Source organism: Halorientalis sp. IM1011, from assembly GCF_001989615.1.
GTDB lineage: Archaea > Halobacteriota > Halobacteria > Halobacteriales > Haloarculaceae > Halorientalis.
This window is the reverse complement of the sequence record NZ_CP019067.1, coordinates 3,208,187-3,261,530: the sequence shown is the minus strand read 5'-3', so window position 1 is coordinate 3,261,530 and position 53,344 is coordinate 3,208,187. Positions and strand designations below refer to the sequence as shown.

Annotated in this window: 61 protein-coding genes (2 of these 61 cut by a window edge); 30 read left to right on the top strand and 31 right to left on the bottom strand. The window is 66.9% G+C overall.

Features of this window, described 5'->3' with window-relative positions:
• The 4 genes from BV210_RS16950 to BV210_RS16935 all read right to left on the bottom strand — a co-directional run.
• Window positions 1–543: the 5' end (the start) of an acyl-CoA dehydrogenase gene (locus BV210_RS16950; protein ID WP_077207799.1), read on the bottom strand. Its footprint begins 600 nt before the window's first position; only the first 543 of its 1,143 coding nucleotides appear in the window; the start codon lies at window positions 541–543; its stop codon lies off the left edge, out of view.
• Window positions 544–561: 18 nt separating this feature from the next.
• Window positions 562–1,494 (bottom strand): alpha/beta hydrolase, encoded by a 933-nt coding sequence (locus BV210_RS16945; protein WP_077207798.1) that lies wholly within the window; start codon window positions 1,492–1,494, stop codon window positions 562–564.
• A gap of 68 nt (window positions 1,495–1,562) precedes the next feature.
• Window positions 1,563–2,648, bottom strand: coding sequence for an ABC transporter ATP-binding protein (locus BV210_RS16940; protein ID WP_077207797.1), 1,086 nt, complete (start codon window positions 2,646–2,648; stop codon window positions 1,563–1,565).
• A complete protein-coding gene (locus tag BV210_RS16935; RefSeq protein WP_077207796.1) occupies window positions 2,645–3,622 on the bottom strand; it encodes an ABC transporter permease in 978 nt (325 codons plus the stop codon). Before BV210_RS16935 ends, BV210_RS16940 begins: the two co-directional genes overlap by 4 nt.
• Before the next feature lie 119 nt (window positions 3,623–3,741).
• Between BV210_RS16935 and BV210_RS16930 the strand changes: the two genes are divergently transcribed.
• From BV210_RS16930 to BV210_RS16910, 5 genes are read left to right on the top strand one after another with little or no spacing between them, the layout of a single operon-like run.
• Complete coding sequence (locus BV210_RS16930; protein ID WP_077208093.1) at window positions 3,742–4,662, top strand: substrate-binding domain-containing protein; 921 nt, start codon at window positions 3,742–3,744, stop codon at window positions 4,660–4,662.
• Between the two features lie 26 nt (window positions 4,663–4,688).
• Window positions 4,689–5,372: an ABC transporter permease gene (locus BV210_RS16925; protein ID WP_157526085.1), complete on the top strand. Its 684-nt coding sequence runs from the start codon at window positions 4,689–4,691 to the stop codon at window positions 5,370–5,372.
• Window positions 5,369–6,136: a phosphate ABC transporter ATP-binding protein gene (locus tag BV210_RS16920; RefSeq protein WP_077207794.1), complete on the top strand. Its 768-nt coding sequence runs from the start codon at window positions 5,369–5,371 to the stop codon at window positions 6,134–6,136. Before BV210_RS16925 ends, BV210_RS16920 begins: the two co-directional genes overlap by 4 nt.
• A 41-nt stretch (window positions 6,137–6,177) precedes the next feature.
• Window positions 6,178–6,873: a TOBE domain-containing protein gene (locus BV210_RS16915; protein WP_077207793.1), complete on the top strand. Its 696-nt coding sequence runs from the start codon at window positions 6,178–6,180 to the stop codon at window positions 6,871–6,873.
• Window positions 6,874–6,905: 32 nt separating this feature from the next.
• Window positions 6,906–7,388 (top strand): hypothetical protein, encoded by a 483-nt coding sequence (locus tag BV210_RS16910; protein ID WP_077207792.1) that lies wholly within the window; start codon window positions 6,906–6,908, stop codon window positions 7,386–7,388.
• Window position 7,389: 1 nt separating this feature from the next.
• Here BV210_RS16910 and BV210_RS16905 read toward each other — a convergent pair whose 3' ends face one another.
• The 4 genes from BV210_RS16905 to BV210_RS16890 all read right to left on the bottom strand — a co-directional run bounded on the left by BV210_RS16905 (window position 7,390) and on the right by BV210_RS16890 (window position 10,259).
• A complete protein-coding gene (locus tag BV210_RS16905; protein ID WP_077207791.1) occupies window positions 7,390–7,827 on the bottom strand; it encodes a Zn-ribbon domain-containing OB-fold protein in 438 nt (145 codons plus the stop codon).
• The gene (locus tag BV210_RS16900) at window positions 7,824–8,993 is read right to left on the bottom strand and encodes a 3-ketoacyl-CoA thiolase (RefSeq protein ID WP_077207790.1); all 1,170 of its coding nucleotides are present in this window, start codon (window positions 8,991–8,993) and stop codon (window positions 7,824–7,826) included. The genes BV210_RS16905 and BV210_RS16900 overlap by 4 nt, the downstream gene beginning before the upstream one ends.
• Window positions 8,994–9,129: 136 nt before the next feature.
• Window positions 9,130–9,318: a hypothetical protein gene (locus tag BV210_RS16895; RefSeq protein ID WP_077207789.1), complete on the bottom strand. Its 189-nt coding sequence runs from the start codon at window positions 9,316–9,318 to the stop codon at window positions 9,130–9,132.
• Between the two features lie 77 nt (window positions 9,319–9,395).
• Complete coding sequence (locus tag BV210_RS16890) at window positions 9,396–10,259, bottom strand: 3-hydroxyacyl-CoA dehydrogenase family protein (RefSeq protein WP_077207788.1); 864 nt, start codon at window positions 10,257–10,259, stop codon at window positions 9,396–9,398.
• Window positions 10,260–10,421: 162 nt separating this feature from the next.
• Between BV210_RS16890 and BV210_RS16885 the strand changes: the two genes are divergently transcribed.
• Together BV210_RS16885 and BV210_RS16880 are read left to right on the top strand one after the other, a co-directional pair.
• The gene (locus BV210_RS16885; RefSeq protein ID WP_077207787.1) at window positions 10,422–11,240 is read left to right on the top strand and encodes a class I fructose-bisphosphate aldolase; all 819 of its coding nucleotides are present in this window, start codon (window positions 10,422–10,424) and stop codon (window positions 11,238–11,240) included.
• On the top strand, window positions 11,241–12,104 hold the full coding sequence (locus tag BV210_RS16880) for a class 1 fructose-bisphosphatase (protein ID WP_077207786.1): 864 nt from the start codon (window positions 11,241–11,243) through the stop codon (window positions 12,102–12,104). It begins immediately after the preceding gene.
• A gap of 3 nt (window positions 12,105–12,107) precedes the next feature.
• On the opposite strand, the gene BV210_RS16875 is transcribed toward BV210_RS16880, so the two are convergent.
• The 3 genes from BV210_RS16875 to BV210_RS16865 form a co-directional block, all read right to left on the bottom strand.
• Entirely contained in the window at window positions 12,108–13,097 is a 990-nt protein-coding gene (locus BV210_RS16875) for an LEA type 2 family protein (protein ID WP_077207785.1), read from the bottom strand.
• A gap of 188 nt (window positions 13,098–13,285) precedes the next feature.
• On the bottom strand, window positions 13,286–13,852 hold the full coding sequence (locus tag BV210_RS16870) for a MaoC family dehydratase (RefSeq protein ID WP_077207784.1): 567 nt from the start codon (window positions 13,850–13,852) through the stop codon (window positions 13,286–13,288).
• Between the two features lie 79 nt (window positions 13,853–13,931).
• Window positions 13,932–14,402 carry a DUF3592 domain-containing protein gene (locus tag BV210_RS16865; protein ID WP_077207783.1) on the bottom strand — a complete coding sequence of 157 codons (471 nt, stop codon included), beginning with the start codon at window positions 14,400–14,402 and terminating at the stop codon, window positions 13,932–13,934.
• Window positions 14,403–14,522: 120 nt separating this feature from the next.
• Here BV210_RS16865 and BV210_RS16860 point away from each other — a divergent pair, with 120 nt between their 5' ends.
• Window positions 14,523–14,945, top strand: a complete 423-nt coding sequence (locus BV210_RS16860) for a universal stress protein (protein WP_077207782.1) — start codon at window positions 14,523–14,525, stop codon at window positions 14,943–14,945.
• 6 nt (window positions 14,946–14,951) lie between these two features.
• On the opposite strand, the gene BV210_RS16855 is transcribed toward BV210_RS16860, so the two are convergent.
• Complete coding sequence (locus BV210_RS16855) at window positions 14,952–16,205, bottom strand: ATP-binding cassette domain-containing protein (RefSeq protein WP_077207781.1); 1,254 nt, start codon at window positions 16,203–16,205, stop codon at window positions 14,952–14,954.
• Window positions 16,202–17,302 (bottom strand): vitamin B12 ABC transporter permease BtuC, encoded by a 1,101-nt coding sequence (btuC, locus tag BV210_RS16850; protein ID WP_077207780.1) that lies wholly within the window; start codon window positions 17,300–17,302, stop codon window positions 16,202–16,204. The genes BV210_RS16855 and btuC overlap by 4 nt, the downstream gene beginning before the upstream one ends.
• A gap of 61 nt (window positions 17,303–17,363) precedes the next feature.
• Here btuC and BV210_RS16845 point away from each other — a divergent pair, with 61 nt between their 5' ends.
• The 7 genes from BV210_RS16845 to BV210_RS16815 all read left to right on the top strand — a co-directional run bounded on the left by BV210_RS16845 (window position 17,364) and on the right by BV210_RS16815 (window position 21,050).
• Window positions 17,364–18,485 (top strand): PGF-CTERM-anchored ABC transporter substrate-binding protein, encoded by a 1,122-nt coding sequence (locus BV210_RS16845; RefSeq protein ID WP_077207779.1) that lies wholly within the window; start codon window positions 17,364–17,366, stop codon window positions 18,483–18,485.
• A gap of 76 nt (window positions 18,486–18,561) precedes the next feature.
• Entirely contained in the window at window positions 18,562–18,840 is a 279-nt protein-coding gene (gene srp19, locus BV210_RS16840) for a signal recognition particle subunit SRP19 (protein WP_077207778.1), read from the top strand.
• Between the two features lie 2 nt (window positions 18,841–18,842).
• Window positions 18,843–19,070 carry an H/ACA ribonucleoprotein complex subunit GAR1 gene (locus BV210_RS16835; protein ID WP_077207777.1) on the top strand — a complete coding sequence of 76 codons (228 nt, stop codon included), beginning with the start codon at window positions 18,843–18,845 and terminating at the stop codon, window positions 19,068–19,070.
• 84 nt (window positions 19,071–19,154) lie between these two features.
• Window positions 19,155–19,421: a hypothetical protein gene (locus tag BV210_RS16830; RefSeq protein WP_077207776.1), complete on the top strand. Its 267-nt coding sequence runs from the start codon at window positions 19,155–19,157 to the stop codon at window positions 19,419–19,421.
• A gap of 69 nt (window positions 19,422–19,490) precedes the next feature.
• On the top strand, window positions 19,491–19,718 hold the full coding sequence (locus tag BV210_RS20655) for a hypothetical protein (protein ID WP_371340829.1): 228 nt from the start codon (window positions 19,491–19,493) through the stop codon (window positions 19,716–19,718).
• 59 nt (window positions 19,719–19,777) lie between these two features.
• The gene (locus tag BV210_RS16820) at window positions 19,778–20,818 is read left to right on the top strand and encodes a presenilin family intramembrane aspartyl protease PSH (RefSeq protein ID WP_077207775.1); all 1,041 of its coding nucleotides are present in this window, start codon (window positions 19,778–19,780) and stop codon (window positions 20,816–20,818) included.
• A 31-nt stretch (window positions 20,819–20,849) separates the two neighbouring features.
• Window positions 20,850–21,050 carry a hypothetical protein gene (locus tag BV210_RS16815; RefSeq protein WP_077207774.1) on the top strand — a complete coding sequence of 67 codons (201 nt, stop codon included), beginning with the start codon at window positions 20,850–20,852 and terminating at the stop codon, window positions 21,048–21,050.
• Window positions 21,051–21,063: 13 nt separating this feature from the next.
• Here the strand turns inward: BV210_RS16815 and BV210_RS16810 are convergent, their stop codons facing one another.
• Both BV210_RS16810 and BV210_RS16805 read right to left on the bottom strand, forming a co-directional pair.
• A complete protein-coding gene (locus BV210_RS16810) occupies window positions 21,064–22,068 on the bottom strand; it encodes an ornithine cyclodeaminase family protein (protein ID WP_077207773.1) in 1,005 nt (334 codons plus the stop codon).
• 109 nt (window positions 22,069–22,177) lie between these two features.
• Window positions 22,178–22,411, bottom strand: a complete 234-nt coding sequence (locus BV210_RS16805; RefSeq protein WP_077207772.1) for a hypothetical protein — start codon at window positions 22,409–22,411, stop codon at window positions 22,178–22,180.
• A gap of 410 nt (window positions 22,412–22,821) precedes the next feature.
• Here BV210_RS16805 and BV210_RS20350 point away from each other — a divergent pair, with 410 nt between their 5' ends.
• Both BV210_RS20350 and BV210_RS16800 read left to right on the top strand, forming a co-directional pair.
• Window positions 22,822–22,986 (top strand): hypothetical protein, encoded by a 165-nt coding sequence (locus tag BV210_RS20350; RefSeq protein WP_172824915.1) that lies wholly within the window; start codon window positions 22,822–22,824, stop codon window positions 22,984–22,986.
• A gap of 170 nt (window positions 22,987–23,156) precedes the next feature.
• A complete protein-coding gene (locus BV210_RS16800) occupies window positions 23,157–24,404 on the top strand; it encodes an MFS transporter (protein WP_084802708.1) in 1,248 nt (415 codons plus the stop codon).
• On the opposite strand, the gene BV210_RS16795 is transcribed toward BV210_RS16800, so the two are convergent.
• Window positions 24,370–24,807, bottom strand: a complete 438-nt coding sequence (locus BV210_RS16795) for a DUF3054 domain-containing protein (protein WP_077207770.1) — start codon at window positions 24,805–24,807, stop codon at window positions 24,370–24,372. The genes BV210_RS16800 and BV210_RS16795 overlap by 35 nt on opposite strands.
• A 49-nt stretch (window positions 24,808–24,856) precedes the next feature.
• Window positions 24,857–25,435: a class I SAM-dependent methyltransferase gene (locus BV210_RS16790; RefSeq protein WP_077207769.1), complete on the bottom strand. Its 579-nt coding sequence runs from the start codon at window positions 25,433–25,435 to the stop codon at window positions 24,857–24,859.
• Window positions 25,436–25,508: 73 nt separating this feature from the next.
• Between BV210_RS16790 and BV210_RS16785 the strand changes: the two genes are divergently transcribed.
• From BV210_RS16785 to BV210_RS16765, 5 genes are all read left to right on the top strand, one after another.
• Window positions 25,509–26,045: a GNAT family N-acetyltransferase gene (locus BV210_RS16785; RefSeq protein ID WP_077207768.1), complete on the top strand. Its 537-nt coding sequence runs from the start codon at window positions 25,509–25,511 to the stop codon at window positions 26,043–26,045.
• A gap of 50 nt (window positions 26,046–26,095) precedes the next feature.
• Window positions 26,096–27,076, top strand: a complete 981-nt coding sequence (gene fen, locus BV210_RS16780) for a flap endonuclease-1 (protein WP_077207767.1) — start codon at window positions 26,096–26,098, stop codon at window positions 27,074–27,076.
• Between the two features lie 58 nt (window positions 27,077–27,134).
• A complete protein-coding gene (locus tag BV210_RS16775) occupies window positions 27,135–27,596 on the top strand; it encodes a PH domain-containing protein (RefSeq protein WP_077207766.1) in 462 nt (153 codons plus the stop codon).
• Window positions 27,593–29,206 carry a PH domain-containing protein gene (locus tag BV210_RS16770; protein WP_077207765.1) on the top strand — a complete coding sequence of 538 codons (1,614 nt, stop codon included), beginning with the start codon at window positions 27,593–27,595 and terminating at the stop codon, window positions 29,204–29,206. The genes BV210_RS16775 and BV210_RS16770 overlap by 4 nt, the downstream gene beginning before the upstream one ends.
• 63 nt (window positions 29,207–29,269) lie before the next feature.
• Window positions 29,270–30,682: a class II fumarate hydratase gene (locus BV210_RS16765; protein ID WP_077207764.1), complete on the top strand. Its 1,413-nt coding sequence runs from the start codon at window positions 29,270–29,272 to the stop codon at window positions 30,680–30,682.
• A gap of 36 nt (window positions 30,683–30,718) precedes the next feature.
• Here BV210_RS16765 and BV210_RS16760 read toward each other — a convergent pair whose 3' ends face one another.
• From BV210_RS16760 to BV210_RS16750, 3 genes are all read right to left on the bottom strand, one after another.
• Window positions 30,719–30,898 carry a hypothetical protein gene (locus tag BV210_RS16760; protein ID WP_077207763.1) on the bottom strand — a complete coding sequence of 60 codons (180 nt, stop codon included), beginning with the start codon at window positions 30,896–30,898 and terminating at the stop codon, window positions 30,719–30,721.
• A 3-nt stretch (window positions 30,899–30,901) separates the two neighbouring features.
• Window positions 30,902–31,429, bottom strand: a complete 528-nt coding sequence (locus tag BV210_RS16755) for a DUF2243 domain-containing protein (protein ID WP_077207762.1) — start codon at window positions 31,427–31,429, stop codon at window positions 30,902–30,904.
• Window positions 31,430–31,509: 80 nt separating this feature from the next.
• On the bottom strand, window positions 31,510–32,079 hold the full coding sequence (locus tag BV210_RS16750; protein WP_077207761.1) for an SCP2 sterol-binding domain-containing protein: 570 nt from the start codon (window positions 32,077–32,079) through the stop codon (window positions 31,510–31,512).
• A 156-nt stretch (window positions 32,080–32,235) separates the two neighbouring features.
• Here BV210_RS16750 and gatE point away from each other — a divergent pair, with 156 nt between their 5' ends.
• Window positions 32,236–34,113 (top strand): Glu-tRNA(Gln) amidotransferase subunit GatE, encoded by a 1,878-nt coding sequence (gene gatE, locus BV210_RS16745; RefSeq protein ID WP_077207760.1) that lies wholly within the window; start codon window positions 32,236–32,238, stop codon window positions 34,111–34,113.
• 1 nt (window position 34,114) lies between these two features.
• Here the strand turns inward: gatE and BV210_RS16740 are convergent, their stop codons facing one another.
• From BV210_RS16740 to BV210_RS16730, 3 genes are read right to left on the bottom strand one after another with little or no spacing between them, the layout of a single operon-like run.
• The gene (locus BV210_RS16740; protein ID WP_077207759.1) at window positions 34,115–34,858 is read right to left on the bottom strand and encodes an RNA methyltransferase; all 744 of its coding nucleotides are present in this window, start codon (window positions 34,856–34,858) and stop codon (window positions 34,115–34,117) included.
• Entirely contained in the window at window positions 34,858–35,382 is a 525-nt protein-coding gene (locus BV210_RS16735; RefSeq protein ID WP_077207758.1) for a hypothetical protein, read from the bottom strand. Before BV210_RS16735 ends, BV210_RS16740 begins: the two co-directional genes overlap by 1 nt.
• Before the next feature lie 48 nt (window positions 35,383–35,430).
• On the bottom strand, window positions 35,431–36,216 hold the full coding sequence (locus tag BV210_RS16730; RefSeq protein WP_077207757.1) for a YihY/virulence factor BrkB family protein: 786 nt from the start codon (window positions 36,214–36,216) through the stop codon (window positions 35,431–35,433).
• A 148-nt stretch (window positions 36,217–36,364) separates the two neighbouring features.
• Between BV210_RS16730 and folP the strand changes: the two genes are divergently transcribed.
• Together folP and BV210_RS16720 are read left to right on the top strand one after the other, a co-directional pair.
• Window positions 36,365–37,501 carry a dihydropteroate synthase gene (folP, locus tag BV210_RS16725; protein ID WP_077207756.1) on the top strand — a complete coding sequence of 379 codons (1,137 nt, stop codon included), beginning with the start codon at window positions 36,365–36,367 and terminating at the stop codon, window positions 37,499–37,501.
• 178 nt (window positions 37,502–37,679) lie between these two features.
• On the top strand, window positions 37,680–38,357 hold the full coding sequence (locus tag BV210_RS16720; RefSeq protein ID WP_077207755.1) for a 6-hydroxymethylpterin diphosphokinase MptE-like protein: 678 nt from the start codon (window positions 37,680–37,682) through the stop codon (window positions 38,355–38,357).
• Here BV210_RS16720 and BV210_RS16715 read toward each other — a convergent pair whose 3' ends face one another.
• Window positions 38,358–39,053, bottom strand: coding sequence for a hypothetical protein (locus tag BV210_RS16715; RefSeq protein ID WP_077207754.1), 696 nt, complete (start codon window positions 39,051–39,053; stop codon window positions 38,358–38,360).
• Window positions 39,054–39,125: 72 nt separating this feature from the next.
• A complete protein-coding gene (locus BV210_RS16710; RefSeq protein WP_077207753.1) occupies window positions 39,126–40,097 on the bottom strand; it encodes an NADPH:quinone oxidoreductase family protein in 972 nt (323 codons plus the stop codon).
• Between the two features lie 162 nt (window positions 40,098–40,259).
• Between BV210_RS16710 and BV210_RS16705 the strand changes: the two genes are divergently transcribed.
• On the top strand, window positions 40,260–41,690 hold the full coding sequence (locus tag BV210_RS16705; RefSeq protein WP_077207752.1) for an FAD-binding oxidoreductase: 1,431 nt from the start codon (window positions 40,260–40,262) through the stop codon (window positions 41,688–41,690).
• Between the two features lie 165 nt (window positions 41,691–41,855).
• Window positions 41,856–42,917 (top strand): hypothetical protein, encoded by a 1,062-nt coding sequence (locus BV210_RS16700; protein ID WP_084802660.1) that lies wholly within the window; start codon window positions 41,856–41,858, stop codon window positions 42,915–42,917.
• 16 nt (window positions 42,918–42,933) lie between these two features.
• On the opposite strand, the gene BV210_RS16695 is transcribed toward BV210_RS16700, so the two are convergent.
• The 6 genes from BV210_RS16695 to BV210_RS20000 all read right to left on the bottom strand — a co-directional run bounded on the left by BV210_RS16695 (window position 42,934) and on the right by BV210_RS20000 (window position 50,641).
• A complete protein-coding gene (locus BV210_RS16695) occupies window positions 42,934–44,628 on the bottom strand; it encodes a thiamine pyrophosphate-binding protein (protein ID WP_077207751.1) in 1,695 nt (564 codons plus the stop codon).
• Window positions 44,629–44,761: 133 nt separating this feature from the next.
• Complete coding sequence (locus BV210_RS16690) at window positions 44,762–47,131, bottom strand: TRAP transporter fused permease subunit (RefSeq protein WP_077207750.1); 2,370 nt, start codon at window positions 47,129–47,131, stop codon at window positions 44,762–44,764.
• A 44-nt stretch (window positions 47,132–47,175) separates the two neighbouring features.
• On the bottom strand, window positions 47,176–48,192 hold the full coding sequence (locus tag BV210_RS16685) for a TAXI family TRAP transporter solute-binding subunit (protein ID WP_077207749.1): 1,017 nt from the start codon (window positions 48,190–48,192) through the stop codon (window positions 47,176–47,178).
• 204 nt (window positions 48,193–48,396) lie between these two features.
• Window positions 48,397–49,398 carry a TIGR04024 family LLM class F420-dependent oxidoreductase gene (locus BV210_RS16680; protein WP_077207748.1) on the bottom strand — a complete coding sequence of 334 codons (1,002 nt, stop codon included), beginning with the start codon at window positions 49,396–49,398 and terminating at the stop codon, window positions 48,397–48,399.
• Window positions 49,399–49,520: 122 nt separating this feature from the next.
• Window positions 49,521–50,294: an SDR family NAD(P)-dependent oxidoreductase gene (locus BV210_RS16675; RefSeq protein WP_077207747.1), complete on the bottom strand. Its 774-nt coding sequence runs from the start codon at window positions 50,292–50,294 to the stop codon at window positions 49,521–49,523.
• A 197-nt stretch (window positions 50,295–50,491) separates the two neighbouring features.
• Window positions 50,492–50,641, bottom strand: coding sequence for a hypothetical protein (locus BV210_RS20000; protein WP_157526077.1), 150 nt, complete (start codon window positions 50,639–50,641; stop codon window positions 50,492–50,494).
• Window positions 50,642–50,993: 352 nt separating this feature from the next.
• On the opposite strand from BV210_RS20000, the gene BV210_RS16670 reads away from it, so the two are divergent.
• From BV210_RS16670 to BV210_RS16660, 3 genes are all read left to right on the top strand, one after another.
• Window positions 50,994–52,028 (top strand): hypothetical protein, encoded by a 1,035-nt coding sequence (locus BV210_RS16670; RefSeq protein ID WP_077207746.1) that lies wholly within the window; start codon window positions 50,994–50,996, stop codon window positions 52,026–52,028.
• Between the two features lie 107 nt (window positions 52,029–52,135).
• Window positions 52,136–52,840: an ABC transporter ATP-binding protein gene (locus BV210_RS16665; protein ID WP_077208091.1), complete on the top strand. Its 705-nt coding sequence runs from the start codon at window positions 52,136–52,138 to the stop codon at window positions 52,838–52,840.
• Window positions 52,837–53,344, top strand: the 5' end (the start) of a protein-coding gene (locus BV210_RS16660) for an FtsX-like permease family protein (protein WP_077207745.1). Its footprint extends 674 nt past the window's final position; only the first 508 of its 1,182 coding nucleotides appear in the window; its start codon is at window positions 52,837–52,839; its stop codon lies beyond the right edge, outside the window. Before BV210_RS16665 ends, BV210_RS16660 begins: the two co-directional genes overlap by 4 nt.

Below are 53,344 nucleotides of genomic sequence, written 5' to 3'. Positions count from 1 at the left end.
GATACCCTTGTTGCCGGCGTCGGGGTCGGTCTTGGCGAACAGCGTCACGGTGTCGGCGACCGAGCCGTTGGAGATCCAGAGCTTGTTGCCGTTGACGACGTACTCGTCGCCGTCCTTCTCGGCGGTCGTCTCCATGGCGGGCACGTCCGAGCCCGCGCCGGGTTCCGAGAGGGCGAACGCGCCGATGTCCTCGCCCTCGGCCAGCGGCGTCAGGTACTCCTCTTTCTGTTCTTCGTTCCCAAATTCGTACACCATGTTACCCGCCAGCGAGATGTGGGCGGCGACGATGGTCCCGAGACCGCCCGAGCCCCGCGCGATCTCTTCGAGGGCCATCGGGTAGGCGTGGTAGTCGAGTCCGGCTCCGCCGTACTCCTCGGGGAAGGGCATCCCCATCAGCCCGAGTTCGGCGAGTTCGTCGACCAGATCCCAGGGGAACTCGTCTTCCTTGTCGATCTCGGACGCGCGGGGGACGACTTCCTCGTCCACGAACTCCGAGACCATCTCCTTGATCTGGCGTTGCTCCTGGCTGAGACTGAAATCCATACGGAAACCGTGGGCCACTCAGTCCTTTACTTTTCCCATCTCCCCCCTCCCGAGCGTCCGGTCGAAGAAGGCCCGCTGGCGGGCGACGATCCGCTCGAACGCCTCGCCCGTGTAGGCATCGAAGTGCCCCATGTCGTAGCGCACCCGCTCCACGTCGTCCAGCCGGTCGACCAGCGTGTCGACGGTGCCAGAGGGGATGATCGAGTCCTCGCTGGCCTCGGCAACGAAGACCGGACAGTCCACGTCACTCGCCGCCGTCACGGGGCGGTAGAAACCGACAGTGGCGAGAATTCGGGCGGCACACTCGTTGTCCCAGTCTTCCTCCTCTTCCGGAGGGATCAGCGACTCGTACCCCGGTTTCGCGTCCGGCGTGTTCAGGACCCCGAACTCGTCCGGGTCGGCGACGATGGGCACGTAGTAGGGGTCCCGGAACGTGACGATCCGGCCGAGGTCGCGCGCGATCGCTTTCGTCGTCTCGGCGATATAGTTCAGGCCGCCCCGCCGGACGAGGTGGACGGCGTTGCGCAGGCCGTCGGAGAACGGGACCTGGGCGACGAGGGCGTCCACGTCGCCGTCCCGGGCCGCCGTTTCGACGACGTGGCCGCCGCTGAACGAGGTTCCCCAGAGTCCGACCCGGTCGCCGTCCACGCCGTCGAGGGCGCGAACGTGTTCGAGCGCGGCCAGATAGTCCTCGACGTGGGCCGGGCCGTCGATCACGTGGCGTGGCTCGCCGTCGCTGTCGCCGAACCCGCGGTAGTCGAACAGCAGAACGGCGTAGCCCGCCTCTGCGAACCGCTCGGCGAAGGCCGGCAGGCGGGCCACCCGTTCACCGCCGAAACCGTGGGCCATGACGATTGCGGGCAATTCCCCGCCAGCCTCGTCCGGTTCGTACAGCCACCCCGCACAGCGTGTCCCCTGACTCTCGAAGTCGGAATCCGTCCGCGTGACCATACCGCACCCTTCCGTCCGGGACAGTTAGTTCCGGTGACGGTCTTCGTCGGCTGTTTAAATACCATCGGTCACGCCTGACAGGCCGACACGCGATTCCGCGGGAACCGGAGGTTCACCTCGGATCCCGGCGCGGGCGGGTCGTCGCTATAGACCGCGATCGGTTCCGCGAGCCCCTCGACGGCGACCGTCACCCGACTCGTGGCGTCCTCCCGGGTTACGCGTTCGACGGTCCCCGAGAGGTCGGCGTCACGCGCGCCGATTTCCACGTCCTCGGGCCGGACGGCGAGGTGAGTCGCGTCGCCGTCCCTGAAGCGACCTTCGAAGGCAGGAAGCGCGTCGAGCGGGACGCAATTGCTCCCGGTGAACCGTGCAACGAGAGGCGATGCAGGGCGCTGGAACACGTCCTCCGGAGTGCCGGTCTGGACGACCTCGCCGTCGTTCATCACGACGATCCGGTCGGCCAGCGCCCGCGCCGTCGTCCGGTCGTGGGTCACGTAGATCGCCGTCATCGCCGCCAGCACGTCCTGCAGGTCGTCCCGGAGCGACTGCCGAGTGGGCACGTCCAGCGACGAGAGGGGTTCGTCCAGCAGGAGCGTCGAGGGGTCGACCGCGAGCGCCCGTGCGAGCGCGACCCGCTGGCGTTCCCCGCCCGAGAGCGTCGGCGGGTAGCGCTCGGCCAGATCCGCGACACCGAGGTCGTCGAGCAGGCGCAGTCCGAGCGGTTCGGGGGTCGGGCCAGTGTCTCCGCGGAGGCGTTGCCACAATTTCGAAGCGACCGAGCGCAGGCGACCGGGTACCGACCGAATTCGGTCGGCGAGCGTCGCGAGCCACCCGTCGTCGGTCCACTCGTATCGCGTCCCGAACCCCGCGTTGTCGAGGACGGTCATGTGCGGAAAGAGCGCGTAGTCCTGGAACACGAACCCGAAGTCCCGCCCCTCTGGAGGGCGATCCGAGAGCACCCGATCGCCGTCGGTGATCCGGCCGTCGTGGTCGTGAAATCCCGCAATCGTCTCAAGCAGGAGTGACTTGCCGCTGCCACTGGGTCCCAAGATCACGACCGTCTCGCCCCGCTGGACCTCGAAGTCAGCGGCGACGCGGAAGGGATCAGTCCCGTCGGCCGAGAACGTCGCTTCGAGGTCGACGGAGAGGGTCATGCGACACCCCGCGTCGTCGTCGCGTCGGCGGTCAGCCAGCGCACCAGCAGGAAGATGGCCGCGGAGACGCCCAGCAGGAGGGCCGCGACCGCGCCGCTCTCGTCGAGGCCGCCCCGCTGAAAGAGGTTCCAGACGAACACGGGCGCGTGCTGGGCGACCACGCGCTCGCCCGCTGGTGGGTAGAAGAACTCGACGCTGTAGGCGACGACGACGACCGCCCCGAACTCCGAGACCGAGCGCGCCCACGCGAGGACGCCGCCGGTGACCATCCCCCGAACCGCGAGCGGCCCGGTCACCCGTCGGAAGGCCTGCCATGGGCTCGCGCCGTGGATCCGGGCGGCGTACTCCAGCCGGTCGTCGACCGACTCGAAGGCCTCCCGGGCGGCGTTGACCGCGTAGGGCGCGCTGACGAACGTGAGCGCCAGCACCATCCCCGTGAGGGTGCCGAACACCGAGAGGTTGGGGAAGGCACCGCCCTCGCCGAATCCGGCGAGGACGACGATACCGGCGACGCTGTGGGGGACGACCAGCGGCAGGTCGACCAGACTCTCGACCAGCGACTGAACGGGGAAGCCCCGGGAGAGGTGGTAGGCGAGTGGGACGCCGAACGTAAGGCTCGCCACGGCGGCCAGAAGCGGCGCGTAGACGCCCAGATACAGCACACGGTGGACGGCCGGGTCGATTGCCGCCTCGATCACGAGATCCGGGGACTGCCGGGCGGCGAAGACGAGCAGCGGGAGACCGAGCGCGACCAGCAGGACGCTTCCGAGCGTCGCCATCGCGACGCCGAACGCTCCCCGGTGGGTCGCCGCACCCAGCCCAGCGGCGCTCAGGATCGCGAATATCGCGTAGAGGGTCGGTCGCCCCAGCGAGTACGCGACCGTGAACGCGACGGCCTGCACGGCGACGACGGCCAGGGCTATCGAACCCCGTCCGAGCGCGTCGAGGGGGAGCGACGACGATCGCGTCGACATCTACCTCGAACACCCGTAGCCATCGGTGGAGAGGTTTGCGTTCGGTGGCCGTGACCATACTGGACCGCCGGAACCGGACCACCGGAAGCTATAAACTGACGCTGTCCGTCGATATGTCCATGCCGATACAACGCAGAAAGTTTCTCGCGGTGGCCGGAAGCGGCGCTGTCGCGGGGCTGGCCGGCTGTTCACAGTTGCTGGGGAATGACGAATCGGGAGCGGGTGTTACCGGGGAGACACTCACGCTCACGACGACGACGAGCACGTACGACACGGGCCTGCTCGGGGAGCTAAACGCCCCGTTCGAGGAGATGTACGGCGTGAGCGTCGACTCAGTCGCGCAGGGGACGGGGCAGGCGCTCGAAACCGCTCGGAACGGTGACTCTGACGTAGTGATGGTCCACGCCCGCTCGCTCGAAGACGAGTTCATGCGCGAGGGGTACGGCGTCAACCGCCGTGACCTCATGTTCAACGACTTCGTCGTCGTCGGCCCGGAAAGCGATCCGGCCGGTATCCAGGGATCGGACTCCGCCACGGCGGCGTTCGAGGCCATCGCCGAGTCCCAGTCGCCCTTCGTCTCCCGCGGCGACAACTCGGGGACACACACGAAGGAACTCGCCATCTGGGAGCAGTCGTCGGCCGAACCCGGCGGGGACTGGTACCGCGAGACTGGATCGGGAATGGGGGAGGCGCTGAACGCCGCCAACGAGGAGGGCGCGTATACGCTCTCGGATCGGGGTACCTTCCTCTCGCGCGACGACGACCTCGTCATCCTCGTGCAGGGCCCCATCGAGGGCGGGCCGGAACTGCTGTCGAACCCCTACGGGATCATCGCGGTGAACCCGGCAGTCCACGGGAACGTCAACTACGACCTCGCGATGGCCTACATCGGCTACGTCACGAGCCCACAGGCACAGGATCTGATCGACGGCTACCGCGCGAACGGCGAACAGTTGTTCTTCCCGCGGGCGCTCTCGGAAGACCCCGACTTCCAGCAGTACGTCCCAGAGGGCTGGAGCAGCAACGCCACCAGCGACTGATCGTGCCCCTCGCCGCGTCCACCCCGATGCTGATCGACTTCCCGTTCTCGATGCGGTACGTCTGGAGCATCATCGACGTGTCGCTGTACGTGAGCGGTATCGCCGTCGTCATCAGCACCGCCGTGAGCCTCCCGATCGCGCTCACCCTCGGGTTCACCGACTTCCGGGGCAAGCAGTTCCTCCAGTCGATCATCAACACGGGGATGGGATTCCCCAGCGTCGTCGTGGGGCTGCTGGTCCTGTTCACCGTCTCGAACCAGGGCCCGCTGGGCGACCTGGGGCTGGTGTTCACGCGGGAGGCGATGATCATCTCCCAGTTCGTGCTGGCGACACCGGCGATTACAGCCATCAGCCTCGCGGCGGTCGCGGGCGTCGAGGAGAACGTCCGCGACGCCGCCCACGCCCTCGGGGGGACCCGGCTGGACGTGGCGCTGGTGACGATCCGGGAGGCCCGCTACGGCATCGCGACGGCCATCCTCGCGGGCTTCGGCCGCGCGATCAGCGAAGTCGGATCGGTGCTGATCGTCGGCGGGAACATAGCAAGCGCCGACGGGGTCTCGAAGACGCGCACCATGACGACGGCGATCCAGCTGGAAGCCCGTCAGGGCCAGTACGAGACGGCGATGGTGCTGGGCGCGATCCTCGTCGGTATCGTCCTCGTCATCAACGCGTTGGTCGTCAGACTGGGCGACGACGGGGTGATGCGATGACGCTCGACCTCGTCGACGTGAGCTTCGCCTACGACGACGAGCCGGTGCTGGAAGACCTGTCGCTGTCGGTCGACTCCGGCGAGGTCGTGGCTGTCATCGGCCCCTCTGGCGTCGGAAAGTCGACGCTACTGGAACTGCTCGCACTTTCGCTGGAACCCGACGCCGGCACCGTTTCCTTCGACGGCACCGACGCGTGGACCTGTAGCGAGGACGAGCGGCTCGCGCTGCGCCGGCGGATCGGGATGGTGTTTCAGGAAGCCAGCCTGTTCGACGCGACGGTCGGGCGAAACGTCGCCTACGGACTCAGAGTGCGCCGCTCCTGGCGCGATCGGCTCCGCGAGTCGCTCCACAGACTCGTCAGTTCGAACGGGACGCCGGACGCGGTCGAGCGGACGCTCGATCTGGTGGGACTGGCCGAGAAGGTCGAGCAGGACGCCGGGTCGCTCTCGGGCGGCGAGGCCCAACGCGTGTCGTTCGCGCGGGCGCTGGCCTACGATCCCGACGTGCTCCTGCTCGACGAGCCCACGTCGGACCTCGACCCGCGAAACACGGCGGTCATCGAGGACGCCGTGCGGGCGGCCCGGAACCGCGGGATCGGCGTCGTCGTCGCGACCCACGATATGCATCAGGCCGAACGGATCGCCGACCGCGTCGCCGTCCTGCTCGACCGCAGCGTCACCGAGGTCGGTTCGACCGGCACCGTCTTCGAGAACCCGAGCGACGAGCGGACGGCGAAGTTCATCGACGGGGAACTGGTGTACTAGTCCCCGGTACATCTTTACTCCGGATGCACGAACGACCGGCCATGGAGGTCTCCGCGGACTTCGACGTGCAACTCGGTCGCGGCGAGGTGTCGCTGACCCTCCGGGACCGGGAACTGCTTTCGAGCATCGCCGCGGAGGGGTCGCTGAACGGAGCCGCCGAGTCGCTCGGCCGATCCTACGCCCACGCACAGCGGCGGGTCGTCGAACTTGAGGACGCGTTCGGTCCGCTGGTCGAACGCAGTCGCGGCGGCGGCGACGGCGGTGGGAGCGAACTCACGGACCGTGCCAGGGAGTTGCTCGCGACGTTCGACCGCCTCCGCGCGGAGTTCGCGGGCGTCGCCGAAGCCGACGAGACCGTCCTCACCGGCCGGGTCGTCGAGCGCGACGGGGAACTCGCGACCGTCGAGACCGAGGTGGGTCGGGTACGGGCCGTGACGCCCCCGGACTGTACCGCGGTCGCCGTCACGATCCGGGCCGACGCGGTGACGCTGAACCGGCCGTCCGAGGCCCCCGAACCCGGCGGGACGAGCGCCCGAAATCGGTTCGAGGGCGAGGTCGTCGACGTCGAGCGGGGTGAGACGCTGGCGCGGGTGACGGTCGCGGTCGATCCGGACGTTGACCTGACAGCACTCGTGACCGTCGAGAGCGTCGAGCGCCTGGGACTGGAGCCCGGGGCCGGGGTCGTCGCGACGTTCAAGGCGACGGCGACCCGCGCCGTCGCGCGAGCGGAGTCTTAACGCTTACCCCGCGGGCCCGCCTCGGCCCGTGTATGCCGACGGTTTCTGAACTCTCGGACGTACTCGACTGGGAAGCGGTCACGGTGTTGCGCGCCATCGACGACCACGAAGGGGCCGGCGTCCACTGGCTGACCGAGACGACCGGCTTCGACCGCGACCGGGTCGCGAACCGCTGTCAGCAACTCTCGACGCTGGGGCTCGTCACCGAGACCGAGACCGACGACGAGACCGTCCACGAGCTAACCGGCTCCGGACACGCCGCCGTCGGGAACGGGCTCTACGACGAGTACGATTTCGTCGGCGAGGCCGACATCGACGAACTCGCCGAGAAGGTGGCGGAACTGCTGAACCGCCGAGACGAACTCCGGGCGGAGGTCGATCAGTTGGCCGACGACGCGGCGGACCTCAGAACCCGGGCCGAACGCCAGTTCGGCGACCGCGAGGACGTGCGGGCGGAGTTCGAGTCGCTGATGGACGACGTGGAGACGCTCGCGGAGCAACTGGACGGCGAGTGAGTTACCGCGGCTCGAAGACGTGGACCGGCCACTCGAGCTCGTAGTCCAGCGCGAGGGATCGCTCGGCCTCGCTGGGCTCCCGGACCTCCAACTCGACCGGATCGCCGATCTCGACGTCGGCGTAGTCGACACCCAGTCGCCCGGTCAACCGACCACCCGAGGCGAGTTCGACGACCGCGATCGTGTACGGCGCGTCAGCCTCCAGTGCGGGCGGCGGTGTCTGGACCTCGGTGTACGAGTAGACCCGTCCCTCACGCGGCTGTTCCTCGACCGCCACATCGCGGCTGCCGCAGTTGTAGCAGGCCGGTCGGGGTGGCAACAACACCTGACCGCAGTCGTCGCAGACGCCGCCGAGGAGGTCCCCCTCGGCCAGCGCGTCGAAAAAGCCCGGGAGCGTCAGCGGACTGTCGGCATCGAGGCTCCGCTCGGGATCGCTCATCGGGCCACCTCCGCGGTCAGCACGTGGGCAACCGTGACCGCGTCGGCGACGCCGCCCTCGTTGAGCAAGAGTGCGGTGTCTGCTCCCTCGACCGCCCGTTCGCCGGCCGTCCCCGTCAACTGCTCGTAGGCCTCGATGGCTTGCAGGAGGCCGGTCGCGCCGATTGGGTGGCCGCGGGCCTTCAGCCCGCCGCTCGTACTCAACTGCACGTCGGTCCAGCCGTCGGCGCGGTCCTCGCTGGGGAGGTAGCTCTGGAACCCCTTCCCTCGCGGCGCGAACCCGGCGGCCTCCGAAAGCAGCGCCTCGCTGACTGTGAACGCGTCGTGGACCTCGGCGATGTCGACGTCCGCCGCGTCGATCCCCGCCTCCTCGTAGGCCGTCTGGGCGGCTACCTCGGCCCCCTCGATCTCGGTCATGTTCCGCTCGGCGACCGCGATGTTGTTGGCCGCAGCCCCCGAACCCGGCACCGCGACGAACGGAACATCGAGATCGCGGGCTCGCTCGGCTGTCGTGACGAGGACGGCGGCCGCGCCGTCGCCGACCGGTGCGCAGTCGTACAGTTTCAGCGGTGGCGCAACCGGCGAGGAGTCGAGTACCGTCTCGACGTCGATCTCCTTGGGGAACTGCGCCCGTGGGTTCGCGGCGGCGTTGTGGTGGTTCTTGACGGCGATTTCGGCCAGATCGCGCTCGGTGGCGTTGGTCTCGTGGAGATATCGCTGGGCCAGCAGCGCGTACTGGCTGGGCGCGGTCACGCCCGAGCGCTGTTCGAGCGCGCGGTCGAACGCGGCCGACAGCGCGTCCGTCGCGCCGCCCGTCCCGCCGGCCGTCATCTTCTCGACGCCGCAGGCCAGCACGCCCTCGTGTTCGCCGTTGCGGACGTCCTTGACCGCGTGACGCAACGCCAGCGCGCCGGCGGCGGCACAGCCCTCGACGCGCTCGGCCGGAACCATCCGCAGGCCCGCCCACTCGGCCATGAGCGTCCCGTGCATGATCTGGTGTTCGTAGCTCTCGGACTGGTTGCCCACGTAGACCGCCTCCGCGAGGTCGGCCGGGTCCGGGAGGTCCCGGAACGCTTCCTCGACGGCGACAGAGAACAGGTCCCGTCCCGGGAGATCGGTGCGACCGATCGGTGATGCCCCGACCGCCGCGATGACTGGGGTTGGCATGGTCTGACACCCCTTGGCCCGGACCCGGGAAATAGCTTCGGCCGTCGAACCGTATCGGTCAGACTGACCGACAGGAATCCGACAAGTTGCCATCGGTGGCCGACGTGAATCGCGCGGAAGAAGTTCGAGAGACGTGTTAGAAGCCGACCTGCGTGTCCTCTCCTCGCCGTTCGTTGCGAATCATGTACGCTGCGTGCAGGAGCGCCGACGCACCGAGCAGGCCGACGATGGCTCCGACCAGCGGGCGGTCGATGTAGAGGACGGACGCGAGACAGACGAGGCCGACCAGCGCGATGTGACCCGCGCCCCAGTAGGTGAGCGACATACCGGATGTTCGAGTCAACCAGTCAAGAGCTTTGGGCCGCCACGTGAACACTCGGACTCGAACCGGTTCGCGGCGACTTACTCCCCGTACTCGTAGAACCCCTTGCCGGACTTCTTCCCGAGGTCGCCGGCCTCGACCTTCCGCTTGAGTAGGTAGGGGGGCTGGTAGCGGTCGCCGAGTTCCTCGTGGAGCGTCTCCATCGCGTCCAGACAGATGTCGAGCCCGATGTGGTCGGCGAGTTCGAGCGGTCCCATCGGGACGTTCGTGCCGAGTTTCATGCCCCTGTCCATGTCGGCCTTGGAGGCGACGCCCTCGTCGAAGGCCCGGATGCCCTCGGCGATCCAGGGCATCAGGACGCGGTTCGTGACGAAGCCGGGCTTGTCGTCGGACTCCCAGGTGGTCTTACCCACGTCCTCCGCGAGGTCGTGGGCCAGCTGGACGGTCTCCTCGGCCGTTCGCTCCCCGACGACGACCTCGACGCCCTCCATCAGGGGGACGGGGTTCATGAAGTGCAGGCCGACGATCCGGTCGGCACGCTCGGTCGCGCTCGCGATGGACGTAATCGAGAGCGTGCTGGTGTTCGTGGCGAGGACCACGTCCTCGGGAACCGTCTCGTCCAGATCCGCGAACACGTCCCGTTTGACGTCCATGTTCTCGACGATGGCCTCGACGACGAAATCGCAGTCGGCGAGGTCCGCGAGGTCGGTCGTGCCGGTGACCCGCTCGCGGGCGGCGGTGGCCTCCTCGCTCGAGAATTTGTCCTTCTCCTCGAACCGCGAGAGGCTGGACTCGATGCCCTGGAGTCCCTCCTCTACGAGTTCTTCCTCCACGTCGCGCATCACCACGTCGTAGCCGCTGGTAGCCGCTGCCTGTGCGATGCCGTGGCCCATCGTTCCCGCGCCGACGACGCCCCATGTCTCGATCTCGTCGAGTCCACGCATGACCCTCACTGCGTCGCCGGCGTGGGTAAGTGTAGCGTCGCCGGTAACCGATGTGACTGGTCCAATCTCAGAGAGGTCTGCCGATTCACTCGGATAGGAGTGAACCTGGCCGCGGGCGTCTCCAACAAGTTAATTAGCGAACGTGGGGCAGGAATAGGTGAGATGATTCCTATCGACGACAGCCCCCTGACCCGGGACGGGAAGGTGCTGATCCTGGCGTACGACCACGGCCTGGAGCACGGCCCGGTCGACTTCGAGGACGTACCGGAGAGCGCGGACCCCGCCCACGTCTTCGACGTGGCAACCCACGACGCCGTGACTTCGCTTGCGGTCCAGAAGGGCGTCGCTGAAGCGTACTATCCCTCCTACGAGGACGACGTGGACCTGCTGGCCAAACTCAACGGCACGTCGAACCTCTGGCGCGGCGAGCCCAACTCGGCCGTCAACTGGTCGGTCGACTACGCCCACGAGATCGGTGCCGACTCGATCGGATTCACCGTCTACGGCGGTTCGAACCACGAGATCGAGATGGTCGAGGAGTTCCGCGACGCCCAGGAGCGGGCCCACCAGGAGTACGACATGCCGGTCGTCATGTGGTCCTACCCACGCGGCCAGGGCCTCCGGAACGCCAAGACCCCCGAGAGCATCGCGTACTCGGCCCGGCTCGGCCTCGAACTCGGCGCGGACGTGGCCAAGGTCAAATACCCCGGCAGTCAGGACGCGATGGAGGAAACAGTCCGGATGGCCGGCAAGACGAAGGTCGTCATGTCCGGTGGCTCGAAGCGCTCCGACGAGGAGTTCCTCTCGAACGTCAAGAGCGTGATCGACGCGGGTGGCGCCGGTCTCGCCGTGGGTCGGAACGTCTTCCAGCGGGAGAACCCCGAGCGCATCCTCGACGCGCTGGAGAAGGTGATCTTCGAGGAGTCCTCAGTCGAGGAGGCCCTGGCCGCCGCCGAGGGCGCGGCCCCCGAAGCCGAATAGATGAGCGACCCGGTTTCGGAGATCGTCGACACAGTGGCCGAGACGGCCCCGGAGATTCGGTCGAGCCTGCCCGGTCGCCGGGAGTACGAGACCAGCGAGAACCCCTCCGGCGAACAGATGCTCGCGGCCGACCGGCACGCCGACGAGATGCTCGAAGAGCGCCTGCTCGCCATCGACGGCGTCGCAAGCTACGCCAGCGAGGAACGCGAGGGGGTCGTCGGGAGTGACGGGTCCGAGGGTGACCTCCACGTCGCCTGTGACCCGCTCGACGGCTCCTCGAACCTGAAGTCCAACAACGTGATGGGGACGATCGTCGCGGTGTACGACGAACCGCTGCCGGCCCCCGGGAGTGCGCTCGTCGGCGCGGGCTACGTCCTCTACGGCCCGATCACGACGCTCGTGTGGGCCCGCGACGAAACGGTGACCGAGTCCGTGATCGTCGAGGACGACGGCGATGTCGAACGCCGCGTCGTCGACGAGGACGTGACGATCCCGACCGATCCCGTCGTCTACGGGTTCGGCGGTCGCGTCCCGGACTGGCCGGCGGACTTCGAGGCGTTCGTCCGCGAGATCGAGGACGAACTGAAACTCCGCTACGGCGGTGCGATGATCGGCGACGTGAGTCAGGTCATGGAGTACGGCGGCATCTTCGCGTATCCTGCCCTCGAATCGGCCGAGAACGGCAAACTCCGCCTGCAGTTCGAGGGCAACCCTATCGGCTACGTCGTCGAGTGCGCCGGCGGGCGGTCCTCGGACGGCGAGCGATCCCTGCTTTCGGTCGAGCCCGACGAACTCCACCAGCGCGTGCCGGTCCACGTCGGCAACACCGAGTTGATCGAGCGACTGGAAGCCGCGCTGGAGTGACCATCAGACCGCGCCGAACGTTCCCTCGTCCGCGAAGAAATCCGTCTCGACGGTTCGATTGATCGGCGCTGGAGTGACCGTCCTCGTGCCGCGACCGTACCGGGAGAGGTCGACCCGTACCCTTGGATCGATCCGGACTCGCGTCGTCTGATTTCGTTCGAGGTGGGTGGGCCACCACGCGTCGAGTTTGCCGTTGTCCACGACGACCCGGACGGTCAGGTTGGCGGTCGACCCCGCGGGAATCGTGGTGGCGTCGACCGTCGACCCGTTCGCGATCGCGACGTCGTTCATCGCCACGTCGAAGCCGACGGACTGTAGGGGGATCTCGAACGCCGTCGGATTGGAGAGGGTGGCGTTCACCGCGACGACCGTGCGATTCTGTGAGACCGACGCCCATCGCGCCCGGGTCCGCTCGACGTACAGGACCGGTCCCGAGACCAGCGCGGTGTCGGCTTCGACGGGGATCCGACGATCGGTCTCGACGGCGGCGAGCGCGTCGGTTCGAACCGTTCTGGTGAGGACCGTACGGGAGTACAGGGTGTCGAACGTGGCCGAGGTGACGCTTGCGACGACTGTCAAGTTGGTCCGCTCGCCCCGCTCTACGTGCCGCATCCACCAGTCGGTGAACCGGTCGTTCCGGAGGTCCGTCCCGATCTCGACCGTGGAGTTGCCTACGGGGAGCGACACCGCCTCCCGCGATCCCCACCCCATCCGGACGCCGTTCGCGAAGACGGTGTGGCGCAGGTCGACCGAATCGACCGCGACGGTGACGGGGTTGGGGTTGCGGACGGTCACGCCCGAGTCGACGACCGTGATCGACTCGGTGACGCCGGCGAACTCGTTGTCGACCGCCGTGACCTCGGGGACACCGAGCAGATCGGTCGTGAACCCTGCCACGACGACGGACACCCCGATCACGAGCAGGACCGCGACAACGAGCAGTACCGTGCCAGCCGTCCCGAGACCGGTGCCGTCCCGGTCGGTGTCGAACATACGTCCCGTTCACCCTCGCCGAGTAACCGCCCTTCGTCCTTTCACGCTCCGGGACGGTCTAGGCCCGGCTTACGGGAATCTGGCGACGCCGCTCCCCTAAGCCGGGACCAGCCCGCTCTCGATCCACTAACCAGTCGGTTTCAGGAGTCAGTTGATCGGCACGTCGCCGTCGAGCCGTGGCGGTCCCGTCACTCCAGATCCTCCGGTTGCGTGCCGACGCCCTCGGGCCAGCCCGTCGGCTGTGCAGCGGAGGGCTCGGCGGCCTCGCGTTTCAGGACCATCGGCGTCCGCTCCAGCGAGAGGACGAGTTCGTCGTCCTGGTTGTAGGCTCTGAGTTCGGTCGTGACGATGCCGACGTGGTCCCGCGATTCGGAGTCGCGCTTCTCGATGACTTCGCTCTCGGCGAACAGCGTGTCGCCGTGGAAGACGGGGGCGTGGTGTCGGATGTCGTCGTAGCCCAGATTGGCCGTGGCGTTGGCCGACACGTCGGCGACGCTCATGCCCACGGCCAGCGCGATGACGAAGGTGCCGTCGACGAGGCGCTCGCCGAACTCCGTCTCGGCGGCGTAGGCCTCGTTGAAGTGCATCGGGTTCGTGTTCATCGTCAGGTTGGTGAACCAGACGTTGTCGGTCTCCGTGACGGTCCGACCGTAGGGGTGTTTGTACACGTCGCCGACCGTGAAATCCTCGTAGAACCGGCCCTGCCACCCCTCGACGAGGCGACGGTCGGCGTCCGCTGGGTCTTCGGCCGTCATAGCCACTGGCTCGCACGCCGTGATTGTGTCAGTGTCGGTCGTGCCGCAGGATGCACGCTGTGCTCCTGCGGACCGCTGCTCAGAGATTTCGGACCGAGTACAGCCCACCCAGCGACAGCAGGACGCCGATACCGATCACGATGAAGGGCTTGTTACTGCGCTCGCGTAGGAGGAAGGCGCTCCCGGGCCTGTCCGGCGGCACGTAGGCAGTCACCGTGTCGCCCTGTTCGTATCCGTCTAGCTGTTCCCGAGCGGTCTCCTTGGTCCCGAATTCCCGGGTCAGCGGGCCGGGATACACGTTCGATGCGTTGTAGGACTGGCCCTCGTAGGTATACTCGAACGTCGCACTCGGCGTGTACTCGACGCCGCGACGCTGGCTGACCTCTTCGACGCCGGTCGACGTGACGGTCGCGTTCACCTCGACCGCGGAGTCCACCGCCGAGGTCTGTGTGACGTAGCTGTACCCTCCATATCCGACGATCGCGAGGCCGCCGACCAACAGGAGGACGACCCCGATGGTGCTCGACGGGCCGTTGATCTCGAATCCCATACCGGGCCCACCGCCGTGGGGAAGGTATAAGGCGGGGCGGAGTTTCTCACCGTGAAACTGTCCCTGGCGACCCAGCGCGAGACCGAAAGGCGTGTGTACGCCGCGGGGTGACGATCACGTATGTACGACGACATTCTGGTCCCGACCGACGGCGGCGAGGGGTTCGACGCCGTCCTCGACCGCACGACCGACATCGCACCCGACGACGCCACCGTCCACGTCCTCTTCGTCGTCGACGACCGGGCGTTCCTGACGCTCGACGACGAGATGAAGGCCGACGTGCTGGAAGATCTGCAATCGAAAGGGGCCGACGCCGTCGGGACCGTCGCGGACGAACTCGAAGCCGCGGGACTGGACACGGTCACCGCCATCCGCCGCGGAACGCCCGCCGAGGAGATCGTCGCCTACGCCGATGCGGAGGGCGTCGACGTGGTGACGATGGGTACGCAGGGCGACGACTACACCCAGAACATCCTCGGGAGCACCGCAGAGAAGGTCGTCGCCGACGCGTCGATGCCGGTGCTGACCGTCGATCTCTCCTGACCGTCGTTAATCGTCCGCGGGGAGTTCCCGTTCGCGCTCCAGCGTCGCGACAGCGCCGACGACGCCGGAAACTGTCGTGACCGTCGCCGATCGCTCCGTTCGTCCGTCGGGCCGGTCGCGACCCCCCGTATCGGATTCAACGTCCTCCTCGCCCACCTCCGCGTCACCACCGCCCGTGACGGTGACGACTGGAGACTGGCCATCGAGCAGGGACGCGATACCGTCGGCCGCTGGGGGATCGGCCGCGACGGTCACGTCGGCAGCGTCGCGGAGCGCAGTCGCCCGCTGGCGGCTCTCACCGTCCGGAGAGGCGAAGGGAGAAACGGTCACTGTCTCCACGTCCCGAGCGCGGGCCGTCTCGACGGCGAAGTCGCCATCGGGGAGCGGGCCGACGGTGACGGTCGCGCCGGCGTCGTGGAGACGGGCGATCACGCGTGCGGCGACCCGGCCGCTCCCGACGACGTGGACGGTCAGGTCTCGGTCCCGGCGGTCCCCGAAGGCCGTCACCGACGGGGTGCCCGTAGTGGGATGGGTCGCGACGGCAGCGTCGGCGTCGAAGGCCGATCCGATGGGATCGGCGTCGAGGACGACGGCGGGCGGGCCGTTCGCCAGCACGCGGCCGTCCGCGAGCAGGACGAGGCGGTCGCAAAAGCGTGCCGCGAGGTCGAGGTCGTGGATCGCCGCTAGCGCGGCCTTGCCGGAGGCGGCGAGTTCCGACACCAGCGACAGCGTCTCGACCTGGTGGTTCACGTCGAGGCTGGCGGTCGGTTCGTCGAGCAGGAGTGCGGGTGTGTCCTGTGCGAGCGCGCGTGCGAGCAGGACGCGCTGGCGCTCGCCACCGCTGACCTCGTCGACGGGACGCTCGGCGAACTGGGCAGTCGCGGTCCGTTCGAGGGCACGCCGGACCGCCCGGCGGTCGGCCTCACTGTCGGACCGGCCGAAGCGGGTGTGGTAGGGCGTGCGCCCCATCGCGACGATGTCCTCGACGGAGAAGTCGAAGCCGACGTGGGTGTCCTGCGGGACGGTCGCGACCAGCCGGCCGAGTTCCCGGGCCGAGCACCCGGTGATCGCGCAGTCGTCGATCCGGACGCCCCCCGACTCGGGATCGAGGACGCCGTTGATCGCCTGCAGGAGCGTCGTCTTGCCCGCACCGTTGGGACCGACGAGCGCGACGAATTCCCCCTCCTCGACGGTGATCGACACGTCCTCGAAGACGGTGACGCCGCCGCGAGCGACGGTGAGATCGGAGACGTCGATCACAGCGCGTGCACCTCCCGGGAGCGAAGCAGGTAGAGGAAGAAGGGCGCGCCCAGCGCGGCGGTGACGATACCGACCGGGACCTCCGCTGGACCGGCGCGGGCGAACGTGTCGGCGGCGACGAGGAACGCCGCGCCGGCCAGCGCGCTCGTCGGGAGCAGGATGCGGTGGTCCGGGCCGACGAGGAGGCGCATGACGTGGGGGACGATCAGGCCGACGAAGCCGATGACGCCAGCGACGGCCACCGCAGCGGCCGTGATGACGCTCGACACCGCGAGCAGGATTCGCTTGGTGCGCTCGACCTCGATTCCGAGCGTGTGGGCGTCGACCTCTCCGAGCAGGAGGACGTTCAGATCCCGGGCGTAGGCGTAGAGGACGGCGAACGCGAGCAGGGAGAGCGGCAGGGTCACCTCGACCTCGGCCCACGAGGAACCCGAGAGTTGCCCCATCAGCCAGTAGACGGCTTCCCGGAGGCTCTGACCGGCCTGCAACAGCATGTAGGAGACGGCCGCGCCGAGCAGCGTCTGGACGGCGACACCTGCCAGAAGCAGGGTGGCCACCGGCGTCCGACCGCCCTCACTGGCGATGGCGTAGACGCCGAAGGCGGCCGCGAGGGCTCCGGCGAAGGCCGCGGTCTGGAGGCCGAAGGGGATCGCGAGCGGGAAGGCGATGGTCGCGACGGCACCGACGGCCGCGCCGGAGGAGACGCCAATGATCGACGGGTCGGCCATCGGATTGCGGAAGAAGCCCTGCATGACCGCGCCGGCAGAGGACAGCGAGAAGCCGACGACGGCCGCCAGTGCGATCCGGGGGAGTCGAACCCGACGGACGATGGTTTCGGCCGTCGCGGGGACCGATAACGAGAACGGGTAGTAGTAGGACACGTCCGGTACCGGCACGGGGACCGACGCGCCGAACGCGCTGGCGGACTCGACAGCTATCGAGACGCCAATGGGGACGGCGACGGCGTTGAGCGTGGCCTTCGCGACGGTGACGGCGTCGATGGCGACCGGGCCGACGGTCGCGCTCCCGAGGATCACCGCCGCGAGGAGGACGGACAGGCCGGCCGACCACCAGACGGTCCGGACGCCCGTGTGCATAGTATCCAACCTGGATTGGAGTAGGCAAATACTTATTGGATACCGACCGAGCCCCACGCAGATGAACACGCGAACTATCGTTCTCGTGGTGGTCGTGCTGGTCGCCGGCGGGCTCGCGGCGACCGGCGCGGCGGCTGGCGGATCGGCATCGGGCGGGGACGCGACGAGCGTCGATTCAGCGGCCGACGCGTCCGCCGTTTCGGCGGCATCGGTTGCACAACAGCGTTGCTCCGGCGAGGTGACGATGACCGACGTGACCGGGACGGAGGTCACGGTCGACCGGTCCGAGGACACGGATATCGTCGCGCTTCAGCCCAGCGACGCGCAGATCCTCTGGGAGATCGGCGCACAGGATCGGGTCGTCGGAATGCCTGTAAACCAGTACACGTCGTACCTGGACGGCCGGTCGGGCAAAACCGACGTGAGCGGCGAGGGGACCGTCGAGAAAGTCGTCGGGACCAACCCCGACCTCGTGCTCGCGGCGAACGTCACCGATCCCGAGACGGTCGAGGCGCTCCGGCGGGCTGACGTGACAGTGTATCACTTCGCCGGCGTGAAATCCCTCGACGAGATCGCACGGAACATCGAGACGGTCGGCCGACTGGTCGGCTCCTGTGAGTCGGCACGCGAGGAAGCCGACGAGTTCCGGCTCACGGTCGAGCGCGCCCGACAGGCCCACGCGAACGCGACGGATCGACCGTCGGTGCTGTACACCTTCTTCGGCTTCACGACCGGTACGGGAACCCACATTCACGACGTGATCGAGACCGCCGGCGGGGAGAACGTCGCCGCCGAGGCCGGGCTGGAGGGGTACAAGGAACTCAGCGCCGAGGAGGTGATCGACCGGAACCCCGAGTGGATCGTCTACCCCGACGATTACGAACTCTCGGCCGACGCGTCGTACAACGAGACGACCGCGTTCGAGCGCAACCAGACCATCGCCCTCGATTACAGCTACATCAACCAGCCCGGTCCGCGGGTCGCGATTCCGCTGACTCAGCTCGCCAAGACCTGGCATCCCGAGGGGCTGGCCGAGGCCAACCGGACGGTGAACGAGACCGGCGTGGAGACGCCGAACCGGACGGCGGCCGGCACGACCTCGGCGAACGGCCCGGGCTTCGGCGCAGCTGTCGCCGTGCTAGCAGTGATCGCAGCGGCGCTCCTCGCGATACGGCGGGACTGACGCGGCGGGCGAACTGGGCCGCCTACGCCGACCCTGGACGGAAAAGTCCTTACCGACGGCCCGGCGAGGATCGGGTATGGTGGAGAACGTCATCTGGCCCGCCGCTCTCGACGCGGAGTTGACCCGCGCCGAGGGCCGACGGGTCAATCTGGAGCAGGCGGTCCCGGAGCCGACCGTCGACGAGATCGCACAGGCGGTCCAACAGGTCGGCTACGACGCCGTGATCGAGCGGGACAAACAGTACTCCCGGGAGTTCGAACCGCGCGGGCGCGTCCTCGTCAAGGACGCCGACGACGCGAGCAAGAGCGACCTGCTGGGCGCGGTCGCGGCCTACCTCGACGTGATCCGCTCGTGAGCATGCAACGCGTCGGCGAGGTCGTCCGAACCGCGCAGGGACTCGCCGTCGTCCGCTCGCCCGACGACGGCCACCCCGACTTCGGGACGACCGTCGTCGACGAGAATCTGGACGAGATCGGCCGCGTCGTGGACGTCTTCGGTCCCGTCGACCAGCCCTACGTGGCCGTCTCGGCGGACGAGGGGGTGCGACTGCCGACGCTACTTGGGACGGCGCTGTACGCGCGGTGAGTTCCGTTTGGGGCAAAGAGACGGGAAATATACGTCAATTGCGGGAATACTTTTGCTTCTTTCCGTACAACGGGTGAATACGCAATGTCGAAGTCGACAGACGAGCGGGGGCGGATCTATCTGCCGAAGGACGTACGCGAGCGGTTCGGTGAGCAGTATCGTATCGTCGAACTCCCGAGCCACGTCGCGCTCTTCCCCGTCGACGAGGATCCGCTGGATGGCCTCCGAGCGGCCGTCGGCGATGCCTTCGCTGAGACGGAGGCCGACGAGCTGAAAGGACAAGCGCGAGAAGCTATGTCCCGAGAGGCGGATGCGGAAGCGGGGGACCAGTCACACGACGGCGAGGAGTGAGCAGTGTACGTCGAAACCGACTTCCTCATCGCGCTGGTGAAAGACGACGACTGATTACGGGACGCCGCAATCCGGGCCCTTGACGAGCGCGACGACGTTCATACATCGATACCCGTGTACGCCGAAGTGCTGGTGTTGTTCTACGACCGCGAGGCCGGCGAGTACGGTCTCACGCCGTTCGACGCACTCCACGCCGGCCTCGTCACGACCGGCGACGGACGTGTCCTCTCGACCGAGCAAGACTACGACACCGTCGGCCTCGACCGTACACCGCTGGAACCCGACTCGTCGGGGTGAGGATCCAGGTTCGACAACGCCTTCGCAATCCTGAAACGGGAGACGGGCGAGAGGTCGGTATGGAGCAGCGAACGCGCGCGCTCGTCGCGAGCGCATTCATCGGAGTGATCTTTCTGCTCGTGCAGTTGGGGGCGCTGGCGCTGGTCCAGCCGTTCGAGGCGGCCGGCTACCAGGCCGTCGAGGATCCCAGCGATCCGACGAACACCGTCGTCTACGTCGCGGCGATTCTGGTCGCGACCGGGCTCATGTTGCTGGCGATCAAGCTGAACGTGGACCAGCTCATCCGGGCGTTCGTCGTCTTCGCCGGCGTCTACCTCTCGTGGTACGTGTTCAGCGTGGTCGTCCCGGACGTCGTCACCTACGGGGAGTTCAACGTGATCGCGGTGGCGGCCGCGCTCGCACTCGGTGCGGCCCTCCTGCTGTATCCCGAGTGGTACGTCATCGACGCCTCCGGTGTCGTCATGGGAGCCGGCGCGGCGGGGCTGTTCGGGATCAGCTTCGGCCTGCTGCCGGCGATACTCCTGCTGGCTGTGCTGGCGATATACGACGCCATCAGCGTCTACGGCACAGAGCACATGCTGACGCTGGCTTCCGGCGTGATGGATCTCAAAGTCCCCGTCGTGCTGGTCGTGCCGCTGACCCTCTCGTACTCGTTCCTGTCCGCCGAGACGCCCGATCCGACGGGCGAAGTCGAGGGCGAGGCATCGGCCAACGGCGGCGAACCGGCGAGCGCGGACGAGATGGAGTCGGCCGAGACGGTCGACGAGGACCCCGAAGCGGACCCGATGGATCGGGACGCGCTCTTTATCGGGCTGGGCGACGCGGTGATCCCGACCGTCCTCGTGGCGAGCGCGGCTTTCTTCGCGCCGTCGTCGGTGCCGACCGTCGGCCTGCTGGGCCTCGTGGTCCCGCTCACGGCGCTGGCCGCGATGGTCGGGACCTTCGTCGGTCTCGCGGTGCTGTTGCGCATGGTGCTGAAGGGGCGGGCTCACGCGGGTCTGCCGTTGCTCAACGGGGGCGTCATCGGCGGCTACCTCGTCGGCGCGCTCGCGAGCGGTCTCCCCCTGCTGGAGGCGCTCGGCGTCGCCGGCTTCCTCTAGCTTTTTCCGCCCGCCGGCAGAACCGCCGGCCATGTCTGCCAGCGAGTTCCCGAGTTTCTGGACCGATCCCACCTACGTCTCCACGGTCGTGATGGTGCTCGCTGCCGGTGGGCTCATGTTCTACGCGGCGCTGACGCCCGGTGACCTCTCACCCGAGACCGTCGGATTCGTCCTCCTGTGGGTCTCGCTCCCGGCAACGATTGCATACGAACTGGCCCGACGGTTCGGGTGATCGGTGCGGCCGCTCACTTCCCGGTGAGTGCCTGACTGGCCGGCGCGAACTCGATGGATTCGCCGAGGTCGCGCTCCACGGCGCGTTCGTAGAGCATGTGTGCGGCGGCGACGGTCTCGATGGCCGTCCCCCCGCTGTCGAAGAGAGTGATCTCGTCGTCGCTCGTCCGGCCGGGTTCGACGCCGGCGACGACCTCGCCGAGTTCCGCGTGGACGTGGTCCTCGCCGATCTCACCCGCTTCGAGGGCCTGCATGAACGCGCCGGCGTCGGTCTCGGTGCGGGCGCGCAGGTCCGGGACGTACGTTGCCTTCGAGACGGTCTCGGCGTCGACTTCGCGCACGTCGGGATCGTACTGACCCATCGCGGTGACGTGGGTGCCGTCTTCCAGCAGATCGCCGTCGAAGACGGGTTCCGGGGCGTTCGTAGCCGTGATCACCACGTCCGCACCCTCGACGGCGGCCGCGCTGGAGGCGACGGCGGCGACGGTCGGGTCGAGCGCGTCGTTCATCTCCGCAGCGAACGATTCCCGGTGGTCCTTGGTCGGGGAGTACACGTCGATCCGGTCGAAGTTACGGACCGTCGTCGCGGCGCGCAACTGGCCACGTGCCTGAGCGCCGCTACCGATTATCGACAGCGTCGAGGCGTCTTCTCTTGCCAGTGCGTCGATCCCGACCGCGCCAGCCGCGCCGGTCTTGAACGGGTTCATGCTCGCGCCGTCCATGAGCGCCAGCGGCTCGCCGCTCTCGGCGTCGAACAGAGAGAGCATGAAGTGAGCGTCCTGCGCGCCGAACCCGGCCCCGTAGGTGTAGGTCCCCATCGCACCCGTATCGGGCAGGATGGCTAGATAGCCGGTGAAGAAGCCGGGTGGGTCGGCGTTCGGGAGTTTGGTCCGCGGTTCTGCCGGTGCGCCCTCGCCGCGCTGGCGGTACCCGTCCCGCACGGCGTCGACGTATTCGCCCGGGTCGGCGAGCCCGGCCAGTTCGTCGCTCCGGAGGAACAGCGCCTCTTTGGTCGTCATGCCCGCCCGTTCGAGCGAGTCACTCAAAGGTGTGCTGGAAGGGACGACGAGTGCCGCGGAATACGAGTAACAGTGAGAAGCAATGAGCGGATAGAGCAGAACCGACGGGTCAGTCGGCGGAGTACTGCGGCGTGTCCTGGGACGGCGGGGCCGTCTGCGTCGGCGCCGTCGCCTCGTCGACCGGCCCGTTGACGAACATCGCGTGCCCGATCAGCCCGATCGCGGCGAGCATCGCGATCGGAACGGCGACCGTGAAGGACAGTCCCGCGCCGATAAGCACAGCGCTGATTCCCGCCACTGACACCGGAATGAGGGCCAGAACGTAGTCGTAGTATCCCGTCATAACGTGGGCGAATATACGACGAATAGGGTAATAAGTGTTTCCCGTAGCCACTGGATAGTATCTGTTGTAGGCACCGAGTATCTACTCTAAACTTTGTTCGTGATGTAGATCAAACCACTGCATAACTTATGAAGATCGAACCGCCCGACAGCAGAGGGATAGATACTGACACTCCGTCGTCCGTCCGGTTTCGCAGTTGACGGCATGTTCAGTATCGACTGCCAGCGATGGCGACGCGTCGCAGGACCTGCGCGATATTGTGGTTTTTATTAGCGAGAATAGTGGCATATATTGGCTGCTCTGGGCCAGATAGTATTATATCGAGTGATAATTCGGAGCAAGTCCTTATGTGGACGGGCGGGAGAGTTCGGTATAAGGCGGAGAGGCGGCCACGACCGCCGAGTTCACACATGAGCATCCACAACACGGACACCGACGACGAAGCAGTCGACCCCCAGCAGCCACAGTGCGCCGAGCTCGACATCGGCGAAGACGAGTTCGTCATCTACGACCGGGACAACCACCGGGCCTGGATCCAGTCCAGCGTATCGGTCCCGGTCGACGAGAAGTGCTGATTCGAGTGGGCAGCCGTACTCCCGTTTCTCTCGATACCAGCAGTGACGGCGTTCCCCGTCGACCGGTCAACTGCGTGCAATCGACGCGTTGAAGCGGTTCAACGTGGAACACGCGGAGTGTGAACAGTAACGACCGATCGATCGTCGGTCTCGTGACGGTCGCGCACGCGATGGTCCACACCTACGAGCTGTCGATTCCGGTTTTGATACCCATCTGGCTCACAGAGTTCTCGGTGATCGACGTGGGGCTCGCCCAGTTCCCGGTCAACGAGGCGACCGTCGGCGCGCTCGTCACCGTCGGCTTCGCGCTGTTCGGCCTCGGCGCGCTCCCGAGCGGCGTTCTCGTCGACCGGATCGACGCCCGCCTGCTCATCACGGCCTGTCTGGTCGGTATGGGCGCATCCTTCCTGTTGCTCGCCGTCTCGCCGACGCCGGCGGTGATCGGCCTGGCGATGGCCGTCTGGGGCATCGCCGCTAGCGTCTACCACCCCTCGGGTCTCTCGCTGATCAGCCGCGGCGTCGAGCAGCGCGGGAGCGCCTTCGCCTACCACGGCATGGCCGGCAACGTCGGCATCGCCGTCGGCCCACTCCTGACGATCCTCCTCCTGCTGGCGTTCGACTGGCGCGTCGTCGTCGCCATCCTCGCGCTCCCCGCCGCATTCGCGGCGATCTACGCCTTTCGGGCGGATATCGACGAGCGCGCCGCCGTCGCGGCCACGGACGGCAGCGGAGAGAGTCCCGGTGACGGCGACAGCCGTGCCGGCGGAGGTGTCGACTCGCTCGGTGACTTTCTCACCCAGTCGCGCCACCTGTTCGCGGGCGCGTTCGTCGTCGTCTTCGCCGTCACGCTCTGTTCGGGCCTGTACTACCGGGGCGTCCTCACCTTCCTGCCCGAACTGCTGGACAATCTGGAGATCGCCGCCCTCGCCCCGGTCGAGTTCGGTGGTCGGACTCTCCAGCCCAGCCGGTACATCTACGTCGGCCTGTTGATGGTCGGGGTCGGCGGGCAGTTCGTCGCCGGGAAACTGACGGATCGGGGCCGCCCCGAGTTCGGCATCCTCGGCGGCTTCGCCGCGCTGGCCGTCGTCGCCCTGCTCTTCCTGCCGGCGGCGGCGCTCGGCCTCCCCGCGCTACTGGTCGCCTCGGCACTGCTGGGCTTTTTCCTGTTTTTCGTCCAGCCGTTCTACCAGGCGAGCGTCGCCGAGTACACGCCGGCCGGGAGTCGCGGACTCTCCTACGGGTTCACCTACCTCGGCGTGTTCGGTGTCGGCGCGCTGGGCGCGACGCTGGCGGGAACCATGTTGACCTTCTTCGCCCCCCAGCAACTGTTCGTCGTCCTCGCGGGGCTGGCGACGGTCGCGGCCGGTCTCGGCACCTACCTCGTCACGCGAGCGCCGTCGTCCCCTGCCGGGACGTGACGAACGCCAGCGTCAACCGCCAGACCACCAGCAGGACGCCCCCGACGAGGAAGGCGACGATGGCGAACGTCACCGCGGCGTTCCCGGGAAACACCGCCGTCGAACGGAGGGCCTGTGCGACGATATCCGCGCCGAGCCACGCGCCCAGTACCAGGGCCGTCGACCGCGTCAGGTCGCGCCGGTAATCCGTCGCGTAGACGCCCGCGGGTATCGCCACAATCAGCCAGCCGAGCAGGAACTCGGCGTAGGTGCCGACGATCCGGGCCGCGTTCGCGAGCCCGTAGCCGTGGCTGAGCTCCCCCATGAGGACGAACACCGCGATAGCCAGCAGGTCGCCGAGCAGGAACAGCGCCGTCCCCGCCGACGCGTCGACGCGACCCCTGGCCCAGTCGAGCGCAGTCATAGCCGGCTGTCGGGACCGACAGGACTTGGGTGTCCCGATTCCCCACTCATCACTCTTTGACGCCCGCGACGGTGTACTCGAAGCCGTCGCGTGGAATCGACGACGACAGCCCGGCTCCCCGGATCATCGCCACCAGATCCCCAGCGGCGAAAAACTGCGAGTCGAACCCGAAGACGTGCTCGGCGACGGCCAGCCCCCCGCCACGGATCGTGGTGGGATCGAACTCCAGACAGACCAGCACGCCCCCGGGTCGGAGCACGCGGGCCGCCTCCGAGACGACCGTCGCGGGCCGGTCCATGTGGTGCAGAGCGTCGAGGATCAACACGGCGTCGACCGACTCGTCGGCGACGGGGAGCCGTGCGGCGTCCCCCCGGACGCCTGCGACGCCGCGGTCCTGCGCCCGGGCGAGCATCCCCTGTGCGGCGTCGACCACGACGCCGTCGGGCACGTCGAGCGCCCGGACGCCCTGCCCGGTCCCGCCGCCCACGTCGAGGACGCGTTCGATATCCCGCTCGGCCAGCGAGAGCGCGGGCGCGAGCTTCCGCCGCCGGGTCGCGGGCTTCAGGTCGTACAGCCGGGCGATCCGGTCGAAGATCCCCACGTCGCCACTCCGGGTCTCGGATGCCATACCCCGGCTACCACGTTCGGGCCCTTCAGCACTGGGGGAAGAGTACAAGCGGCAGCGGCCCGTCGATCCGACGATGGAGTACGCCCTGCTGGGGTGGCCCCCGGACGGCCCGACCTTCCGACTGGACTACCGGCGGTTCAGCTACGCCGGGAAGTTCGTCATGTCCGGGACCGGCAAAGCGGTCGCCCGCGCGGACGAGATCGTCGCCGCCGTCGCGTTCAACGAGGACCGCACCGACGCCGACACCCTCTGGCTGCGCTACGTCACCGTCCGCGAGGACCACCGTGGAGAGGGGATCGGCCCCCAGCTGTGTCACTTCGCCGCCGAGCGTGCCCGCGAGCGGGGGTACGGACGGGTCAAAATAGCCGTCAACAACCCCTTCGCCTTCGAGGCGCTGTCGAAAGCCGGCTTCGCCTTCACCGGCGAGGAGACCGGCATCGCCGAACTCGTGATGGTCCGACCCGGTGAGCGTACGCGCGAGTCCTACCAGACCGGCCTCGACGTGTACCGCGAGCGGGACCTCTCGGATGCGGAGGCCGAATTTCTGCGCGAGCGGGACGGGCAGGATCCGCCGGCGACGATCCGGACGGTCCGGGCAGACGACGACTGACCGCCGCGTGGTCGGGAGATTCAAGCGGTGGCCGCCGCTACGGACGAGCAATGGGAAACGCAGACCTTCGCGATCTCGCGGTCATCGAGGACGTGTCCTACGACGACCTCGCGGGGTCGGTCGTGGCCGTCGACGCTCACAACTGGCTGTACCGCTACCTGACGACGACGGTCAAGTTCACCCGTGATTCGGCCTACACCACCGCCGACGGCGAGGAGGTCGCCAACCTGATCGGCGTCGTCCAGGGCCTGCCGAAGTTCCTCGAACACGACGTGACGCCCGTGTTCGTCTTCGACGGCGGCGTCACCGACCTCAAGGAGGCGGAGGTCGAGAAACGCCGCGAACAGCGCGAGAAGTACGAGGAGCAACTGGAGGAAGCCCGCGAGGAGGGCGATTCCGTGGAGGTCGCCAAACTCGACTCCCGGACCCAGCGGCTCACCGACACCATCGTCGACACGACCCGCGAGTTGCTCGCTCTCCTCGACGTCCCGGTCGTCGACGCTCCGGCGGAGGGTGAGGCCCAGGCCGCCCGGATGGCCCGCTCCGGGACCGTCGATTACGCCGGCACCGAGGACTACGACGCCCTGCTCTTTGGCTCGCCGCTGACGCTCCGGCAACTCACCTCGAAGGGGGACCCGGAGTGCATGGATCTGGACGCCACCCTCGCCGAACACGACCTCACGTGGGAGCAACTGGTCGACGCCGGCATCCTCTGCGGGACGGACTTCAACGAGGGCGTCACCGGGATCGGGCCCAAGACGGCGGTGAAGACGATCCGCGAGCACGGCGACATCTGGGGCGTCTTCGAGGCCCGCGACGTGTACGTCGAGAACGTCGACCGCATCAGGGACCTCTTCCTCGATCCGCCGGTCGCCGACGACGTGAGCTTCGACGCCGAGATAGAACCCGACATCGATGCGGCCCGGGCGTTCGTCGTCGACGAGTGGGGCGTCGCGGCCGACGAGGTAGAGCGCGGCTTCGATCGGATCGCGGACGCGACAGTGCAGACCGGGCTGGATCGGTGGACCTGACGGACGATCCGTGTCGCCATCCGGAACGTTTTCGGGCCTGCCGTCGGACTGACGGGGTATGAATGCCCTCCAGTCGCGCGTCAGGGTCCGGTGGGGGATCGTCGCGCTGGTCGTCGTGGCGATCCTGAGTGCCGGGGTCTACGCGCTCGACCGGTTCGTCATCGGGTTCTCCCCGTTGCTCGGCCCGGGCTTCGCGGTGGTCTCGCTCGTGCTCGCTATCGTGTACGTCCAGTTGCTCTACCGGAGCTGGGGCTACCGGCTCGACGACGACGCCCTGGAGCTCGAACGCGGCGTGTTCACGAACGTCGAGACCGCGGTGCCGTACGTCCGGGTCCAGCACGTCGACACCCAGCGCGGGCCCCTGGATCGTCTGCTCGGCCTCGGTCAGGTCGTCGTCTACACCGCGGGTTCGCGGGGCGCTGACGTGACCATCCCGGGCCTGACGCCCGACGAAGCGCGAGACCTGCGCAACCGGCTCCGGGATCTGGCCATCGAGAGCGAACCGGAGGACGCCGTATGAAACTCCACCCGCTGAGCGCCGTCACGCGGAGCCTCCAGCGGGGACTCGTCGCGGCGTCGATGGCCTTCGTTCTGACCGGCGCGGCGCAGTTCGCGGTCCCGGGCCTGGCCGACTCGTTCGGCCTGATCGCCGGCCTGTTCGTCCTCCTGTTCGTGGTCGGCGTGGCCTACGGCGTCGCCTACTACTACCGCTTCGAGTACGCACTGACGCCGGACACGTTCGACGTGGACTCGGGCGTGATCGGCCGGCAGGAACGGGAGATTCCCTACCGTCGCATCCAGAACGTCGACGTGACCGAGAGCATCTTCCACCGGATCGTCGGCGTCGCCGTCGTGAAGATCGAGACCGCGGGCGGCTCCGAGACGGAGGCGACGCTGAACTTCGTCGCCGCCGACGAGGCCCGCCGCCTCCAGCGAGAGATCCGCGACCGACGGGCTCGCGCCCAGGCGGCGGAGACGGACGCGACCGCAGGGGAGACGGTGTCGGCTGACCAGGCATCAGCCGACGCCGTCGACCGGGACGGGACCACCGACTCGTCCGAGACCCGCCACGCCGACCCCGAGGCGGTCGCCGACCGGCTCTCCCGGGAGCGCGAACTCGAACCCGAGACGCAACTGTTCGAACTCGGGTCGGCCGAACTGCTCGTGCTCGCGCTTACCTCCTTCCAGCTTGCCTCCATCGCCCTCCTGTTCTTTGGCTTCCCCGTCGTCGAGGATCTGATCGTCGGCGTGTTCGCACAGCTCACCGGGATCGAGGCACCGGTCGACGCGCTCACCGAAACGCCGGATCTGGCGATCCTGGTCGGGCTGCTCGCCGTCGCGTTCGGTGCGGTGACGGTGTGGGCCGTCAGCGCCGTCGTCACCTTCCTGCAGTACTACGGGTTCACGCTCGGCCGACAGGGCGACGATCTGGTGTACGAGCGCGGACTCCTCCAGCGCTACAGCGGGTCGATCCCGACCGACAAGATCCAGACGCTGACGATCCGCGAGAACGTCCCGATGCGCCTGCTGGGCTACGCCGGCTTCACCGTCGAGACGGCCGGGTACAGTCCGGGCCAGAGCGATCAGGGCCCCCAGTCGGCCATCCCGCTGGCCGATCGGACGCAAACGCTCGCGCTCGCCCGCGAACTCGAACCGTTCGGCGAGTTATCGTTCACGCGGCCGCCGAAACGGGCCCGACGACGCTACGCGGTCCGGTACGCCCTGGTCGTGCTGGGCCTGACAGCCCTCGCGTTCGGGATCTCGCGAGTCGTGACCGCCTTCGGCCTCTGGTACGCGCCGCTGGCCCTGCTGGCTGTGGTTCCGCCGGCCGCCCACCTGAAGTGGAAACACCGCGGCTACTGCGTCGGTGACGACCACTTCGTCGTCCGGGACGGCTTCTGGACCCAGAAAACACGAATCGTCCCGTACTACCGTCTCCAGACGGTGATCCACCGGCGGACCGTCTTCCAGCGCCGACTGGATCTGGCCCACCTGACCGCCGACACCGCGACGGCGTCGCTGCTGGGTCGAACCGACGCCACTGCCTACGACATCGACGCCGAGGTGGCCGCGGATCTCTACGATCTGAACCGCGAGCGGTTGCAGGCGAGTCTCCACGGTGGGAACTGACGGGCAGTCCTCGGTCCGGACCGTGTGCTTTTAGGACCGTTCCGGACGGAGATTCGGACGATCATGACCGACGAGGACTACCGTACGGAGCAGGACAGTCTCGGCGAGATGCAGGTCCCCGCGGACGCCTACTGGGGCGCACAGACCCAGCGCGCCGTGGAGAACTTCCCCATCTCGGACGTGACCTTCGGCCGCCGGTTCGTGCGCGCGCTGGGGATCGTCAAAAAGGCCGCCGCCCAGGCCAACAAGGAACTCGGCACGATCCCCGAGGACAAGGCCGACTGCATCGTCGAGGCCGCGGACGAGGTCATCGCCGGTGACCACGACGACCAGTTCCCCGTCGACGTGTTCCAGACCGGGTCGGGCACCTCCTCGAACATGAACGCCAACGAGGTCATCTCGAACCGCGCCACCGAGATCTACGGCGGCGAGATCGGTACCCGCGAGATCCACCCCAACGATCACGTCAACTTCGGCCAGTCCAGTAACGACGTGATCCCGACGGCGATGCACGTCGCCTCCCTCGAAGCGGTCCAGAAGGACCTGATCCCCGCGCTGGAGGTCCTCCGGGACGAACTCGAAGCCAAAGAGGAGGAGTTCGCGGACGTGGTCAAGACCGGCCGCACGCACCTGCAGGACGCGACGCCCGTCACGCTCGGCCAGGAGTTCGGCGGCTACCGCGCGCAGGTCGAGAAGGGGATCACCCGTGCCGAGGACACCCGGCACCACCTCGGCGAACTCGCGCTCGGCGGCACCGCCGTCGGTACCGGTCTCAATACGCATCCGGACTTCCCCGAACTCGCCGCGGAGTACATGAGCGAAGAGACTGGCCTCGAGTTCCGCGAGGCCGACAACCACTTCGAGGCACAGGCGGCCCACGACGCGATGAGCGAGGCCCACGGTGCGCTGCGTACCATCGCGGGCTCGCTCAACAAGATCGCCAACGACCTGCGCCTGCTGGCGTCGGGCCCGCGCAACGGCCTCGGCGAGATCGACCAGCCCGAGAACCAGCCCGGGAGCTCGATCATGCCCGGGAAGATCAACCCGGTCGTCGCCGAAGCGGTCAATCAGGTCCACAAGCAGGTCGTCGGCAACGACGCCGCGGTCTCGGCCGGTGCAGCCGAGGGCCAGATCGACCTCAACCTCTACAAGCCAGTCCTCGCGCACAACTTCCTGCAGTCCGCGAAACTACTCGCGAACGCCAGCGAGACCTTCGGTGAGAAGTTCGTCCACAAGCTGGAAGCCGACGCCGACCACTGCGAGGAGCGCGTCCAGCAGAGCATGGCGCTGGCGACCGCGCTCAACCCGGCCATCGGCTACGACAAGGCCAGCAAGGTCGCGAAGAAGGCCCTCGCCGACGGCAAGACGATTCGCGAGGTCGTCCTCGAAGAGGGCTACCTCGACGAGGACGAGGTCGACGACGTGCTCGACCCGATGAAGATGACCGAGCGCGGCATCCTCAGCGCGGACGACTAGCCGGGCCGAAGCTCCGCGGGACACGCATCGACTCGCTCACCGACGCTTTTCGTCCGATCCGGTCCATTCCATCCGCACCAGCAGACGGTCGACCAGCAGGACGGCGACCCCGACGGCCAGCAGGAGAGCCGGGACGACCGCCAGCAACACCACCCAGTGCGGGATCGGCGGCCCCCCGCCGACGTGCGCCGGCCAGACGGCCCAGGGTGTGAGCACGCCTCAGTCCCCCTCGGTGGCCCCGGCTTCGGTCCGTGTCCCCGTCCGGTAGACGTAGTAGCCGGCGGCGACGAAGAGGAGGCTGACCGCGATCCAGTGGGGGTTGTACGGACCGCCGAGCGACAGCGGTGTCCCGCCCGGTCCGACTGGCTGGTGGAGTCCCAGGAGCGCGTGGTCGACGACGGCGTCGTACACGTCGAAGACGCCGAGACCGATCAGCGCCGCGCCGGCCACCGGACGGACGGCGAGCGGGTTGGTAGTCCGTCGCTCGGCCCGCCAGAGGAGCCCCGCACCCACACCCGCGATCAGCACCATCCCGATGGAGAATAACCCGTCGGCTCTGAGATTCGTCCGGAGGCCCGGGAGTGTGTGCATCGGGTACAGTCCCGAGAGGAGGTGGTGCCACTGGAGGACGTGATGTAACACGAGCACGTCGATCAGGCCGCTGAAGCCGAACCCGAACACGCCTGCCCCCAGCAGCGAGCGGGTGGTCACAGCACGCGACTCGGCGTTCGCGTTCACGTCGTCCATACACCTGCTTCGCTCCCGGGGCGGAAAGTTCCGAACGCAACCTCTCCGAACGAAGACGCAAGGGTGCGGGAGCTAACCTGTTACTCCGGCAGCTTCTCGGCGAGTTTGCCCATCGTCGTCGCGAGTTGATCGCCGGTGGCCTCGGAGCCCTCCATCTCGAACTGGTCGTCCTCGTAGCCGGCGACGGGGTCGAGCTGGCCGGTCGTCAACGCCGTCAGCGTGTTGGCAGGCCCGCGGATCTCCAGGTCCGGTTCGTCGGCCAGTCCCGCGCCGCCCGAGACCGAGCCCTCGTCGGCATCGAGTTCGAGGTGGCTCGCCATCGGGGCGTCGGTCGCCTCGAAGTTCACGGTGGTGTCCTGCTCGATGGACTGCTGGACGTCGGGGCTGAACTGGGCCAGCAGTTCGACGCCCTGCCACTGGAGTTCCTGAAACTGGTCGACTGTGTCGGGGTTCTCTTCGGCGAACTCGGCCACGTCCACGTCGCCGACGCGGTCGATCACGTCGGCCAGGAGTAGCGGGTTCTGCAGTGCCAGCACTTCGACCTGCCCTTCGATATCGTCGAGGACGGCCGGCAGTTCCTCGGTGAGTTCGTCCGTCGGGAGTTCCAGTACGTGTTCGACACGCTCCGCGAGGTCCTCGGTGTCGCTCATGGTCCTCGTTCACGACCGGCCTGCAAGTGCGTGTCTCGTCGGTTCCGAGGCGGTTTATCCGAGCGGCGAGTCGAGGCAGTGACGGGGGTGATGGCGAGCGATGGACGCTGACCGGAAGGGTGCGTTTTTTGACCGCCGGCCTCGCAGGTTCGGGCAATGACTGACGCGGACGCCTTCGACTACGAGGAACTGGGGCTGGTGGCCGGGCTGGAGATCCACCAGCAACTCGACACCGAGACGAAGCTGTTCTGTGCGTGCCCGACGGAACTCCGCGAACCCGAGGAGTCCACGCGGCGGTTCACCCGCTATCTGCACCCCACGAAGTCGGAACTCGGCGAGATCGACGAGGCCGCACTCGAAGAGAGCCGGGTCGACCGCGAGTTCGAGTACCTGGCCTACGACACGACCTGCCTGGTCGAGGAGGACGACGAGCCACCCCACCGCGTCGACGAGGAAGCGCTCGCGACGACGCTGGAGATCGCCCAGCTTCTCGACATGCACGTCGTCGATCAGGTCAACGTCATGCGGAAGATCGTCGTCGACGGCTCCAACACCACCGGGTTCCAGCGGTCGATGATGGTGGCCAACGACGGGCGGATCGAGACCAGCGAGGGGCCGGTCGGCATCGAGGACATGCTGCTGGAAGAGGAGTCCTGCCAGCGCGTCGAGGAGACCGCCGACGGAGTCCGCTTCAGCCTCGACCGACTCGGGATTCCACTGGTCGAGATCGGCACGAAACCCGACATTCGATCGCCCGAGCAGGCCAAGGAAGCCGCCAAACGGATCGGAATGTTACTGCGCTCGACGGGGCAGGTCAAGCGCGGCCTGGGGACCATCCGGCAGGACGTGAACGTCTCCATCGCGGACGGTGCGCGCATCGAGATGAAGGGCGTCCAGAGCCTCGACGACATCGACGACCTCGTCCGAAACGAGGTCCGCCGGCAGGTCGAACTCGTCGAGATCGCCGACGAACTCGCGGAGCGGGACGCCGCAGTGGGCGACCCTCAGGACGTGACCGAAGTCTTCGAGGACACCGATTCGGGGGTCATCGGCGGCGCGCTCGACTCCGGTGGGGTCGTGCAGGCCGTTTTGCTGGAGGGCTTCGACGGCCTCGTCGGTCGCGAAATTCAGCCCGACCGTCGACTCGGGACGGAGTTCTCCGATCACGCCAAGCGCCACGGTGCGGGCGGCATCTTCCACACCGACGAACTCCCGGCCTACGGCGTCACGGACGAGGAGGTCGAAGCGCTCCGGGAAGCCGTCGACGCCGATCCCGAGGACGCGGTGGCCATCGTCGCGGACGACCCCGAGACGGCCGAACTGGCCATCGACGCCGTCGCCGAGCGCGCCGAGACCGCGATGGAGGGCGTCCCCGAGGAGACTCGCGACGCGAACGAGGACGGTACCTCCCGGTACCTCCGTCCGCTCCCGGGCGCGGCCCGGATGTACCCCGAGACGGACGTGCCGCCGGTCGAACCCGATCCCGGAGAGGTCGAGACGCCCGAGTTGCTCACCGAGAAAGTCGAGCGCTACCGGGACGAGCACGGCCTCGGCGAGGGCGTGGCCGAGCAGGTGGCCTACGGCCGCCGCTGGGCGCTGTTCGAGGAGGCCGTCGCGACGGGTGTCGACCCGAACCTCGCAGCTCGAACGGTCGAATCGGACGTGACCGAACTCCGCCGGGACGACGTGCCCGTCGAGAACCTGACCGACCACCACTTTCGGGGCGTGTTCGACCTACTGGCCGACGACGAGATCGCCAAGGAGGGCGTCCCCGAACTGCTGACGGCGCTGGCGGAGAATCCCGACCTAACCGCGGCCGAAGCCGCAGAGCAGGAGGACCTCGGGAGTGCCGGCGAGGACGAGGTTCGCGAGGCCGTCGTCGAGGTCGTCGAGCGCAACGCCGAGCAGGTCGAAGAAGAGGGAATGGGCGCGTTCTCTGGCCTGATGGGCGAGTGTATGGGGGCGCTCCGCGGGCAGGCCGACGGCGACCTCGTGAGCGAAGTGCTGCGCGAGGAGATTCAGAAACGGGCCTGAGCTACTCGACCTCGTCGGGCCCGTCGCTCTCGGCCCGCTCGATTCGCTGCCCCGCCTTCCGAAATATCCCACGCAGAGTGCGGGCTTCCCGACCAGTCGGGTGGGCGCGGCCGACGAACCGCCGCCAGAGCCGTGCTGCCTTCGACCGTTTCTCCTCGGGATGACCGATGTCTTTCAGAAACTCTGCGAACTGGTCGTTGAGGCCCTCGACCGCCTGCTGATCCGCGCGCTCGTGGCGTTCGTCGGGGTGTTGGGTTTCGTCGACGGTCAGGTCCCGGAGTTCGTAGAGAACGATGTTCGCGGCCTGGCCCAGGTTCAGGACGGGGTAGTCGTCGCTGGCGGGGATCGAACAGACCTGGTCCATCCGGGCGAGTTCGTCGTTGGTGAGTCCGACGCGTTCGCGGCCGAAGACGACGGCCGTCTCGGCCTCGATCCCGGCGAGGTCGTCGGCCAGTTCGGCCGGTGTCTGGAACGGGTAGCGAACGTGTTTGGTGGCGTCCTCGTTGGTGACCGCCGTCGTGCCGACGGTGTGATACTCGGTGACGAGTTCGTCGAAGGTGAGTTCGCGGGCCTCGGGAAGCACGTCCTCGCGGGCCTGGCCGGCGAAGCCGTAGGCCTCGCCCTCGGGGTCGAGTTCGGGCGGGTTCACCAGCAGCAGTTCGTCGAGACCGAAGTTCTTCATCGAGCGGGCGATGGTGCCGACGTTGCCCGGTTCGGTCGCGTCGACGACGGCGACGGAGACCATCAGAGATCCAGATCGCTGAGGTCGACCCCCAGGTCGTCGAGTTTCTCGTCGTCGAGTTTCTCCAGTTCCTCTTCGAGGGTCGGCATCTCGTCGACGGGATCGGGGGCCGGGATGTCGTCGGCGTCGGTGTCGACGTGGTCCACGCCGCCGTAGCCCTCGGGAGCGCGCCCCCCGTCGTCGAACCAGGCGTGGAAGGCGTCCTCCAGTTCGGTGTCGCCGGCGTACGATTTGCCGCCGTCCTCGCGGAACCAGTAGAGGAAGTCGGCCTCGTGTTCGGGGCAGAGCAGCACCTCCCCGAGGGGTTCGCCGTAGACGATGCGGGCGACGTTGCACTGCTGGATATCGTCCTCGCCGTGGATCAGGTAGCAGGCGTCGCAGGGTTCTCCCATCATCGTCGAGAGGCGGACGATCCGGTCGCGCGTCTCGGGGTCCATCGTCCCGAGCGGCTTGAGATCGCCGTCCTCGTCGAACACCTCGTCCTCGTCGAACCGCCAGCCGCGCAACCCGATGTTGACCTTGCCCATACACGCGTCTTCTCGGCCGGGAGTCAAAAAGAGCGCGTCTCGGGCCGATCAGACGCCCCGCCCCGCGAGCGTCGCGTTGACGGCTGCCCCCACCAGCAGGACGATGCTGGCGAAGTACAGCCAGGTGAGAAAGAGGACGACAGCACCGAGTACCCCCAGCACCGCGTACTTCTCCGCACGCCCGACGTAGATTCGGAACACCATCTGGAGGCAGATCCAGCTCACCGCCGCCAGCACCGTCCCCGGAAGCACGGTCCGCAAGGAGACGTCGTCCGGCGGGAGCACGTAATACAGCGGGAAGAAAAGACAGATCAGCCCGGCCAGAAGCCCGGCGACACTCACGACGACGAAAGTGGTGTTGCCCGACAGAATCGGCGCAACGTTCCGGAGGGCACTGATGCCTACCATCGCGACCACGGCCAGACCGACAGTCACCGCCACTGCCAGCCCGTCTTTCACCTGTTTTACCAGCGACACCTCCGGCTCGGCGTCGTAGATCTCGACGAAGGCGACCTTCATCCCGCGGAAGACCTTCAGCGCTCCCCAGACCAGCACGAGTATCCCCAGGAGGCCAGCACCCACGTTGTGGGCGGTGCTGTTCAGCACCTCGGCGACGATCTGCTGCCCTGCCGAGGAGAGATACACGGAGAGAGTGCTGGTGATTTCTCGGGTAAACGCCTGGCCCCCGATCACCGACCCGACCGAAATCACGAGCAGGAGAATCGGCACGACCGAGACGAACGCGTAGTACGCGAGGCTCGCGGCGAGTATCGTGAGGTTCTCCTGCCGGGAGACGTCGATCGTGGCCCGGACGTGGTCTACGAGCGTCGCCATCCTATCCCAACTTGTTTGCACCGCTTTGAGGGCTTTTTGTGGGGTTAGCGCGACTTTCGGTGTGACCGAATCGGTTGCAGCGTACTAATCGATCCGTGAGGTCGGTCGCGAACCGTTCGCTTTTGGTGCCGTCGCCCGACGCTCCCCCATGCGCAACGTCGACGCGGCCGGGCTGGGCATCGGTGACGACTATCCGCCCCGCATCATGGGCGTGCTCAACGTCTCCAGCGAGTCGCCGTACGACCCCAGCGTCTACGACGACCCCGGCGACGCCGCCGAATACGTCGACGAAGAACTCATCGGCGAAGGGGCCGACATCGTCGACGTGGGGTTGGAGTCGGCGAACAAAAAGTTCGGCGTACTCTCGGCCGAACAGGAACTCGATCGCCTGGACACCGCCGTCGAGACCATCGAGAGCGTCTCCGGCGACGCCGTCTTCTCCATCGAGACCCGCTACCACGAGGTCGCCGAAGCCGCACTGGACCGGGGGTTCGACATGGTCAACGACATCTGCGGGTTCGCCGACCCGGAGCTGCCCGAGGTCTGTGCCGACTACGACGTGGCCGTCGCGAAGATGGCCAGTCCGCCGGATCTGGAGCGACCGGGAGCCATCGAGGAAGTAGACGACATCTACGACGCCCTCGAACTGAACGGGTTCACCGACAAGACGATCCTCGATCCCGCGTTCGGCGGCTGGAGCGAGGACAAGACCACCGACGACGACCGCGAGACCTTCCGCCGACTCCGGGAGTTCCGCGGCTACGGCTACCCCCTTCTGGTCTCGATCAACCGCAAGAACTTCCTGCGGGAGATCGCCGGCCGGTCGACCGAGGAGGCCCTGCCCGTCAGCCTCGCGGCCACGTCCATGGCCGTCGAGCGCGGCGCACACGTGATCCGGACCCACGACGTGAAAGAGACCCGTGACGCCGCCCTGGTCGGCGAGGCGTTCGCTCGCGACCGCGTCCGGACACCCACAGTCGAAGAACTCGACGTGACCACAGCAGGCGAGGCTCGTCGCCACCTCGATCGGCTCGGGATCGACACGGCCTACGCCGAGGACGCCGTCGTCCGGACGTTCGAGGTGTCCGGGCTGGATACACCAGCCCGGGACCGACTCCTGAACGAGAGCGGCAAATACGGCGTTACGGCGGCCGAGGGGGCGGACGGTGCGCTCTTGCTCGTGGGGACGGACGGAGCGCTCCGGCGGCTAGCCAGGGGCGTCGACGAACCGGAGGCCGTCTCGACCGCTCTCTCCGGTGTTATGGATGGGCTATCCGAACAGTAAGCAGTGCTTAAGATAGTGATCGACCACACCCGGCAGAGAAGTCTGACGAAGAGAAAACTTATACCAGATGCGCCAAAACAGGGGGGTGAAGGCCGAAAGGGCACCCGGGTAGGGGTACCAGGTTGTGCCACTTCGGCTCACCTCGATTTATATAGGATCCAACCGGTGAGCAGTTAGTATGGAGTTTGCGACCTGGGAACCCGCCTACGCGGCCATCCTCGACGATTTCGGCTACGACCGTCACGGTGACGAACACGGACGGGACGTACTCGCCGAACTGGTGGGCCCCTTCGACCTCTCGGGACTGGATTTCGCCGGCCGGCGCGTCGCGATAGCGGGGGCTGGACCGTCGCTGGCGACCGAGACCGACCGAGCAGCCGACGCTGACGCCGTGATCGCTGCGTCGACGGCCGCAGATACTCTCCGAGACGAGGGAATTACCGTGGACTGCATGGTCACCGATTTGGACAAGAATCCCGAGACTGCCCGGGAGCTGACCGAAGAGGGTGTTCCCGTCGCAACCCACGCCCACGGCGACAACGTAGCGGCCGTCCGGGGGTGGGTGCCGACGTTCGACGACGAGCAGGTGCTCCCGACGACGCAGGCCGAGCCGGCGGGACCGGTCGAGAACTTCGGCGGGTTCACCGACGGCGACCGGGCGGCCTTCCTCGCCGACCACTTCGACGCGACCGAACTGGTGTTCGTGGGCTGGGACTTCGACGACCCGGACGTAGACGCGGAAAAGCGGCGGAAGCTCCGCTGGGCAGAGCGATTGCTCTACTGGCTCGAACGACGCAGGGAAGAGCGGTTCGACGTGCTGGACGGCCGGCGGGACGGGCTCTCGGTGCCGTGGTGATCAGTCGTCGAACCGCTGCTCTAGTTCTGTCAGCGCCCGCTCGACCACGGTGGCTTCGGCCAGTTGGAGCACCCGAATCACTTCGTCCGTGTACTCGACAGTCACCGAGGGGAGCCGACTGGCCAGCGGACCGCCGACCACGTCGCCCGGGTCGATCTCGGTCTCGAAGACGAAGGCGTCAGGGTACTCCCGCAACGGGTCGGTGAACGTGAAGTGGGTCTGGACGAGGTCGCGGACCTGCTCCCGATCGAGGGTGTCGACGGCGGCGGCCCAGAACTCGGACTCGGGCGACTCGACCAGCGGCCGGGCAGCCTCGGCCAGCTGACGCTGTCTGTCGAGTTGGGCCCGTTCGATGGCCTGGCGGCGGTCACCGCGAACGGACGTCCGGAGGTGGGCGAGGTACACGTCGGCCTCGCGGACGCGGTCCCGGTAGTCGACGAAATCTCCGTTCCCGTCGGCGGCGTAGGCCAGTACCGGTTCGAACTGGGCGAGGATCCGCCGTCGGTAGTCCTGTAGCTCCGGGCGGACGACGCGCTGGTCGAGGCGGCGATCTCGTTTCAGAAGTTTGCTGACGAGCCGACCGCTGGCTCCCGACTCACCACGCAACACCGCAACCACGTCGAACTCCTCGTAGGCGGTGTCGACGATGTCCTCGGCGAACTCCGTGAACCCGTCCCGGACGGCTTCGCGGGTCATCGTCCCGGCTAGGGACTGACCCTCCCTAATGGTACTGGTGCCTTCGGGCAGTGACACTACCGGACCAGCGGCTCAGGGCGTCAGGACGACCTTGCCGCTGGACTTGCGGTCCTCGATGTACTGGTGGGCCTCGGCGGCGTCGTCGAGATCGAAACTCGTCCCGACGATCACTTCGAGGTCGCCCGTCTCCAGTTGCTCGGTGAGTTTCGGGACGGCCTGGAACACGCGACCGGGGTCGCGGTACATGGCCTGTCCGAGGTGGTAGCCGATGATCGTGTGGTTGTTGAAGAGCAGGTCGGCGGTGTTGGGCTGGCCCGGCTCGCCCGAGGCCGCGCCGAAGGACACCATCCGGCCGAAGTGGGTCAGCGCCTTCAGGCTCTCGGTGGTCGTCTCGCTGCCGATACCGTCGAGTACGAGGTCGACACCGTCGCCGTCCGTGATGTCGTTCACCTGTTCGACGAAGTCCTCCTCGGTGTACTGGATCGGGTGGTCACAGCCGAGTTCTTCGGCCAGGTCGAGTTTCTCCTCGGTGCTCGCCGTGCCGAACACGTCGGCACCGGCGTTGCTGGCGAGCTGGACGGCGGCGGTCCCGACCCCGCCCGCGGCGGCGTGGATCAACACCGACTCGTCCTCGGTCATGTCGCCCCACTCGAACAGGCAGTTGTGGGCGGTGAGGAACTGGACGGAGAAGCCCGCACCCTCCTCGAAGGACATGTTCTCGGGGAGGTCGAACAGGCCCGCGGCGTTGGCGATGGCGTACTCGGCGTAGCCACCCTCTTCGACGAACCCCATCACCTCGTCGCCGACCTCGCGGCCGACACCGTCGCCGACGGCGTCGACGACGCCCGCGACCTCCATCCCGGGGACGTACGGCGGCTCGGGGCCGCCCTGATAGTCGCCGCGACGCTGCATGATGTCCGCGAAGTTGATCCCCGCGGCCTTCACCTCGATCCGGACCTCGCCCGATCCGGGCTCCGGTTTCTCCCGCTCTTCGACCGCTATGTTCTCGTTTCCGCCGAACTCTGTTACCTCAGCTACCTTCATGAGCTTACATTGGAAACCGCACTTTGTAAATCCACCCGGTTTGCGAGAACTTTGCTGACGTGGAGAGTTGTCGAGTCGGTTCGAACTGACGAACGAGTGGCGCGCGCCCCCAGTGGGTTGAACGACGTAGCTTTATACCGCATCGGACGCGGGTGTAATACAATGCCACACGACTGTTCGTTTCTGACGGACGTACTCCCCGACGAGCAGGTGTCGTTCGGCGACTCGGATCGGGACAACCACGCCGGCGACTGGGCCTCGGACAGCGCGGGCACGAGCGTCAAGCCCGACGCCGTCGTCTGGCCCGAGTCGACCGAAGACGTGTCGGCGGTCCTGTCGGCCGCGAACGAGCGCGGCGTGCCGGTGACCCCATACGCCGCCGGGACGAGTCTGGAGGGCAACCCCGTCCCCGAGTTCGAGGGTATCAGCATGGACCTGACGGAGATGGACGAGGTGCTGGACGTGCGCCCCGACGACTTCCAGATCGACGTGCAACCGGGCGTGATGGGGGACGTGATCGACGAGGAGGCCGCCGGGAACGGCCTCTTCTTCCCGCCGCTGCCTTCCTCGGGGGACATCTCCACCATCGGCGGCATGATTGCCAACGACGCCAGCGGGATGCAGACGGTCAAGTACGGGGAGATCGCCGACTGGGTGCTAGAGCTTGAGGCCGTCCTCGCGGACGGGTCGGTTATCACGGCCGGCTCGAAGGCCGTCAAGACCTCCAGCGGCTACAACCTCAAGGAGGTGCTGATCGGCAGCGAGGGGACTCTCGGTGTCGTGACGCGAGCGACGCTGGAACTGGAAGGCCGGCCCCAGCAGATACGGGGCGGGCGGGCGATCTTCCCGGCGCTCGACGACGCGGCCGAGGCGGTCATGGACGCCATCCAGTCCGGCGTGGACGTGGCGAAGATCGAACTCGTCGACGACGTGAGCGCCGAGATCGCCGCCGACTACGCCGACGACGACGCCGACCTGCCCGCGGACCCGATGGTCTTTCTGGAGTTCCACGCCAACCACGGCATCGAAGAGGAGATCGACTACTGCCGGTCGATCTTCGAGGGTCACGACGTGGAGCGCTTCGAGATGGCCGGGGAAGAGGAGATGGACAAACTCTGGAAGGCCCGCAGCGAACTGGCCTTCGCGATCCAGATGTGGGAGCCAGACCTCCAGCCGCTCCACCCCGGCGACATCACTGTCCCGATCAGTAAACTCCCCGAGATCATCCGCTACGCAAAGGACCGCGGGGCCGAGGACGACATCGTCGTCCCCTGCTTCGGCCACGCCGGGGACGGCAACGTCCACTACTCGGTCATGGTGAACCTGAGTGAGCCCGAAACGATCGCCGCCGGCGAGGAAGTCTACACGGACATCGTCGAACGGGCGATCGAGATGGGTGGGACCTGCACCGGGGAACACGGCGTCGGTCGCGGGAAGCGGAAGTTCCTCGTCTCCGAACACGGCGAGGAGAGCGTCGAGGCGATGCGCGCGATCAAACGGGCGCTCGATCCGAAGGACACGCTGAATCCGGGGAAGATCTTCCCAGAGACGGCGAAAGGTGAGCGGGTGCAGGCCGAGCCGACCGACGACTGAGAGCGTCAGAAGCCGTTCTCCAGCACGGTGGTTCTCACGGACCGATCCGGACGTGGTGAGTGCTCGTACCCGTCGAAGCCCGACTCCCGGGAAATCCGATCCTCGGACTCTGGAAATGTTAGCACCGAGGAAAGAAATTTCACTGTGCGACAAGAGTGGGGGTGTATGTCTCGGGACGTGAGAGCTGCGGACACGCTATTCGAACGGGTAGCCTTCGGACTCGGATTCGACCGCCTGAAAGAGCGCATGCCGTGGATCCCGCACCCACTCATCTGTTGGGGGATCGGGGTGTTCGTACTCGATCTGATCGTTCTCCAAGGCATCAAGGAGTTGACGGGGTACACGGCCACGTTCTTCGTCAACCCGACATGGGTAATCCAACCAGTCCTGGTTCTGTTCGCGTCTTTCGTCGTGATATTTCTTCACGACCGTTACAGGGCGGTACTGGAGGAGATCGATGTCGCAGCGCGGACAACCGATCCGGACCGGTTCGATACCCTGGCACCGCATTCGTTTCGAGCATTCCTCTATCTACTTTTCCTGGGATACGGACTCTGGCAATTCGGTATCAACGTCGGAGCGGGGACTATTACGGAGATCGGCGGTGTCGCGGAGCTGCTCGGGGTCGCGGTAGTGATCCCGTTCGGGTACGGAGTCATCTTCTCGGAGTTTCTCGCGACCTACGTCGGTATCATGCTCGTGTTCCCGCGGAAGGTCAGGCGGTCCGACTTTCGACTCAATTTCCTCGATCCGGAAGGTCTCGGTGGGCTTCGTCCAGCGGGCGAACTCATGAAGACCACGTACTACTTCCTCGTCGTCGGGTTAGTCGGATTCCTCGTCGTGCTCTACGGGCCCGCGATCGTCGATCCACTCACCGGCTCCACGTATCCCGACCCCGGGGTGGTCACGAACCTGCTGTTTACGCTCGTCTGGGTGCTCTCGATCGTGACCATGATCTACGGGCTGTCACAGATCCATTGGTTCATGAAACGGACCAAACGGGAAGAACTCACCCGACTCGACCGGGAACTCCGTTCGTCCGTCGTGGACCCCTTCGACCTGGACACGTTCGAAATCGCCGACGAGGACCGATACAATGAGACGAACCGACGGATAGAGTACGTGACGAAAACCCAGGAGTACCCGACCACGTTCACGATGTGGATGCAGATCCTGATCGGTCTGATCCTCCCGAAGGCGATCCAGATGGTAATGGCGTATCTGTAGCGCGTCTCTAACCGATCTAGTCGTGGACGAGCACGTCGAGTACGTCCGTGCCCTCGCGGTCCAGCGCGTCGGCGAAGGTGTCCTCGATCTCGTCGGCCGTCTCGACGCGGTGGCCGCGCGCACCGTGGCTCTCTGCGTTCTTGACCAGGTCGACGGGCGGTTCGAAGTCCATGCCCACGTAGTCGTGGTCCTCGTCGTCGCCGCCGAAGATCTGGATGGTGTTGTCCTTGAGGATGCGGTAGTTGCGGTTGTCGGGGATCACGACCGTGAGGTCGAGATCGTGGCGCGCTGCGGTGTAGATCGAGTGCGGGTAGTACAGGTACGAGCCGTCGCCGACGTACCCGACCACGTCGCGGGGGTCGTCCTGCATCTCTTCAGCGAGCGCCGCGCCGACGGAGGCAGGGAGGCCGTAGCCCAGGCCGCCGCCCTTGTTCGAGATCATCTGCTCGGCCTCCATCTCCCAGCGGATCAGGAGCGGGTACTTCGAGGTGACGCCCTCGTCGACGACGTAGGCGTCCGGCGCGGTCTCCTTGAGGGCGTCGACGAGTTCGGCCTTGGAGGCGCGCGTCTCTCCCTCCGGCGTCTCGTCCTCGCTCATGGACTGGATCGTACTGGCCAGGGCCTGCTTGGTGGTCTCGACGCTGTCGATCCGGCGCTGACGCTCGTCGTCGTCGATCCGGTCTTCGAGGCGGTCGGCCAGTTGTTCCATCACGAGGCCGGGGTCGCCGACGACGGCGGCCTGTGCGGGCTGGTTCTTTCCGACCTCCCAGGCGTCGTCAGAGATGTGGATGCAGGTGGTGTCGCTGTCCACGAGGGCGTTCTCGTGGTTCAGGAGGGTCGTGTGGGTGGACGTGCCGACGAACACGAGCGTGTCGGTGTCCATGAGCATGCTCGCGACGCCCTCGTTGGGCGGGATGTGGGAGATCCACTGCGGGTGGTCACCGGGGAAGTTCACCTCGCAGGCGAGAATCTCGGCGTGGACCCGCGCGCCCGCAGCCTCGGCGAAGTCGACGGCCGCGTCGACGGCATCGGACCCCGAGCGAGCGACGTGGTCGCCGAGCACGAGGACCGGATCGTCGGCCTCCGCGAGCAGGTCTGCCGCCCGCTCGATCTGGCCTGCGTCGCCCCGGCCGGCGTTCGGGATGGGGCCGAGGGGTTCTATGGCCTCGGGGTCGGTTTCCGACAGCATCACGTCCTGTGGCAGGCCGAGGAAGACCGGTCCGGTCGGCGGCGTCAGCGCGACGCGGAACGCCCGGCGGAGCATGGTGGGGAGCGCCGACACGTCCAGTACCTCGTCGGACCACTTCGTGAACTGGTCGACCATCGCTTCGAGGTCGCCGTGGAGCAGGGGTTCCTCGTGGCGGAAGTCCCGTTCGTGGTTGCCGGCGGTGATGACCAGCGGCGTGCCCGCGAACTGGGCGGCGTAGGTGTTCCCGGTGCCGTGGGCCAGTCCGGGCGTGATGTGGAGGTTGACGACGCCTGCCGGCATGACAGTCTCGTCGTGGTGAGCGTGGTAGCGACGCGTGCTGGCGTAGCCCGAGGCCATCCCGACAGCGATGTCCTCGTGGAGCCCCAGGACGTACCTGAGCTCGCTCCGGCTGATCGCGTCCAGGACCGGCAGTTCCGTCGTTCCCGGGTTGCCGAAGACGTGTTCGACGCCGTACTGCTCCAGCGCGTCGACGAACAGATCCGAACCCGTATACTCTGACATGGAGATACTGTCCCTGCGACGGGCACCACTAAAATAGTTAACTTCCGAGTGACAGGGGTTGCCAACCGTTTGGGGCGAGGACCCCACGTGAAAAACTGTTAAGACTGAGACGGCCGCCCGGGGTGGCGAGCGATCAGCGGTCTCCCGCTCGCTGGGCGGGCGAAACGGCCGTCGGAAGTCGGTCCATCTGGACGAGTGCCAGCCCGGCCAGCGCGACGCCGGCCGCGGCGATCTGGAGGAGCGTCGCCACGCTCGCCCCGACGTACCCGGTCAGCGCGGGTGCGAAGAGCGCGGTCGAGGCGAGCAGCAGGTAGACGGCGCGGTGCGGGATGCCGAGGACGTGGCGGCCGTCGAACCCGATGGTCACCGCGGTGAGGGCGATGACGCCGACGAACACGCAGAACACCGCGATCGGCGTTCCGGTCAGCGTCCAGTTGACGAGGCTGTCGTTGACGACCAGCGCGTACGGGATCAGGAACCCGGCCGCACCGATCTTCATCGCCTGCTTCGCGGCAGTCATGAACCCGCTGTTGGCGATCCGCGAGCCGACGGCCACGCCGACCGCGACCGGCGGCGTGATCGCCGACAGCATCGCGAAGTAGAACACGAACAGGTGCGCGGTGATCTCGGTGACGCCCAGATTGACCAGCGGCGAGACCAGCAGCGTCGCCACGAGGATGTACGCCGCCGGCGTCGGCATCCCGAGACCGAAGAGGATGCTGGTGATCATCGCCAGGATGAGGACGACCAGCAGGACACCCCCGCCCAGCGCGACCATCCGGACGCTGATCTCGGAGGTCAGCCCGGTCTGGGTGAGCATGCTGATGATGACGCCCATCGCGGCGAGGACGCCCACCAGGGGGGCCATGTCCATCGCCCCGCGACGGAACCCTTTGAGCGTCGTGTAGACGGCCTCGACGAGCGTGATCAGCGCCCGTTTGACTGCAGTTTCGACCGAGACACTCGCTATCGGAGTGTCGTCGGCATCGTCGGCGACGCCGCCGAGTGAGCGGGCAAGCGTCGTAATCGGCTCCCCGAGGATCATCGTCCCGATCAGCGTCAGCGTGGTGTACAGCCCCGCCGCCATCGGCGAGAGTTGCATGACGACGAGCGTGTAGATCAGCACCGACATCGGGATCGCGAAGTGCGTGCCGTCGAAGAAGCCCGCCACCGCGGTCGCGAAGTCCGCGGCCACGCCGCGGTCCTCTTTCCCCAGCACCACGGCCTGGAGCAGGCGGGCTGCCACCAGCGCCGCCAGAGCGGCCGCAGCCGCCTGGAGGATGGCCTGTTCGAGAACGACCCGGACCAGATAGAACGCGCCCACGACCACCAGCGCGTACAGCGACTTCAGGAGCGATCCGCGGCTGAACAGCGAGGCCAGGATGCCCGGCCCGTCCGTGTTCTCGGTGGTCCAACCGTAGCGCAGGACCGCGAACTGGACGGCGACGCCGACCGAGAAGTAAAACAGCAGTGCCGGGATGATCGCCGCCTGGATGACCCGGACGTAGGCCACACCCAGGATGTCGGCCATCAGGAACGCGGCGACGCCCATCACCGGCGGCATGATCTGCCCGCCGGAGGAGGCGACGCTCTCGATGGCGGCCGCGAAGTCCTTCCGGACGCCCTGATCCTTCATCATCGGGATGGTGAACGAGCCGGTGGTCGCGGCGTTGGCCGCCGCGCTCCCGGTGATCGATCCCATGGCCATGCTGGAGATAATCGCGACGTGGACGACCCCGCTCTTGAGGTTCTTCCCGAGTTTCTGGCCGAGACCGAGGATGACGTCGAGCGCGCCGAACTCGCGAGCGAGGCCGGCGAACATGATGAAGATGGCGACCCAGGTCGCGCCGATCTCCATGATGAAGCCGAACGCGCCGGTGAGCCGGACCGCGCCGTAGGTCGCTACCCCGGTCAGATCGAACCCCGGGTGCTGGAGGAAGCCCGGCATCAGGTTGCCGAAGTAGGCGTACAGCACCGAGCCCATGGCGACGAGGGCGATGGACCAGCCGTAGGCCCGCCGGGTAGCGTCGATCGCCAGGAAGACGATGACCAGCCCGACGTACAGGTCGACGTTCTGAAAGCCCGCGATCAACGCGGAGCTATCGAGACGCGAGTAGCTGGTAAAGACGTGGTAGCTGGCGGCTGCGGCGGCCGCTGCCAGCGCGACGCAGAGGCCCCCATCGGCGAACCTGACGAGGCGGTAGGGGCGGTCCGACAACCAGTCGGACCACAGCATCGCGTCGGTCCGGTCCGTCGGGTCCTCGACGATTCGGAGCGCCTGTGACAGGTAGTACAGGGCGATGCCGGCACCGAAAAAGCCGACGGCGAACTTGGTCCGGACGATCGGCCTGGCCCAGGCGAAATATACCGTCACGGCGGTCAAGGCGACGCCGATGAGCGTGATCAGGACGAGCAGTACTTGTTCGGCGATCCCCCGGTCGCGGAATGCGCGGAGGTCCTCACGTGGCGACCAACTCTCGGGTTCTGACGTGGTATCGGTCATCGTAAGTATCGAAAGCGTGGGTACGGCGGCAACCGGTCAGGTCGCTACTGTTCGGCGATCTCGTACTCGTCGTTCCAGATGCCCTGTTCCTTGTAGAAGTCGGCCGCGGCGGGGTGGAACGGGAGGGTGGTGTAGCCGTTCTCCATCCAGAACTCGCCCTCTTCCATCCGACCGAGCAGGGCGTTCTCCTCGCCCAGACCGTCGCGGTTGGCCCACAGGGTCTCCAGGAACGAGTAGAGGGTGTCGTAGTCGAAGTCGTCCCGGGTGACGAAGTTGTACGCGAGCGCCGGCGTGTTCAGGGTGTCGGGGGCGTAGCCGTAGCCCTCGAACTGCGTTGTGTCAACCTCGCTCATGATGATGGATGGGTCCTCCTCCAGTTCCGAGACCACGTCACTGGGGAACTGAAGCAGGCGCAGGTCGACCGTACTCTTCATCTGCTGGACCCAGCTCGGCTCCACTGAGAGGTTGATGAACGTCCCGGCACCGGCGTCGAGCCGACCTTCGCTCATCGCACTCCCCTGTGAGCCGTATCCGATGCTGATGCGTTCGTACTCGTCCGTGGCGAACCCGAGCGCGTATTCGAGCATCTCCGCCGTCCCGGAACCGCTCGGGGTCGGCGAGACGCGGTCACCGGAACCGATGTCTTCGATGCTCGTCCAGTCGTCGTTGGCCGAACAGAGGAACCAGGCCAGGTCGTACAGGTGGAACGTCTGGACCGGGGTGAAATCGAGGTTTCCGAACGGCTCTTCCTCGTTGGCGAGCTTACTCGCCGTCCAGTTCTGGATGTAGACGATGTCGGACTGGTCCTGGCTGAGCCGACCGATGTTGGCGTTTGTCCCCTCGCTGGGCTGGGCCTGCACGTTCACCTCGTCGTTGTTCTGGCTCACGACGTTCGCGATGACCGTACTCATCGTATACGCCGACGTGTCCTGTGTCGACGTGGTCATGATCATCTCGCCGTCGGCACCCGGAGCCTCACCGCTCCCGCTACCGCCGTCCCCGAAACATCCGGCGAGGCCGGCCGCACCGACGAGTCCCGCGGTACCGAGCGAACGCTTCATAAACGACCGTCTGTCGACGGCATCTAAAGTCGAGTTTTCACGCATGGGAACCGAATTAACGTTTACACCATATATAGCCTTTCATAGAAGAAGTGTTATAGCTAAATCAAGAATGGTTAACAGTGGTATATCTGTGGAGTCTGACGGCGATCGATTTCCCGGAGAGAGCACCGAAAATAGATCGGGTCGATCGTCTCTCTCCCGTCAGTTGGCCGGCGCGAGCGCCTCGATTGTTCGCTGGATGTCTGCCTGCTCGGCCGCGCGGGGGAAGGATACGGAGGCGGAACTCACGCCGTCGATGGCCTCGAACTCGTCGATGCGGTCGCGACACTCGTCGGGCGTTCCTGCGACGGCGAGTTCGTCGAGCAGGTCGTCGGGGAACTCGGCGACCATTCGTTCTCGGTCGCCGTCGTCCCAGTTGTCGTGGATGCGGTTAGCCAGATCCTCGTAACCCTGCCGGGCCAGTGCGTCCCGGTAGAACGTGCCCATGCCGCCGATATAGAAGCAGATATGCTGTTTGACGAGTCGGCGGGCACGTTCACGGTCCTCGTCGACACAGCAGGTCAGCGAGAGGGTGATCTCCTGGTCGCTCCGGTCCCGATCGCCCAGTTCAGCGCCGTGGTCGAAGTCGTCCATCCGGTCGCGGATGCCGTCTTTCGTGAGCATCAGGGCGTGCCAGCCGTCGGCGAAGCGCCCTGCGAGTTCGACCGATTTCGGCCCCATCCCGGCGGCGTCGATCCCCGGTGGATTTTCGGGCGGGTCACAGCGCAGGCGGAATCCGTCTAGGTCGTAGTACTCGCCGTCGTAACTGACCCGCTCGCCCGAGAGGACCTGCTTGACGACTTCGACCGTCTCGCGAGTGTACTTTAGCGGGTTGGCGAAGTCCTTGCCGTGCCAGTTCTCGATGACGATTGGGCCGGAGGGGCCGAGGCCCAGCCTGAAGCGGCCGTCGGAGACTTCCTGGAGGGTGGCGGCGGTCTGGCCGATGAGGGCGGCGGATCGAGAGTAGATCGGCATGATCGAGGTGCCGATGCCGATCTCCTCGGTGCCGTGGGCGATGCTCGTCAGTGTCGTTACCGCGTCCCGGCCCCACGTCTCGGGGAGCCACGCGCGGCCGTATCCCAGTTCCTCGGCGGTCTGTGCCTGTTCGACGAGCGTCTCCACGCTCGGCTGTGCCGCGACCGGCAAGAATACGTCACGTGCCATACCCCGTCACCGGACGGGACCGGGAAATAAGTTGCCGCCTCGGTGTGCCCGCTCGACCGCGAGGCAAGGCTAACGGCGCGGCTCCGGGACCACGACGAAAAATCGAAGTGAGTGTTTCAGGTTTAGATGTCCGGATCTTCCATGATGTCCGGGACGCCCTTCGCCGTGATGGTCTCGCCGGTGATGTACGACGAGGCCTCGCTGGCGAGGAACTGGGCCAGGTCGGCGATCTCTTCCTCGACGCCGATCTGGCGGTCGACCTCCGAGCGGTCGATGTCGTCGGCGCTGACGCCCATCTGGCTCTCGACGCCGGGCGTTGCGACGAACCCGGGCGCGATGCAGTTCACCCGGACATCGTCGTCGGCCCACTCGTAGGCGAGCGTCGACGTGAGGTTCGAGACGGCGGCTTTCGCCGCGGCGTAGTGGCTCATGAACGGCGCGCCGCGATTGCCGGCCACGCTGGAGAAGTTGACGATCACGCCGCCGTCGCCCTCGCGCATGACCTCGCCCGCGGCCTGCGTGCAGTGGTAGGTGCCGTGGAGGTTGATGTCCACGATGGTCTTCCAGCCGTTCTCGCTGATGCCCTCGAAGTTGGCCATGAAGGAGGCACCGGCGTTGTTGACGAGGATGTCCACGCTGCCGAACTCCTCGACGGTCGCCTCGACCAGCGCGTCGACCGCGTCGCGGTCGGTCACGTCACACTCGATGGCGAGGCACTCGCCGCCGTCCTCGGCGTTGATGCCCTCGGCCACCTCGTCGACTTTCTCCTGCTCGCGCGAGCAGATGACCACGTCGGCACCGTCGTCGGCGAACCGCTCCGCGATGGAGCGACCGATTCCCTGTGACGCACCCGTGATAATCGCCGTCTGTCCCTCGACCGCGAACTGCTCTCTCATCGTACCGCCTCCGTTTCAGTTACCATTGTTAATCAACAATGCCGCGTTCTACCTCACTGTTAATAAAACTGCACGTCCCGGGAGTGGCGTGGGTCGAAACTCCAGGTTCCGAATTTCCCCGCGATCGATGTCAAGTAAAAAAGTTCTAATGGCAAGAAGTGTGACTCGATGGCATAGGACGATGGTCCCCAACTGTCCTACCCCTCCGAGGTCGCAGTCATGAGCCCCGCCGTTCGACGGCCGCTCCCGGCGGTCACGACGGCGGTGGTCGCAGTGTTGCTGGTCGCCTCCGCGGCCAGCGCACCGCTCGCGACTGCGAACACGGCGAACAGTACCCAAACAACCACACCGGACCCGTATATCGACGGCGTTAGCGTCACACCAGAGCAACCGTCTGCAGACAGTCTCGTTAAAATATCCACGACCGTCGCCAACTCTCAGAGTAGTAACGGAGTTGCTGAAATACGAACCGCCTACCTCACTCACAAAGGAAGCGGGGAGCGGATAGGGAGCATTAGCGACCTCGGCAGTCTCAGTCCCGGGGGAAGTTCTGAGATACCGATAACGACGGAGTTCGACGAACCCGGAGTCAAAAAATTGGAAGTCACTGTCGTGGCGGACGTCAATCCGACTGGCGTCAGCGAATATGTGAGGCTCAAATATCCCATCGTAATCTCCGTCACCGAGAGCGGGCCGAAGATGCGCATCGACGTGGCGGGATCGGTCGGCTCCCACCGTGAGATCGCGGTCAACGTCTCGAACGGCCAGTCCGAGGCGATCCGGAACCTCAACCTCTCCGTCGACGGGCGGAACGTCCGGTTCGAGGATCCGGAGCGTCTCGACGCCAAACTCGAACCCGGCACCAAGCGGACGTTCAGCTACTCCGGGTCGGTCCCGGACGGCGACGCGGGTTCGATCACGGCGACGCTCGAATACACGAACTCGATGGGCCAGACCCAGACGCTCGAACGGACGAGACGCCTCGGCGCGGCGAGCGGGTCCGAGGCCGTCGACGGGCCGCAACTGGCCCTCTCCGTCGCCGAGGGACTGCCCGGCACGACCCGACCGGTCAACGTGACCGTCGCGAACGGGCTGGAAGGTGACCTGAGCCAGGTGGAGGTCTCCGTCGACTCCCCGACCGCGACGTTCGCCGCGAGCGAGCGGGTCACTTCCCGGCTGACCGTTGGCGAGACGACGGACTTCCAGTTCCCGGCCCGTGTCGACGAGAGCGGCACCTACCCGGTGTCGGTGACGCTCAACTACACCGACGACGGCGCCCGCAAACAGGTGACCGAGCGGTTCCAGGCGGCGTTCGACGCGCCACCGAACCCCGGAACCATCGAACTCACCGGCGTGGACGCGGTCGCACAGGGCGGTACTGTCGAGATAACGGCAACCGCGAGCAACGTCGGCTCCGACGAGGTGGAGTCGGTCATCGTCTCGACGGGCGAGGCCGAGAACGTCGGGCGCAAGAAGTACTTCGTCGGGTCGGTCGACGCGAGCGACTTCTCGTCGTTCACGCTCTCGCCCTCGGTCACGGGCAACGTCTCCTCGGTCCCGGTGGAAGTGAGTTACGTGGTCGACGGCGTGCGACGCAACTACACGACAGAGATTCCAGTCACTGAGGCCGCGACGCCGGACCGCTCGCCACAGCAGGGTGGGCTTCCGATCGTGCCGATCGTCGTAATCGTCGCCCTGATCGCGGCGGTCGTGCTCTACCGCAGACGGGGGTGACCGCTGTGGCACCCGACCCCGACGACGAGACCGGCGTGGACGGGTGGCACGAGGCCACCGGATCCGAACCCGGCGGGAGGACCGACGGGTCCGTCACGACCGACGCCATCATCCGCGGGACCGACGTGGTCAAGGAGTACGAGACGGGCGGCCAGATCGTCCGCGCGCTGAAAGGTGTCGACTTCGGCATCGCACCAGCCGACTTCGTGGCGGTCGTCGGCCCCTCCGGGAGCGGAAAGTCCACACTCCTGAACCTGCTCGGCCTGCTGGACGTGGCCACCAGCGGCGACGTTCGCCTGCGCGGCCAGGACGTGTCGACGTTCACGGACCGCGAGCGGACCCGCAAGCGCAAGGAGACGATCGGGTTCGTCTTCCAGAGCTTCTACCTGATCCCGACACTCACGGCCGTAGAGAACGTCGAGATGCCGCGGATGCTCGACCGGACGCCGACGAAGACTCGCGAGCGGGCGCGGGAGTTGCTCGAACGCGTGGGGCTGGGCGACCGCCTCGACCACTACCCCGACGAACTGTCGGGCGGGCAGAAACAGCGCGTCGCCATCGCACGCTCTTTGATCAACGATCCCGACATCCTGCTGGCCGACGAGCCGACCGGGAACCTCGACCGGGACACCGGTGACCAAATCCTCGAACTGTTCGACGAACTCCGCCGTGACGAGGACGTCGCCGTCGTCACCGTGACCCACGACGACTACGTTGCCGAGGCCGCCGACCGCGTCGTGACCCTCATCGACGGGCTGGTGCGGGAGACCGACGATCGGCGAGCGAACTTCGAGGGGGATCCCGAGCCGTGAACCCGATCCGCTGGCTCGCCGGTCGGTTCCCGACGCTGTCGCTGGCCCGGCGGAACCTCTCGCGTGCGACCCTCCGTTCGGGACTCGCCGTCACGGCCGTCGTCATCGGCGTCGTCGCCATCGGTGCCATCGGCACGGGCGGCGAGGCGTTCAAACAGGATCAACTGGAGGCCTACGAGGGCTTCGGTGGGACGGCGACGGTGGAACCCGACGTGACCGTCGAGGACGGCAACATCACGAATACCGAACTCTCGGACGGAGACATCGACCGTATCAGGCAGGCCGCCGGCAGCGCAACGGTATTGCCCGTCCACGAACCGCTCGGGGCGTACGTCCAGACCCAGTCCGGGACGCTCCTCTTTCAGGCGCAGGTGAAGGGGCTCGAGAACCCGGGCGAGTTCTACGAGGCCCGGAACGGGACGATCCCGGACAACTGGCGTCGGACGATCGTGATCGGCTCGCGGGTCGCAGAGCAGAACGACCTCGAACCGGGCGACCGGTTGC

What these genes read in the sequence shown, in the direction of transcription:
- BV210_RS16945 (WP_077207798.1), bottom strand. Translation starts at nt 1,494, where the DNA reads ATGGTCACGCGGACGGATTCCGACTTCGAGAGTCAGGGGACACGCTGT.
- BV210_RS16940 (WP_077207797.1), bottom strand. Translation starts at nt 2,648, where the DNA reads ATGACCCTCTCCGTCGACCTCGAAGCGACGTTCTCGGCCGACGGGACT.
- BV210_RS16935 (WP_077207796.1), bottom strand. Translation starts at nt 3,622, where the DNA reads ATGTCGACGCGATCGTCGTCGCTCCCCCTCGACGCGCTCGGACGGGGT.
- BV210_RS16930 (WP_077208093.1), top strand. Translation starts at nt 3,742, where the DNA reads ATGCCGATACAACGCAGAAAGTTTCTCGCGGTGGCCGGAAGCGGCGCT.
- BV210_RS16925 (WP_157526085.1), top strand. Translation starts at nt 4,689, where the DNA reads ATGCTGATCGACTTCCCGTTCTCGATGCGGTACGTCTGGAGCATCATC.
- BV210_RS16920 (WP_077207794.1), top strand. Translation starts at nt 5,369, where the DNA reads ATGACGCTCGACCTCGTCGACGTGAGCTTCGCCTACGACGACGAGCCG.
- BV210_RS16915 (WP_077207793.1), top strand. Translation starts at nt 6,178, where the DNA reads ATGGAGGTCTCCGCGGACTTCGACGTGCAACTCGGTCGCGGCGAGGTG.
- BV210_RS16910 (WP_077207792.1), top strand. Translation starts at nt 6,906, where the DNA reads ATGCCGACGGTTTCTGAACTCTCGGACGTACTCGACTGGGAAGCGGTC.
- BV210_RS16905 (WP_077207791.1), bottom strand. Translation starts at nt 7,827, where the DNA reads ATGAGCGATCCCGAGCGGAGCCTCGATGCCGACAGTCCGCTGACGCTC.
- BV210_RS16900 (WP_077207790.1), bottom strand. Translation starts at nt 8,993, where the DNA reads ATGCCAACCCCAGTCATCGCGGCGGTCGGGGCATCACCGATCGGTCGC.
- BV210_RS16895 (WP_077207789.1), bottom strand. Translation starts at nt 9,318, where the DNA reads ATGTCGCTCACCTACTGGGGCGCGGGTCACATCGCGCTGGTCGGCCTC.
- BV210_RS16890 (WP_077207788.1), bottom strand. Translation starts at nt 10,259, where the DNA reads ATGCGTGGACTCGACGAGATCGAGACATGGGGCGTCGTCGGCGCGGGA.
- BV210_RS16885 (WP_077207787.1), top strand. Translation starts at nt 10,422, where the DNA reads ATGATTCCTATCGACGACAGCCCCCTGACCCGGGACGGGAAGGTGCTG.
- BV210_RS16880 (WP_077207786.1), top strand. Translation starts at nt 11,241, where the DNA reads ATGAGCGACCCGGTTTCGGAGATCGTCGACACAGTGGCCGAGACGGCC.
- BV210_RS16875 (WP_077207785.1), bottom strand. Translation starts at nt 13,097, where the DNA reads ATGTTCGACACCGACCGGGACGGCACCGGTCTCGGGACGGCTGGCACG.
- BV210_RS16870 (WP_077207784.1), bottom strand. Translation starts at nt 13,852, where the DNA reads ATGACGGCCGAAGACCCAGCGGACGCCGACCGTCGCCTCGTCGAGGGG.
- BV210_RS16865 (WP_077207783.1), bottom strand. Translation starts at nt 14,402, where the DNA reads ATGGGATTCGAGATCAACGGCCCGTCGAGCACCATCGGGGTCGTCCTC.
- BV210_RS16860 (WP_077207782.1), top strand. Translation starts at nt 14,523, where the DNA reads ATGTACGACGACATTCTGGTCCCGACCGACGGCGGCGAGGGGTTCGAC.
- btuC (WP_077207780.1), bottom strand. Translation starts at nt 17,302, where the DNA reads ATGCACACGGGCGTCCGGACCGTCTGGTGGTCGGCCGGCCTGTCCGTC.
- BV210_RS16845 (WP_077207779.1), top strand. Translation starts at nt 17,364, where the DNA reads ATGAACACGCGAACTATCGTTCTCGTGGTGGTCGTGCTGGTCGCCGGC.
- srp19 (WP_077207778.1), top strand. Translation starts at nt 18,562, where the DNA reads ATGGTGGAGAACGTCATCTGGCCCGCCGCTCTCGACGCGGAGTTGACC.
- BV210_RS16835 (WP_077207777.1), top strand. Translation starts at nt 18,843, where the DNA reads ATGCAACGCGTCGGCGAGGTCGTCCGAACCGCGCAGGGACTCGCCGTC.
- BV210_RS16830 (WP_077207776.1), top strand. Translation starts at nt 19,155, where the DNA reads ATGTCGAAGTCGACAGACGAGCGGGGGCGGATCTATCTGCCGAAGGAC.
- BV210_RS16820 (WP_077207775.1), top strand. Translation starts at nt 19,778, where the DNA reads ATGGAGCAGCGAACGCGCGCGCTCGTCGCGAGCGCATTCATCGGAGTG.
- BV210_RS16815 (WP_077207774.1), top strand. Translation starts at nt 20,850, where the DNA reads ATGTCTGCCAGCGAGTTCCCGAGTTTCTGGACCGATCCCACCTACGTC.
- BV210_RS16810 (WP_077207773.1), bottom strand. Translation starts at nt 22,068, where the DNA reads ATGACGACCAAAGAGGCGCTGTTCCTCCGGAGCGACGAACTGGCCGGG.
- BV210_RS16805 (WP_077207772.1), bottom strand. Translation starts at nt 22,411, where the DNA reads ATGACGGGATACTACGACTACGTTCTGGCCCTCATTCCGGTGTCAGTG.
- BV210_RS20350 (WP_172824915.1), top strand. Translation starts at nt 22,822, where the DNA reads ATGAGCATCCACAACACGGACACCGACGACGAAGCAGTCGACCCCCAG.
- BV210_RS16800 (WP_084802708.1), top strand. Translation starts at nt 23,157, where the DNA reads ATGGTCCACACCTACGAGCTGTCGATTCCGGTTTTGATACCCATCTGG.
- BV210_RS16795 (WP_077207770.1), bottom strand. Translation starts at nt 24,807, where the DNA reads ATGACTGCGCTCGACTGGGCCAGGGGTCGCGTCGACGCGTCGGCGGGG.
- BV210_RS16790 (WP_077207769.1), bottom strand. Translation starts at nt 25,435, where the DNA reads ATGGCATCCGAGACCCGGAGTGGCGACGTGGGGATCTTCGACCGGATC.
- BV210_RS16785 (WP_077207768.1), top strand. Translation starts at nt 25,509, where the DNA reads ATGGAGTACGCCCTGCTGGGGTGGCCCCCGGACGGCCCGACCTTCCGA.
- fen (WP_077207767.1), top strand. Translation starts at nt 26,096, where the DNA reads ATGGGAAACGCAGACCTTCGCGATCTCGCGGTCATCGAGGACGTGTCC.
- BV210_RS16775 (WP_077207766.1), top strand. Translation starts at nt 27,135, where the DNA reads ATGAATGCCCTCCAGTCGCGCGTCAGGGTCCGGTGGGGGATCGTCGCG.
- BV210_RS16770 (WP_077207765.1), top strand. Translation starts at nt 27,593, where the DNA reads ATGAAACTCCACCCGCTGAGCGCCGTCACGCGGAGCCTCCAGCGGGGA.
- BV210_RS16765 (WP_077207764.1), top strand. Translation starts at nt 29,270, where the DNA reads ATGACCGACGAGGACTACCGTACGGAGCAGGACAGTCTCGGCGAGATG.
- BV210_RS16755 (WP_077207762.1), bottom strand. Translation starts at nt 31,429, where the DNA reads ATGGACGACGTGAACGCGAACGCCGAGTCGCGTGCTGTGACCACCCGC.
- BV210_RS16750 (WP_077207761.1), bottom strand. Translation starts at nt 32,079, where the DNA reads ATGAGCGACACCGAGGACCTCGCGGAGCGTGTCGAACACGTACTGGAA.
- gatE (WP_077207760.1), top strand. Translation starts at nt 32,236, where the DNA reads ATGACTGACGCGGACGCCTTCGACTACGAGGAACTGGGGCTGGTGGCC.
- BV210_RS16740 (WP_077207759.1), bottom strand. Translation starts at nt 34,858, where the DNA reads ATGGTCTCCGTCGCCGTCGTCGACGCGACCGAACCGGGCAACGTCGGC.
- BV210_RS16735 (WP_077207758.1), bottom strand. Translation starts at nt 35,382, where the DNA reads ATGGGCAAGGTCAACATCGGGTTGCGCGGCTGGCGGTTCGACGAGGAC.
- BV210_RS16730 (WP_077207757.1), bottom strand. Translation starts at nt 36,216, where the DNA reads ATGGCGACGCTCGTAGACCACGTCCGGGCCACGATCGACGTCTCCCGG.
- folP (WP_077207756.1), top strand. Translation starts at nt 36,365, where the DNA reads ATGCGCAACGTCGACGCGGCCGGGCTGGGCATCGGTGACGACTATCCG.
- BV210_RS16720 (WP_077207755.1), top strand. Translation starts at nt 37,680, where the DNA reads ATGGAGTTTGCGACCTGGGAACCCGCCTACGCGGCCATCCTCGACGAT.
- BV210_RS16715 (WP_077207754.1), bottom strand. Translation starts at nt 39,053, where the DNA reads ATGACCCGCGAAGCCGTCCGGGACGGGTTCACGGAGTTCGCCGAGGAC.
- BV210_RS16710 (WP_077207753.1), bottom strand. Translation starts at nt 40,097, where the DNA reads ATGAAGGTAGCTGAGGTAACAGAGTTCGGCGGAAACGAGAACATAGCG.
- BV210_RS16705 (WP_077207752.1), top strand. Translation starts at nt 40,260, where the DNA reads ATGCCACACGACTGTTCGTTTCTGACGGACGTACTCCCCGACGAGCAG.
- BV210_RS16700 (WP_084802660.1), top strand. Translation starts at nt 41,856, where the DNA reads ATGTCTCGGGACGTGAGAGCTGCGGACACGCTATTCGAACGGGTAGCC.
- BV210_RS16695 (WP_077207751.1), bottom strand. Translation starts at nt 44,628, where the DNA reads ATGTCAGAGTATACGGGTTCGGATCTGTTCGTCGACGCGCTGGAGCAG.
- BV210_RS16690 (WP_077207750.1), bottom strand. Translation starts at nt 47,131, where the DNA reads ATGACCGATACCACGTCAGAACCCGAGAGTTGGTCGCCACGTGAGGAC.
- BV210_RS16685 (WP_077207749.1), bottom strand. Translation starts at nt 48,192, where the DNA reads ATGAAGCGTTCGCTCGGTACCGCGGGACTCGTCGGTGCGGCCGGCCTC.
- BV210_RS16680 (WP_077207748.1), bottom strand. Translation starts at nt 49,398, where the DNA reads ATGGCACGTGACGTATTCTTGCCGGTCGCGGCACAGCCGAGCGTGGAG.
- BV210_RS16675 (WP_077207747.1), bottom strand. Translation starts at nt 50,294, where the DNA reads ATGAGAGAGCAGTTCGCGGTCGAGGGACAGACGGCGATTATCACGGGT.
- BV210_RS16670 (WP_077207746.1), top strand. Translation starts at nt 50,994, where the DNA reads ATGCGCATCGACGTGGCGGGATCGGTCGGCTCCCACCGTGAGATCGCG.